Genomic DNA, 54,744 nt, shown 5'->3' on the forward strand with positions numbered 1-54,744 from the left:
GCTGCTGATCACCGCCGGCCAGGCTTCGGACAAAACCGCCGTTCCGGACCTGCTGGTCGGCCTGCCCGCAGCCGGAGCACTCGTTGCGGACCGCGGTTATGACAGCCGCGCTATCCTCGATCTTGTCGCCAAAACAGGTGGACAGGCGCATATCCCCACCCAGAGCCGGGTCCGTGTGCAGCGCTCCGTTGAGCCAGCCCTCTACCGCCGGCGCAACCTCGTGGAGCGGTTCTTCTGCAAGCTCAAACACTTCCGCCGTGTCGCAACGCGCTTCGACAAGCTCGCCCGAAACTTTCTCGCAGCCCTCCTGATCGCCTCAACACGCCTATGGCTGAGAGCTTATGAGTCTACGACCTAAAGGCGGGCGATGCGGCTGTGATCCATCTCGCCGTCGAGGAAAGCCTGCCACTGACGGCGGGAGCCGGCGAAGACGTTGCGGTCCACATGGCCATGGACGCCGGCAACCTTGCCCTTCTCGGTGTACTGCCAGAAGGTCCAGCGGCGGTTGGCATAGCGCTTGGTCGGATAGGCTCGGACGGAGCGAACCCAGATCGGGAAATCGTTGAAGTCGCCGTCCAGCACGTCGCGATTGAAGTCGATCGACGTGTAGATCACCGGGCGCTTGTGATAGATCTGAGCGATCGCTTCCAGCCAGACTCGGATCTCGCGGCGCGCTTCCTCGCGCGACGGACGGTACTTGCACGAGGACGGGTTGCCGCCCCATTCCAGGTCGAGCACCGGCGGCAGCGCCTCCGGATCGTAGGGCACGTTGCGGACGAACCACTCCACCTGCTCCATCGCCGGGCGGCAGAAATAGAAGAAATGGTAGGCCGCGCGGCGGACACCAGCGGCGCGGGCGCGGTCGAAGTTCTGGCGGAACTTGGGATCGGTCCAGTCGCCGCCCTCGGTCGCCTTGATGAAGGCGAAGCCGATATCGTCGCGGCGGACGGCATTCCAGTCCACGTCGCCCTGCCAGCGGGAAACGTCGATTCCCTGTACGGGGAAATCGCGGGCCTGAGGGTCGCGCGGGGGCCCGAACATGCCGCAACCTCCGAGCAGGAGGGTCATCAGCAGTGCCAAAAGCGCAGCGGGCCGAACGAGGGTCATAACGGCGTGTCCCGAGGGATCGTGTCTGGTTTGGCTCTTTTTCCGACACTATCCTTTCCGCGCCGTTAATCCACATGATTAATGAAGCTCGCGGGGTCGCTTTAATGGATCCACAGCGTCGCCAGCCCGAGAAATGCGAAGAACCCGACGCAATCCGTTACGGTCGTTACGAAAACCGTCGAGGCGATCGCGGGGTCCGCGCCGACGGAGAAGAGCGCCAGCGGGATCAGGATGCCGGCCAGCGCCGCCGCGATCATGTTGACGATCATGGCGGACGCGATCAGCAGTCCCACTTCGAGACGGCCGAACCAGAGCCCGGCGATCGCGCCCATCAGGATCGCGAAGAGCACGCCGTTGATGAGGCCCACGGTCACCTCGCGCCTCACGAAACGGCCGGGCCGGATGGCCTTGATGTCGCGCGTGGAAAGGGCCCGCACGGCAAGCGTCATGGTCTGAGTGCCGGCATTGCCGCCCATTGAGGCGACGATCGGCATCAGCACGGCGAGCGCGACCATCTGCTGGATCACGTTGTCGAAGAGACCGATCACCGAGGACGCGAGAATGGCGGTGAAGAGGTTGACCAGCAGCCACCAGAAGCGCGAGCGGACGGAGTAGACGACGCTGTCGGAGAGTTCCTCGTCGCCGACGCCGGCCAGCCGCCGCATCTCCTGCTCGGCCGCCGCCTCGATCACGTCCACCATGTCGTCGACCGTGATGACGCCGACCAGACGGTTGTTCTCGTCGACGATCCCGGCGGAGAGAAGGTTGTAGCGCTCGAACAGGCGCGCCGCGTCCTCCTGGTCGTCGGTGGCGTGGATGGCGTAATCCACCTCGCCCTTGATGTCCTCGATCCGCTCCTCCGCCCCTGCCCTCAGGAGCCGGTTAAGCGGCACTGTCCCAAGAAAGCAGAAACGCGGATCGACGACGTAGATCTCGGTGAATTCCTCCGGCAGGCGGCTGTTGCCGCGCAGGAAGTCCGTCGCCTGCCCCACCGTCCAGAACGGCGGCACGGCGATGAACTTGGTCGTCATGCGGCGGCCGGCCGAATTCTCGGGGTAGTCGAGGCTGCGTTCGAAGGCGATGCGTTCGGCGATCGGGATGCCGGCGAGGACCTCCTCGCGGTCCTCCTCGTCGAGGTTGGCGATGATCTCGACGGCATCGTCCGGCTCCAGCTCCCGCACCACCTGGGCGATGGTCTCGTTGGGAATGGATGCCAGGATCTTTTCGCGGACGCTCTCGTCCACTTCGGTCAGCGCGAGCCAGTCGAAATCGCGGCCGAGCAGCCGGACGAAGCCGTCGCGCTGCTCCGGCGTCAGCGCCTGGAGGAGATCGCCGAGATCGGCCTCGTGCAGATCCTCGACGAGATCCCGGAGGGCCGTCCCGTTTTCCGCGTCCACCGCATCGCGAACGGTGGCGACGAAATCGCGGTCGAGACCGCCTTCCTCGTCGTGAATCGTCATGGGCTCTGGCATAGCGACGGATTCGGGCGCTCCGGCATGGGCTTCGGTTTCGTCCGTCTTCGTCGCTTGCTGTTCCAAATCGTCGCTCCGTCGGGGTCGTCCTGCACCACCCCGCCTGCTCACGGGGATCATCTTCGAATGGCGACCATCCCGCTCCGTTCCGCATATCCCGGATATCAGCCGCCAAAGCGGGTTTCGCCACTTTTCGGCGAGACACAAACGAAGATTGATGACAACGCCATAAAACAGCTGAACAATCGATCATGGCGAACTGGCTGGTTGCGATCGGCTTCTGCTTTGCCGGGCTGGTCCCGGCCCTTTCGCTCGCCGCTCCCGCCTCCGCCGCGCCCGCTCTAACGCAGGACAGGCCCGCCACGGTCGACCTCGAACTCGTTCTTGCCGTCGACGTCTCCTTCTCCATGGATGTGGAGGAGCAGACGGTGCAGCGGCAGGGCTACATGGATGCGTTCCGCTCGCCGGAGGTGATCAAGGCCATCCGGAGCGGGGACCTTGGCCGAATCGCGGTCACCTATATGGAATGGGCCGGCTCGGAGACACAGACCGTCGTGGTGCCCTGGACCGTGATCGACGGGGAGCAGAGTGCGGCGGCCTTTGCCGACCGCCTGGCCACGGAAGCGCCTGAGCGGCGATCCCGCACCTCGATTTCGGGCGCCCTCATCTTCGGCCAGACACTGTTCGGGGCCGATCCCGAGCATGGCACCCGGCGCGCCATCGACGTGTCCGGCGACGGGCCGAACAACCAGGGCATTCCGGTTACGCAAGCGCGCGACGCGGTGGTGGCCGGCGGGATCGCGATCAACGGCCTGCCGATCATGCTGCAACGGGCCTATGTCGATTTCTTCTCCATCCCGAATCTCGATGCCTATTACCGCGACTGCGTGATCGGCGGCGACGCGGCCTTTATCCTGAAGATCGAGCACAAGGAGGAGTTCGTGGACGCGATCCGGCGCAAGCTCGTCCTGGAAATATCTGGCCTCCAGCCCGATGCGGAGCATGCTTCGAAGAACGGCGACGCCCGCGTGATTCCGGTTCAGTTCAAGCGGCGGGAGCCGACAGACTGCATGATTGGCGAGAAGCTGATGCAGCAGCGCTGGGGCATTCAGCCCGGCCGCTGACGACGGCCAGAGGAGAACGGTGCCTCAAACGAAAAAGGCGGACCCAAAAGGTCCGCCTTTTTAGATGGTGCGGTCGAGAAGACTCGAACTTCCACGGGTTGCCCCACAGCGACCTCAACGCTGCGCGTCTACCATTCCGCCACGACCGCATGTCCGAAGCTGGTAAGCTCTCCGGCGCCGGCGCTCATTAGCAAATGGCTTGGCGTACCACAAGGGTCCTTCTGCGCTTTCTGTGGAGAACGCGGCAACGAGCCGGCTTTCCTCCGCTTCGCGCACCGCCTAAATGGAGCGCATGAAACGTCATTTCCGCCGCTTCCGATCATGAACGTCCCGACAAGCCGCGCCGACCTCCTCACCGAGCTCAAGGCGGCGGGCGATTCTCCGCCGGTCGAATGGCTGATCAGCGACGGCCTCGTACCCTACGCGGAAGCCGTCGCTGAGATGGAGCGGCACGTCGCGGCCATCGCGGACGGGCGTGCGTCCGAGCGGGTCTGGCTGGTGGAGCACCCTCCCCTTTACACGGCAGGGACCAGCGCCGATGCCGGAGACCTGCTGGCGCCCGACCGGTTCCCCGTATTTAAAACCGGGCGAGGCGGAGAATATACCTATCACGGGCCGGGGCAGCGCGTGGCCTATGTCATGCTGGACCTCAACCGCCGCGCGCCTGATCTCCGTCGCTATGTGGCGGCGCTGGAGGCCTGGATCATCGCGACACTGGATCGCTTCAACGTGCGCGGCGAACGGCGCGAGGATCGCGTCGGCGTGTGGGTCCGGCGCCCGGAAAAGCCGCCGCTCTTCGACGGCTCGCCGGCGGAGGACAAGATCGCGGCGATCGGCATCCGCGTGCGCCGCTGGGTGACGTTCCACGGCATCAGCCTCAACGTGGAACCTGATCTCGAGCACTATTCCGGTATCGTGCCCTGCGGCATCTCGGGCTACGGCGCGACGAGCCTCGTCGATCTCGGCCTGCCCGTGTCGATGGCGGAGGTGGACAGCGCGCTCCGGGCCGAGTTCGAGACGCTGTTCGGACCGACGATCACGCCCGCAGGGGCCTGACGCCGGGCGGCGTCATTCGCCCGGCAGGATCGACCAGGTGTGCTCGCCCTTTGAGACGAAGCGGAAGGTTCGGTGCATGCCAACATCCCGCTGCTCCGGCATCAGCGCGACCTCGACGATCACGCGGGAAAGACCGTCGCGGACGCCGGGCTCGTCAAGCGCCTGGAGAAAGGCCTGCTGAGCCGCCGAGCGCGCCAACAGGACGGTGAGAGACCGGGTCTCCGGCGTCAGCAGCACCCGCACATGGCCGCTGGACGGGCCATCCTCCTGCACGTAGCGGAGACGGAGGTCGGCCGCTCCCCCGATCGTCTCGGGCATGGAAGGCTGGACAAGCGAAGCGGTTCGGACGGCGGCAGCGCCGGTTTCCACCGACGCCATGACGCCACCGGGATTGAGGCCGAACCCGAGCGCGATCGCAAGTGCGGCGCCGCCCCAAACAAGCCTGTCCATCGTTCCCTCCCGCTGTCGGAAGGGATTTGATGAACAAATCGTTAACGCGTCAATATCATTTAGCTCGAATTGTAAACGGTTCCGGGCTCTCCTCCCCGGTGCCGATGACCTCCACCGTCTTGACGCTGGCCAGTCGCGGGCCTTTCCCGCAGGCGGCCAGCATGTCTTCCACCCTGTCGGCCGGGCCGGCGAAGAGCGCTTCCACATCGCCACCGGGCGTGTTCATCACCCAGCCGGACAGGTTGCGGAGTTGCGCCTCCCGTTCCGTCCAGGCGCGGAAGCCGACGCCCTGGACGCGGCCGGAAATGCGCACCCGCACCGAGCCATGATCAGCGGAACTCATGAACGCCTCCCCTCCTGCCGGACATGGCATCATGCCCGCATCCAGCCTGCACTATCGAGCGGCTTCGTCGCGGCTCCGGCTCCCGCGCCCCGCCCGGCTTTCCCGCCAGAACACGAAGATGCCGGGCCCGACCACCAGCAGCATGCCGACCCATTTCAGCGCATCCGGGAAATCGCCGAAGACCAGGTAGCCGAGGAGCGTGGCGCCGACGATCTCCAGGTACGTGAACGGAGCCAGCAGCGAGGCGGGCACGGAAGCGGACGCCCTGACGATCAGCAGGTGACCCAGCGTCGCGATCAATCCCATTCCCACCATCAACGGGAGATCGGCGGCGCGCGGCATGCTGATCGCCAGATCCGGCAGGTCCGTCGCCTGGCCTGCCAGCAGGACCAGCGAGGCCGTGACCGTGCCGGCGAGGCCCGAGGTGAACTGCATGGTGAGCGCCGAATCGTGAGGAGCGAGCCTGCGGTTCAGGATCATGTAGACCGCGAAGATCAGCGCGCCGGCCAAGGGTAGCAATGTCGCCGCGCCGAAGGCGCCATAGCTCGGGCGGATGACCAGCAGCGCACCCGCGAAACCGATCACGACCGCCAGCAATCGCATCGCACCGACCCGCTCCTTCTGCACCACGGCCGAAAGCAGCGTCAGGATGAAGGGCTCGACGAAGAAGATCGCCAGCGCGTCGGCGAGCGGCATGTATTTTACGGCGGCGAAATAGAGGAGCCCGTTCATGGAAAGGAGCGCGCCGCGCGCGATGTTGCCCCCCTTGCGGTGCGGCATTAGTCCGCCCCAGCCTTGCGCGGCAACCACCAGCGGCAGGGTGAACAGCGTTTGCGAGCCGAAGCGGAAGACCGTGATCTCGCCGGGACTGAGCGACACGGACGCCAGCTTGGCGAGCGCGTCGATGCCGGGGAGCAGCGAGGTGCCGACGATCATCAGCAGCAGGCCGCTCAGCACCGCCGAACGATCGGCGCCGGGCGAGATTGAACGGGAATCGGGAAGCGGCGCTGCACTCATGCCGCCTGCATCCACGGCTTCCGGGCGCATAGCAAGCGAATGGAGAGACAAGCGGCTCGACGCCCAAGCGAATGGGCAAGTGAACGGCCAGACGGCTGCTGGCGCGGTGAATACGGGCTAGAGGCCGCCCGCGCGCCGAAGAGGCTGGGCTTCGCGCAGCCCTGCCCGGCTGCCCGTCCCGATACCGGTACGCTTGGCTTCCTGCAGGGCGAACACCTGCAATTCGTCGGGGCACGAACGCGAGGCGGCGAGCACGGCGGTCAGCACGGCCAACTGGGACGCCGGCCCGATGCTGCCTCCATGCGCCACGCGCTGCAGCAGCCAATCGGACTTGTCGCGGTTCATCGAGCCGGACGGCTTCTCCTGATGGACGATGAAGTCGACCACCGCCTTGCAGAGAAGGTCTTTCCAGGCGGGATCGTGGCGGTGGGCCACTTCGTCCAGAGCCAGCATCATGTCGATGTCGTCGGACCGCAGCGTCTCCCCGCGATAGAGGAACCGCTGCATCTTCTGTGCATCCTCCCGGGACAGGGTCCTGGAGGAACGAACCTGGGTCAGAAGATCGCTGATCAGCATCACGCTACCCGTGCGAAAAGGACTGCTGACGTTCATAAAGCCTCAAGGTGAATAGAAGCTTTATCCGATCGTTCTGATTCGCCTGCCCTACGGATTATTTCCGGACAGGAGCCGGATGAACGAGGAGCAGATCGCTTCCTCGGAAAATTCGCTTTCCAGCTTCCGGCAGGCTGCCTCCACCGTCCGGCGGCAAAGCTCCGGGTCGGTGAGATAGCGGCGGATCGCTCCGGCCATGGCTTCCGCATCGCCCTTGGGCACCAGAAGGCCATTCTCCCCGTCCTGGATCAGCCACGACGGCCCCTCGCTGTCGGCGGCGATGACGGGCTTCTGCATGGCCCAGGCTTCCAGCAGCACGTTGCCGAGCGGCTCGTGGCGGGACGGAACGACGAAGATGTCCGCCGCCTCGAAATAAGCGGACGGACGCTCGATCCAGCCGGGAAGCCGCACCCGATCCTCGATCCCCAGATCGCGGACCAGCGCTTCCAGCGCCTCGCGCTCGCGCCCCTCGCCCAGGATCCAGAGATGGACGTCCGGCACCTGGGCGACCGCGCGGATCAGCACGTCGAAACCCTTGATCTGCTCGAATCGTCCCATGGCGACGAGCAGCGGCTTGCCGTCCGGCGTGTTCAGCGTATCGCGGGCGATCGGCGCGCCGCGCTTCATCGCCGGAAAATTGGAGATCACGTGCGTCCGCTCGGCCGGCCAGCCGCTCTCGGTGATGAAGCGGGCGATGTCCGGCGTGTTGGCGACCAGGTGATCGCAGTTTCGGTAGTTCTTGACCCGGTAGTAACCGCCGAGCCGCCCCACCTTGACGAAGTCACCCTTGGGCACGCGGCGGGCGGCCCGATCCATCCAGGCCAGCAGTGCGTCCGGCTTGAAAGCGGCGATGTCGCGCGGCAGCGCCCATTGCGCCGGCAGCCCGCGCAGGCCCTTGTAGAGCGGCCGTTCGACCACCTCGCAGCCCGCCAGCTTGAGATCGTCCGTCCAGATCCTGTCCGGCATGACGATCGCACGCTGCACCACGCCCCGGCGTGCCAGCCCACCGGCCAGTTTCACGAAGAACGTTTCCGCCCCGCCGTGATTCAGGCCGAGATGTATGTGAAGCACCCGCAGGTTCGTCATACCCGATCAATCCAAGCTCCGGCTCGTCCGTCCGGCCCATGTTCGCGCACGAATTCGTAGTTCCTTCTGCAAGGAAACCGGCATGCAGGAAAAGACAAGTTCTGTTTAGTCATCGACTTTTTTGAAATCGGCCCGCAATTGTGCCGAGACCCGCATGAGACCGGCGGCGATCAGCGATGACGTTCCCTCAAAACGACGCGATCCCGGATAAACCGCGCCGCGCTGCATCAGGTCTCCCTTGTGCGCGTCGTACGATCTGTACTGCGCCGATCCTTCGCTATGCTGTCCGCGCCGGATCGCGTGGGCAACTTTTTCGGCAAAGTCGTCGAGATATTTGAAATGCAGCAGAGCGCCCCAGTCCGGTGCGGTCGGCACCTTCCGATTCAACATATGGACGCCGCCTCCGAATTCATAGCCGGCCTGCCATTTCAGGAGGGGGATCTTGCTCATGACCGGCTTCGCTTGCGGCAGGGTCTGGCGGGTATACTTCAGCGCGAGGCGAGCAATGCGTCGTCCCAGCCCTCGCCGCGGCTCAGGCCTGTGCACGGAGAAGAAGGTTCGCAGCACCCAGCGGTCGACCGCGTTCTGAGGACGCCGCCCGGCGCTGAACAGCCGCTCCCGCGGCCCGCCATGGACCTGCAAGCCCGGGTTGGGAAAACGCCTGAGACTTGCCGCCTTCGGGCTGCCCATCCGATATCCCGTGCCGTCGAAGAAGGGACAGGTCTCGATGAAGCTCTGGCCGGGGCGATAGCTCACCTGCTCGATCGGCCGGTCGGAATACATGTCCACCATCGTCGTGAACAGGCAGCCGTAGCCATGGCGATCGAGATAGGCGGTCAGGTCCTGGATCTTCCGCTCCGGCCAGCCGGGATAGACGAAAAGCTCGTCCACGTCGGGGAAGAGCACCCAGGTGTTCTCGAAGAACCGGTCGGCGATCAGGTGTCGCCAGGTGGCCTTGTATTCCTTGTAATCGTTGGCCGTGCGGATCACCGTCACGTCCGGTTGGGCGCTCAGGAGCTCGAACGTGCCGTCATCGGAATTGTTGTCGACCACGACGAAGTGCTCGATGCCCATGGAGCGATGAAAGTCGAGGAAGTAGGAGAGCCGGAGAACCTCGTTGTAGCAGAGCACCACCGCCACGACGGAACGGCCGACGGGAACCTGCGGAAGCGCTTCGATGCCGAAGGCCTGAAGGAATTTCTCGTCTCGGTTCATCAGGCACCCGGCTGCGGCATCACGGTACTTCACGTTTTCGCCGAAGGGACGTCACAACATAAAGCCGCCACGAAATAGCTCATGAGGTGGCGGTTTGAAATTGTAAATCCATCCGGCCCGTTCACACTTCCGATCACGCCCACGGGTCTGTTCCGACCCGCATGTCGTCGAAGAAGCCCGTTGACGGGGACCGCTGCCAAGGAGAGCGCAGCTTGAAGTCCCTTGTCCGTACCGTTCTTCTTCTTTCGCTGGTCGGCATCGGCATGGCCGGGCTGCTCGCCCGCGCCGCCGCCGAGCCGGAAACGCCGCGTCCCCGCACCTCCGGCTACGCCGACGTCAACGGCGTGCGGCTTTATTACGAGATCTACGGCAAAGGCCGGCCCGTGATCCTGCTGCACGGCGGCCTTGGCGATTCGCGCGCCTGGGTGCACCTCATTCCCGCTCTCGACAAAAACTGGCAGGTCATCGCGCTCGACAGCCGCGGCCATGGGCAGAGCAGCTGGGACGGGAAGATCGGCTACGACCTGATGTCATCCGACGTGGTGGGCTTCATGGACGAGCTGAAAATCCCGAAGGCGTCGATCGTCGGCTGGAGCGATGGCGGCATCATCGGACTGGATCTGGCGATTCGTCATCCCGACCGTCTGGAAAAGCTCTTCGCCTTCGGCGCCAACTACAATACGGACGGGCTGATCCTGCATCACCCGGACGCGCCGATCCCCCCTGCGCCGGATCTTTCCGCGACCATCGCCGAATCCGGTCGCCCGGCGGAACGCGAACTCTCGCGCGAGGACCTCGTTCAGGCGGTCAAGCACATGTGGCGGACGGAGCCCAACTTCTCTCCCGCCGAGCTCGGCGCGGTCACCACGCCGACGATCATCGCCGACGGCGAGCATGACCAGGCGATCAAGCAGGAGCATACGGTGGAAATGGCGCATCTGATTCCAGGCGCACGGTTGCTCCTGATTCCCGATGCCGGCCATGCAGCCATGCTGGAGCGGCCGGAGGTCTTCAACGAGGCGGTCATCGCATTCCTGCGCGGCAACGAGCCCGCGCCTGCGGAACGATCTGAGCCGCGGGCGCCGACAGAGGCCGGTGCCAACGCCGTCCCGGATGACGCCCCCGTCACGCACTGACGCGCGGGCGGACCCAGTGAGGGTCAGGGAGCGAGCCGGCTCGATCCCTGCCCCAGCACCAGTTCGGCGGCCTTGAAATCGAGGTGGCGGCGGTCGCGCCGCTCGGCCGCCTCGGCGTCCTCGCCCCATTGGCGAACGTTCCAGTCCTCGTCCAGATTGCCCGCGTTCCAGATGTCTTCGCCCGGGAGAAAGCCTTCGCGAAGCGCCAGCGCCAGCAGCGCCGAGCCGGTCAGCGTCGTCGCCATATGAAGCGCCGTGAGTTCGAACGGGTCCTGCACGGAAGCCAGCGCTTCCCCGATCGCCGCCAGCGTCTCGGCGGGCTGCGTCACGAACGTCACGCCCTCCGCCAGCAGGAGCCGGACAGCATAGCGGCCTTCGGCCCAGCGGATCACCGGATCCCAGACCTGGCGCTGGAGTTCCGTCAGCTCCTCCGGATGCCCGGCGCGGTAAAGCAGGAGATCGGCGCCGGCATAGGCGAGGATCGCCTCGCGCACGCCCGCCATCTGTTGCACCACGCCGTCCAGCGCGGTGCTCGCCAGACGCGTCACGGGCATGGTCGCGGGATCGATGGTTTCGCGCTGCGATTCCCATTCCTCCGCCATGGCCGAGGCAATCACCGCACTCGGCGAGGCGAGGCGCTTGCGGGCGGGCGTCAGCGCCGGGCTGCCATCGAGGCGCACGGAATGCATTCCGTCCTCCTCCACGGTCGTGACATCGGAGTAGAATCGCTTCGGCAGGCTCCGCACTGTTTGCCGGCGCGCCAGTTCCTGGGGGTCGATCATGTCCTGCACTTCGCTGTCGCGCACTGTTGCCCGCCGGAGCCGCCCCGGCGCATCACGAACCGGCAAGGCGTTACATCGTTCCGCCGCCCGCCCGGAGACCGCGCGGCGTTTTCAACAAGCAACACCCTCATGCCGATGCCCCGGATGCCCGGGCGCGAAGCGGCCTCCGCCGATTGACGAGGTAGATGCCGGCCGCGACGAGAACCAAGGCCCCGACGAGCCGCATGGTGAGCGGTTCGCCCAGAATCCAGCCACCGAAGATCACCCCGAAGAGCGGCGTCAGAAAGGTGAAGGACGACAGAAGCCCGGCGGGATAGGCTTGGATCAGGGTGAACCAGATGAGATAGCTGATGCCCGCAACCAGCACGCTCTGGTACAGGAACCAGGGCAGCACGGCCGGGACTGAGGATGTGTTCAGTGTCTCGCCGAGCATCAGGGAAAGCCCGAGCGCAACGGTGGCCGAGACGGCGAGCTGGTAGAGCAGCGCCTTCTCCGCCCCGACGTCGCGCAGCTTCGAACGCTTGACCACGATTGTCGTCGCTCCCCACGCGATCGCCGCCCCGATGCAAAGGAGGTCGCCAGGCAAGGATCCCTGCACCGCCCCGAACAGGCTGTCGGAAAACGCCAGCACCACGCCGAGGAAGGCAAGCACGAGGCCCGCGAGCTTGACGCGACTCAACCGCTCGCCCAGCACGAAATGCCCGACCAGCACGACCACGAAGGGCGAGAGATAGACGAAGATCACCGACCGTGAAGCCGTCGTATGCGCGACGCCGAAGAACATGAACAGGAATTCGCCGGAGAAGAGCAGCCCCGCCAGCAAACCGGCCGGCAGGCTGCCGTCACGCTCGAACAGCCGCTTGCCGCTCACCGCACACCAGACGAGCAGGCACAGGACGGCCACCAGCGAGCGCCCGCCGATCTGCATCAGCGGCGGAATGCCCGCCAGCGTGATCTTGATGGCGACCTGATTCAGCCCCCAGCCGGCGCAAAGCACGAGGAGGATGAGAATCGCGCGAAGGTCGATCTGCGACTTCACCCGCGAACTCTCAGGGTCAGATCAGGTCCGCGGCATCTTCGCCGGACGACTCGTCGAAGCCCAGCACGGCCCAGCTCTGCTTCATGTGCGGCGGCAGCGGCGCGGTCACATCGAGCTTGCCGCCATCCGGATGCGGGATGATGATCCGGCGCGCCAGCAGGTGCAGCCGGTTCTGGATGCCACCGGGAAATTCCCAGTTCTCGATGTTGAAATATTTCGGATCGCCGACGATCGGGTGGCCGATATGGGCGGCATGGGCGCGCAGCTGGTGCGTGCGGCCCGTCACCGGCTGCATGACCAGCCAGGAGAGCTTCTGCGCGACCTTGTCCACCACGGCATAGTTGGAGACGGAATGGTCCGCGCCGCGCTCGCCGTGCTTGGCGATCCGCATCCGATCGCCTTCCGGCCCCTCGGTCTTGGCGAGATAGGTGGAAATTCGCCCGGTATTCGGCCGCGGCACGCCGGCGACCAGCGACCAGTAGAACTTGCGCGTCTCGCGGTCCTTGAAGGCCTTGGCGAGATAGGCGGCCGCCGTGCGCGTGCGCGCCACGACGAGAACGCCCGCCGTGTCCCGGTCGAGGCGATGCACGAGCTTGGGCTTGCGGCCCTGGCGGTCGGTGAAGGCCTCCAGCATGGAGTCCACGTGGCGCGTCAGGCCGGAGCCGCCCTGCACGGCGAGACCCGCGGGCTTGTTGAAGACAAGAACCTGCGAATCCTCGTGCAGCAGCGCGCCCTGCAGCACATCGCGGTCCGTCATGCTCTTGATGGTGCCTGCCGTCTGCGGCCGGTTCTCGTCGGGCGTGATCGGCGGAATGCGAACCTGCTGCCCGGCATTCAGCCGAGTGGAGGTCTGAACGCGGCCGCCATCCACCCGGATCTGGCCGGAGCGGAGCAACTTTTGCAGATGCCCGAAGCCGAGGCCGGGATAATGGGCCTTGAACCACCGGTCCAGGCGCATCCCGGTCTCATCGGCTTCAACCGTGCGGGTCGCAACCCCTACCATATCTCAGTCCTACCCGCCCCGAAGAGGCGGTTTTTCGTGCCATTGCTCATGGCTCTGGTTATCGACACTCCCCCCGCGCCACAAGCGCCGCGAGGAGACCAACCAATTTTTCGCAGCTTGGCAAGCCGGCGGACGCCGCTTTAGCTCGATCCGCGTTCCCGCCGCAGCCGATCCCAATGCTCCATCCGCTCCGACAGCCGCTTCTCGTAGCCGCGATCGGTCGGGCGATAGAATTCCTGCCGGCCCAGGGCTTCCGGGAAATAATCCTGTCCGGAAAAGGCATCGGGCTCGTCGTGGTCGTAGCGATAGCCGTCGCTGTAGCCCTCCGACTTCATCAACTTGGTCGGCGCATTCAGGATGTGTTTCGGCGGCAGCAGCGAACCGCCCTGTTTCACGGTCCGCATCGCCGCCTTGTAGGCAGTGTAGAGGGCGTTGGATTTCGGGGCGGTGGCGAGATAGACGACCGCCTCCGCCAGCGCCAGTTCGCCTTCCGGCGTCCCCAGCATGTGATAGGCGTCGCGCGCGGCGTTGCACACCACCAGAGCGTTATGGTCGGCAAGGCCGATATCCTCTACCGACATCCGAATAAGCCGCCGGGCGAGGAACATTGGGTCTTCCCCGCCGTCGAGGATGCGGCAGAAGTAGTAGAGCGCCGCCTGAGGGTCCGAGCCGCGCACCGATTTGTGCAGGGCGGAGATCAGATTGTAGTGACCGTCCTGCGACTTGTCATAGATCGGAGCGCGACGCTGCAGCACCGCCTGCAGTCGTTCCTGCGTGAAGATCTCGTCTTCGCCGGCTGAGCGCCAGACCTCTTCGGCCAGGGAAAGCGACGCTCGCCCGTCGCCATCCGCCATTCGGATCAGCGCCCGGCGCGCATCATCGTCGAGCGGCAGCGGCCGCCCTTCTTCCCGCTCCGCGCGGGCGAGAAGATCCCCCACGGCGTCCGGCGTCAGCGCATGAAACACCAGCACCGTCGCGCGGGACAAGAGAGCGGCATTGAGCTCGAAAGACGGGTTTTCCGTCGTCGCGCCGACGAGCGTGACGGTGCCGTCCTCCATGACGGGCAGGAAGGAATCCTGCTGCGCCCGGTTGAAGCGATGGATCTCGTCGACGAAGAGCAGCGTGCCACGGCCCGTCTGCCGCCGCCCCCGCGCCGCCTCGAAAACTTTCTTGAGATCCGCGACGCCGGTGAAGATCGCCGAGATCTGCTCGAAGTGGAGGTCCGTCTCGGCCGCAAGCAAGCGCGCAACCGTTGTCTTGCCCGTGCCCGGCGGTCCCCACAGGACAAGCGAGCCCACCCGGCCGGAGCGCAGCATGCGGGTCAGCGTGCCGCCGCCGCCGACCAGATGCTCCTGTCCCACGACCTCGTCGAGCTTTCGAGGCCGCAGCCGGTCCGGAAGCGGACGCGGCGCCGTCTTTTCCAGACCTGCGGCCTCGAACAGGTTCGTCATTCAGCCGCCGATCACCAGGTTGGAAACACTGCCGCCCCTGTCGATGGTGATGCGCCAGAGCCGGCTTCCGGCCTTGATCAGGTCGTTCAGCTGATCCGCGCTGGAAATGTCGTGGCCCTGCAGGCGCAGGATCAGGTCGCCGGGCCTGAGCCCCAGCTGGGCGGCCGGCGATGCGGGATCGACCTTGGTCACGACCGCCCCGGAGCGAACGTTCTGGATATGCAGCCGGGCGGCGAGATAGGGCGAGAGGTCCGTCACGGTCGCACCCGTCAAGGGCATGTTGCCGCCGATGGTCGTCTCGGCCCCACCCTTCGGCGGCTTTTCCAGCGCCAGGGTCAGCGTGGTCGGCCGGTCGTCGCGCCGGATCCCGAGCTTCACATCCTTGCCGATGCCCGCCAGGGCGAAGCGATATTCCAGGCCTGGCGGATCGGCGATTTCCAGCCCATCCACCGAGACGATCAGGTCGCCCATCTTGAGGCCCGCGCGGCTTGCCGGCGAGGACGGCTGAACATCCGTCACCAACGCGCCGCGGGGCCGGTCGAGCCCGAGCGAGGTGGCAATCTCGGAAGTCACGCGCTGGTACGATGCGCCGATCCAAGGCCGCTCGACCGTCTTGTTCCCGGCCTGCGCCTGAGCCAGCACGGTGCGCACCATGTTGGAGGGAATCGCGAAGCCGATCCCGATATTGCCGCCGGACTGCGAGTAGATCGCGCTGTTGATGCCGACCACATCGCCATGCACGTCGAGGAGTGCACCCCCGGAATTACCCGGATTGATCGCCGCATCGGTCTGGATGAAGAACGACATGTCGTTGGCCCCGATGTCGGTCCGGGCCAAAGCGGAAACGATGCCGCTCGTGACGGTCTGACCGACGCCGAAGGGATCGCCGATCGCCAGCACGAGATCGCCGACTTCCAAGGCATCGGAATCGGACAGCTTCAGGATGGGATAGTTGCCGCTGCTGCCCTGTATCTTAAGGACCGCGAGATCGGTGCGCTCGTCGTCGAGCATCACCTCCGCCGGAAACTCACGGCCGTCGGAAAGAGCCACCCGAACCTGATTCGCATTCGCGATCACATGATGGTTGGTGATGATCAGGCCTTTCGGGTCGACGATAACGCCAGACCCAAGAGAAGATTGTGCCCGCTCCTGGGGGACACCCATGTCACCGCCGAAAAACCGCTCAAAGAAGGGGTCGCCGGCAAAGGGAGAGCGGCGGGCCTGCACTTTCTGCGTCGCATAGACGTTCACCACGGCCGGAGCGGCTCTTTTCACGACCGGCGCGAAGGAGAGCGTGATCTCCTGGCGACTCTGCGGTGCCTGTTCCTGGGCGAGCGCGTCCGAATACGGTGAAAGCGCCAGCGCGCTCACGACCGCTCCGACATAAAAACAGGATCTGCTGATCAAACCGACCTCGCGTTCAAAAAGCCCCGCTCGCACATATGCGACCGCCCTCCTCCCGGGACAAGCGGGAACACTGTCGCGCAGCGAGCAAACGGTCGCTCGGCGCCCCGACTCCCTTGCGGCGGAAGCCGGACATGAAAAAGGGGCCTTGCGGCCCCTCGATCTCCTTCAGTCCGGAAAGGATTAGGCTGCGGCTTCTTCCGCGGCCGTCTCGGCCTCGTGCCGGGCACGGTCGCCGGCGCCCTTGGCGTTGACGTCGCGATCCACGAACTCGATCACCGCAACCGGTGCATTGTCGCCATGGCGGAAGCCCGCCTTCAGGACACGGGTGTAGCCGCCGTTGCGCTCATTGTAGCGCGGGCCCAGCGTGTCGAAGAGCTTCCTGACCATCGCTTCGTCGCGAACGCGGGAAATCGCGGTGCGGCGGGCATGCAGGTCGCCCTTCTTGGCGAGCGTCACCAACTTCTCCACGATCGGGCGAAGTTCCTTCGCCTTCGGAAGAGTGGTCACGATCTGCTCGTGCTCGATGAGCGAGGCCGCCATGTTGGCGAACATCGCCATCCGGTGGCTCGACGTACGGTTCAGCTTGCGGCCGGATTTGCCGTGGCGCATGGCCAGTCTCCTTGAATTCGCCGACGGCTCACGCCGCTGGCCTGTTTCTCAGTATTGATCTTCGAAGCGCTTCGCGAGCTCGTCGATATTATCCGGCGGCCAGCTCTGCACTTCCATGCCGAGATGCAGGCCCATGGAGGCCAGCACTTCCTTGATTTCGTTCAGCGACTTCCGACCGAAGTTGGGGGTGCGAAGCATCTCCGCTTCCGTCTTCTGGATCAGGTCGCCGATATAAACGATGTTGTCGTTCTTCAGGCAGTTGGCCGAACGGACCGAAAGCTCCAGCTCGTCCACCTTCTTGAGAAGGGCAGGATTGAAGGCAAGCTCCGGCGTCGATTCCTCGACGACTTCCTTGCGCGGCTCCTCGAAGGAGACGAAAATCGACAGCTGATCCTGCAGGATGCGCGCAGCGTAGGCCAGCGCGTCTTCAGGCGTGATCGACCCGTCGGTCTCGATGTTCAGCGAAAGCTTGTCGTAGTCGAGGACCTGGCCTTCGCGGGTGTTCTCAACCCGGTAGGACACCTTCTTGACCGGCGAATACAGGCTATCGACCGGGATCAGACCGATCGGCGCATCCTCCGGACGGTTCCGGTCCGCCGGAACATAGCCCTTGCCGGTGTCGACCGCGAGTTCCATCCGGATGTCCGCGCCCTCGTCCAGGGTGCAAAGCACCAGGTCGGGGTTCAGGATCTCGATGTCACCAACCGTCTGGATATCGCCAGCCACGACCACACCCGGGCCCTGCTTGCGCAGCGTCATGCGCTTCGGGCCCTCGCCCGTCATCTTGACGGCGATTTCCTTGATGTTCAGGACGATGTCGGTCACGTCCTCCCGAACACCCGGAATGGACGAGAATTCATGCAGAACGCCGTCGATCTGGACGCTGGTCACAGCAGCACCCTGAAGCGACGACAGCAGCACGCGGCGCAGCGCATTGCCGAGCGTGAGACCGAAGCCGCGCTCCAGCGGCTCGGCCACCGCGGTGGCCACCCGGCGGCGGTCTGTACCGGGTTTAACATCAAGCTTCTCCGGCTTGATGAGATCCTGCCAGTTTTTCTGGATCACGAGCATACCTCTCACTGAAAAACCGCCTCCCCCATCCAATCGGAGAGACGGCTACGGCCGCCAGAGGCGGCCGAGAACCTTCTATAGGTCAGACGCGCCGACGCTTGGGCGGGCGGCAACCATTGTGCGGAATCGGGGTCACGTCACGGATCGTCGTGATCGTGAAGCCGGCAGCCTGCAGCGCGCGGAGCGCAGACTCACGGCCAGAACCAGGCCCGGAAACCTCGACCTCGAGCGTCCGCATGCCATGCTCCTGCGCCTTGCGGGCAGCAGTTTCACCGGCAATCTGCGCAGCGTAGGGCGTCGACTTACGCGAACCCTTGAAGCCCATGGCACCGGCGGAAGACCAGGAGATGGTGTTCCCCTGCACATCCGTGATGGTGATCATGGTGTTGTTGAAGGTCGAGTTCACATGCGCGATACCCGAGGTGATGTTCTTGCGTTCGCGCTTGCGAATGCGGGTGGCGTCTTTGGCCATCGTTTTGTTCCTTGGGTCCGCTTACTTCTTCTTACCGGCGATCGCCTTGGCCGGACCCTTGCGGGTGCGAGCGTTCGTATGCGTGCGCTGACCGCGGACCGGCAGGCCGCGACGGTGGCGCAGACCACGATACGAGCCAAGATCCATCAGGCGCTTGATGCTCATGGAGACCTCGCGACGGAGATCGCCCTCCACCACGTAATCGCGGTCGATCGTTTCGCGGATGCGAAGCACATCGGCGTCCGACAGCTCGTTCACGCGACGCTCAGCCGGAATACCGACCTTAACCATGATCTCCTGGGCCTTGGCCGGACCGATACCATGAATGTACTGCAGCGCGATCAAAACGCGCTTGTTCGTCGGGATATTGACGCCAGCGATACGTGCCACGCCGAAGCTCCTCTACCGCGCCGGTCGCTCACGCGCGGGCGCTCCAAATAAAAAACTGAACCGAATGCACGAAACACCGGCCCTAAGCCATTGACGGACTCAGGCACCGATCCAAACATTCGGGATTGGTGCCGTTACTTAATGTCAAGGCGATCATCCGTCAACCGCCTTGGTGTCAACCCGCGAATTCCGCGAGTATCCTTTCGATGGCGTCGCTAACGACACCAATGTCCTGCATCCCGTCTACTGCGCGAAGCTTCCGCTTAGCCCAGTAATAACCGATCAGCGGAGCCGTCTCGCGATAATAGGCCCGCAGACGTTCCTGAACCACCTCGCGCCGATCATCAGGCCGGCGCTTGAACTCCGTGGAGCCACAGCGATCGCATACACCCTCGACCCGAGGGTTGTGGGTGACGTCGTTATACCCTCCCCCGCAACTGGCGCAGGTATAACGGCCGGCAATCCGCTCCACGAGAATGTCGTCTTCCACAGTCAGCAGGATCACGACGTCCAGCGGGATCTTGCGTTCCTCGAGCAGGTTCTCCAGCGCATCCGCCTGAGGAAGCGTTCGCGGGAACCCGTCGAGGATGAAGCCAGGCAGGATGTCCGGCTGATCCAGACGCTCCGCCACGATCTCAACGACCATCTGGTCCGACACGAGATGGCCTTTGGCCATCACATCTTTTACCCGAAGCCCCATCTCGGTTTCGGCAGCAATCGCCGCCCGGAGCATGTCGCCGGTGGAGAGCTGGACCAGGCCACGCTCCTTCACCAGCCGCTGCGCCTGGGTCCCCTTGCCTGCGCCGGGAGGCCCAAGAAGAATCAATCTCACCGCTTGCGGCCCCTCAACCTCGACTTTTTGATCAGGCCTTCATACTGGTGCGCCAGCAGGTGCCCCTGAATCTGAGCAACAGTATCCATGGTGACGCTGACCACGATCAGAAGCGACGTGCCCCCGAAATAGAAGGGCAGTCTGGCCTGGGCAATCAGGAACTCGGGAATCAGACATACGAGCAGGATATAGATCGCACCGATAACAGTGATGCGCGTCAGCACATAGTCGATATAGGCCGCGGTCCGCTCGCCCGGTCGGATGCCCGGAATGAAGCCGCCGTGCTTCTTCAACTGGTCGGCCGTGTCCTTCGGATTGAAAACGATCGCCGTGTAGAAGAACGAGAAGAAGATGATCAGCAGGCCGTAAAGCAGCATGTAAAGCGGCTGGCCATGGCCGAGCATCGCCGTCACTGTCCCGAGCCAAGCAGGCCCGCGGCCGGCGGAGAAGTTCGCGATCGTTGTCGGCAGCAGAAGCAGCGACGAGGCGAAAATCGGAGGGATAACGCCCGAGCTGTTCAGCTTCAGCGGCAGGTGAGAAGACTCGCCCTGAAACTGGCGGTTGCCCATTTGCCGCTTCGGATATTGGATCAGAAGACGGCGCTGCGCCCGCTCCATGAAGACAATCAGCGCGATGACCACGACCACGAGCACGGCGACACCGAAGATAATGCCGGTTGAAAGCGCACCCTGGCGGCCAAGCTCGAGCAAACCCGCAAGAGCGCGCGGTATACCCGCCGCGATACCGGCGAAGATAATCAGCGAAATTCCGTTACCGATGCCTCGCGAAGTGATCTGTTCACCCAGCCACATCAGGAACATCGTGCCGCCAGTCAGCGTCACCACGGCGGTGAAGATGAAGAACCAGCCCGGGTTCGTGACGATGCCCGACGAGGATCCTTCGAGCCCGACAGCGATACCGTACGACTGGACGACCGCGAGCACTACGGTCAGATACCGTGTGTACTGGTTGATGACCTTCCGCCCCTGCTCGCCTTCCTTCTTCAGGCTCTCGAGCTGTGGGATCACCGTGGTCATCAGCTGAACGATGATCGAGGCGGAGATATACGGCATGATGCCGAGGGCAAAGATGGCCATACGGCCAACCGCGCCACCGGCAAACATGTTGAACATTCCCAGAATACCCTGGGACTGCTGCTGGAAGGCCTGCTGTAGGCCGGCAATGTTGATCCCCGGCAGCGGGATATAGGTGCCAAGCCGGTAGACCAGCAGAGCGCCAAGGGTGAACCAGATCCGACGCTTGAGCTCATCCGCCTTCGCAAAGGCGGAAAAGTTCAGGTTGGAGGCAAGCTGCTCGGCTGCAGAGGCCATGATCGCTCCAGATAAAGAAGGGTTAGGCTGCGGCTTCTTCGGCCTTCGCCTCGACGACCTTCAAGGTGCCGCCGACCTTCTCCACCGCCGCTGCGACGGACTTTGTCGCGCCGGCAACGTCGAGGTTCACCTTGGACGTAAGCTCGCCCGAGCCCAGGACGCGTACGCCATCCTTGACGCGACGGATAACGCCAGCAGCCTTGAGTGCCTCCGCGTCGATCGTCTGCCCGGCGTCGAGCTTACCCGCATCGATCGCGATCTGGATGCGCTCGAGAGTAACCTCGGCGTAATCCTTCGCGAAGATGTTGGTGAAGCCACGCTTCGGCAGGCGACGATGGATCGGCATCTGGCCGCCCTCGAAGCCGTTGATCGAAACGCCGGTGCGGGACTTCTGTCCCTTTACGCCGCGACCGCCGGTCTTGCCGACGCCCGAGCCGATACCGCGGCCGACACGCTTGCGGGGCTTGGTGGCACCCGGATTGTCGGTAAGTTCGTTCAGTTTCATTGGGATAATCCCGTAAGCTGTCGGCAGATCAGCCCTCGTCCACGATGCGGACGAGGTGGCTGACCTTGGCGATCATGCCGCGCACAGCCGGAGTATCCTCCAGGGTCGCACGGCGGCGGATTTTATTGAGACCGAGGCCGATCAGCGTCTGGCGCTGCTCGGCCGGACGGCGAATCGGGCTGCCCGTCTGCTCGACGATAAGGGTCTTCTGAGCTTCTGACATCTCTGAATCCTCAGGCTTCGGCCGGAGCCGACGCATCGGCGTCGCGACGGCGACCCTGCAGCGCAGATACCTTGAGGCCACGACGCGCAGCGACCGAACGCGGGCTGTCCTCGTGCTTCAGGGCGTCGAACGTCGCACGGATCATGTTGTACGGGTTCGAGGTTCCGAGCGACTTCGCGACGATGTCGTGAATGCCGAGGGTCTCGAAGATCGCACGCATCGGCCCACCGGCGATGATGCCGGTACCAGCCGGAGCCGCACGAAGAACCACGCGACCTGCCCCATGATGCCCTTCGACGTCGTGATGCAGCGTACGGCCTTCGCGCAGAGGCACGCGGATCAGACCGCGCTTGGCTGCTTCCGTCGCCTTGCGGATCGCTTCCGGCACTTCACGCGCCTTGCCATGACCGAAGCCGACACGTCCACGCGTGTCACCGACGACCACGAGAGCGGCAAAGCCGAAGCGACGACCACCCTTCACGACCTTCGCGACGCGGTTGATGTGGACGAGCTTGTCGACGAACTCGCTCTGTTCCTCTTCGCGGTCGCGGCCGCGATCGCGACCACCCCTGCCCTGCCGTTCTTGTTGCGCCATCAGTGTGATTCCGTTTCGTGAGAGTCCGTACCAGAGATACGGATCAGAATTCCAGTCCGCCTTCGCGCGCGGCTTCCGCCAGCGCCTTGACCCGGCCGTGATAGATGAAGCGACCGCGATCGAACACGACCTTCTCGATGCCGGCGGCCTTGGCACGCTCCGCAACCAGACGGCCGACCTCGGTCGCCGCTTCCAGATTTGCACCGGTCGACAACTTCTCCCGGAGATCCTTCTCCAGGGTGGAAGCCGAAGCGATCGTGTGGCCGCGCACGTCGTCGATGACCTGAGCGTAGATCTGCTTGGACGAGCGGTGGATCGAAAGTCTCGGGCGTTCGCCTGCGACCTTCTTCAGCGCCATCCGGACACGGGCCTTGCGCCGGTCGGATGTGGACTTCTTTATCGCCATGGGAACACCCGTTACTTCTTCTTGCCTTCCTTGCGGAAGATGAACTCGCCAGCGTATTTCACGCCCTTGCCCTTGTACGGCTCCGGAGCGCGATATTCGCGGATCTCGGCCGCAACCTGGCCAACCTTCTGCTTGTCGATCCCGGTGATGACGATTTCCGTCGGACGCGGGCAAACGATCTGGATGCCTTCCGGGATCGGGTAAGCGACGTCGTGGCTGTAGCCGAGAGCAAGGTTCAGAGCCTGGCCCTGAACCTGCGCACGATAGCCGACGCCGGTGATCTCAAGCCGACGCTCGAAGCCGCTGGTGACGCCCGTAAGGATGTTCTGCACCAGAGTGCGGGACATGCCCCACTTTGAGCGGGCGTCCTTGGAGTTGTCGCGCGGATCAACCTTGATCTCGTTGTCGTTCAGCACGACCAGAACTTCGTCGTCCAGGCGAACGGCGAGTTGACCCTTGGGTCCCTTCGCCGTCACGGTCTGGCCCTCGACGGAGGCCTGCACGCCCTGCGGTACGGAGACCGCCTTTTTGCCAATTCGTGACATTTTTCTATCCGTTACGTTGCCCGCAACATCAGAAGATGTTGCAGAGCACCTCGCCGCCGACATTCTGGCTGCGTGCTTCATGGTCTGCCATGACACCCTTCGGGGTCGACAGAATGGAAACACCAAGCCCGTCCGCCACGCGGGGGATGTTGCGAACGGAAGCGTAGACCCGACGGCCCGGCTTCGAGACGCGCTGGATGTCGCGGATGACCGGCTGGCCGTCCGAATACTTCAGCTCGATCTGGAACTCGTTCTTGCCGTCGGCGAACTCCACCTGGGAATAGCCGCGGATATAGCCTTCCGACTGCAAAACGTCCAGCACCCGGCCGCGAAGGGTCGAAGCGGGCGTGTTCACGGAAGGGCGGTTCCGCATCTGCGCATTGCGGATGCGCGTCAGCATATCGCCGATAGGATCGTTGACCATTGCGCCTCTCCTTACCAGCTCGACTTGACCAGGCCGGGGATCATGCCCCCGTTGCCAAGCTCACGCAGCGCGATGCGGCTCATCTTGAGCTTACGGTAGTAAGCTCGGGGACGCCCCGTCACTTCGCAACGGTTACGGATACGGCTCGGAGCCGAGTTCCGCGGCAGTTCAGCGAGCTGCATGCGGGCGGAGAACCGCTCCTGATCGCTCAGGGATTCATCAGCCGAGATCGCCTTCAGTTCTTCGCGCTTCCCAGCATAGCGGGCAGCGAGCTTCCTGCGGCGGTTGTTCTTCTCGATCGCGCTCTTTTTCGCCATCGTACTAGCCTTTCTGCGTTCCGGTTACTGGCGGAACGGGAAGTTCATTGCCTTCAGGAGCGCCCGAGCTTCATCGTCGGAAGCAGCGGTCGTGCAGACGATAATGTCCATACCCCAAACCTGATCGACCTTGTCGTAGTCGATCTCGGGGAACACGATATGCTCCTTCATGCCGAGGGCGAAGTTGCCGCGCCCGTCGAAGCTCTTCGGGTTCAGACCCCGGAAGTCTCGAACGCGGGGCAGCGCGATGGTCACCAGGCGATCCAGGAACTCGTACATCCGCTGCTTGCGCAGGGTGACGCGAGCGCCGATGGGCATGCCTTCACGCAGCTTGAAGGTCGCAATGGACTTGCGAGCGTGGGTGATCGCCGGCTTCTGGCCAGCGATGCGGCCGAGATCATCGGCAGCCGTCTGGACCTTCTTGGAATCGTTCACGGCTTCGCCGACGCCCATGTTCAGGACGATCTTCTCGATGCGCGGAATGACCATCGGGTTGGAGTACCCGAACTCTTCCTGCAGCTTCGGCACCACCACGTCGCGGTAGTACGCCTGAAGCCGCGGAACCTCTTGCAGCTCAACCTCAGCCATCGATCGTCTCTCCCGAGCGCTTGGCGACGCGAACCTTGCGTCCGTCTTCAAGCACCTTGAAGCCGACGCGGGTCGGCTTTCCGTCCTTGTCCTGCACAGCCAGGTTGGAGAGCTGGATCGCGGCTTCGACGCGCACGATACCGCCCTGCTCCGTCGCAGACTGTTTGGTGTGCTTCGTAGCGACGTTCACGCCGCGCACGACGGCTCGGCCTTCCTTCGGGCGAACCTCGAGCACTTCACCGGAGCGACCCTTGTCGCGACCGGTCAGGACGACGACCGTGTCGCCCTTCTTGATCTTCGCGGCCATGATTACAGCACCTCCGGCGCGAGCGAGATGATCTTCATGTGGTTCTTGGCGCGAAGCTCGCGCGGAACCGGTCCGAAGATACGGGTGCCCACCGGCTCCTTCTTGTTGTCGATCAGGACGGCTGCGTTCTTGTCGAAACGGATTACGCTGCCGTCTGCGCGACGGATGTCCTTGGCCGTGCGAACCACGACCGCCTTCATCACGTCGCCCTTCTTGACGCGGCCGCGAGGAATAGCCTCCTTCACGGACACGACGATGATATCGCCCACCTGAGCGTACTTGCGCTTGGAGCCACCGAGCACCTTGATGCACATCACCCGGCGAGCGCCGGAATTGTCTGCGACATCAAGGTTTGTCTGCATCTGGATCATGGCTCGACACCCTTCTCTTTCTGCACGTACGGGCAGAGCCCGCCGTTTGCCTTGTTATGGACCGCCTATTCGGCGGATGCAGTCTCGACCACGACCCAACGCTTGGTCTTCGAAATCGGCGCGCTTTCCTCGATGGTCACGCTATCGCCGACCTTGAAGCGGTTCTCCGCGTCATGGGCCTGGTAGTTCTTGGTCCGCCGCACCGTCTTCTTGAGAAGCGGGTGCGTGAAGCGACGTTCGACCTTGACCACGATGGTCTTGTCGGCTTTGTCGCTGACGACGACGCCCTGGAGCAGTCTCTTCGGCATCGTATTCCCCTTAAGCCTTCGCGTCCGCCGCACGCTTCTGGGCGGCGACCGTCTTAATCCGTGCAATGTCGCGGCGAACCTCACGGACGCGCGCAGTCTTCTCGAGCTGACCGGTGGCCTTCTGGAAGCGCAGGTTGAACTGCTCCTTCTTCAGGCTCTCAAGCTGCTCGGTGAGTTCATCGAGCGTCTTGGTCTTGATCTCGTTGGCCTTCATCGTCCGCTCTCCTATTCCGCAATACGCGAGACGATGCGGGTGCGAACCGGAAGCTTCGCGGCGCCCAGCGTCAGGGCCTCACGCGCCGTCTCCTCGGTTACACCGTCGATCTCGAACATGATGCGGCCGGGGGCAACCCGGGCAGCCCAATACTCGATGGCGCCCTTGCCCTTACCCATGCGGACTTCGGTCGGCTTGGCCGTGACCGGCAGGTCGGGGAAAATGCGGATCCACACGCGGCCGGCACGCTTCATATGACGCGTGATGGCACGACGGGCGGCTTCGATCTGGCGTGCAGTGACACGCTCCGGCTCCAGGGCCTTCAGGCCGTAGGAACCGAAGTTCAACAGCGTCCCGCCTTTCGAGGCACCGTGGATACGGCCCTTGAACGCCTTGCGGAACTTGGTGCGCTTGGGTTGCAGCATCGTTTTTCTCTTTCAGCGCTTACGCGGCTACGCCACGACGCGACGTGTCTGCGCCTTCCAGAAGCCGCTTCTCCGAACCCATCGGATCGTGCTCCAGGATTTCGCCCTTGAAGATCCAGACCTTGATACCGCACGTGCCATAGGCCGTGTGCGCCGTCGCCGTCCCGTAGTCGACATCCGCGCGCAGCGTATGGAGCGGAACGCGGCCCTCGCGGTACCATTCGGTACGTGCGATTTCCGCGCCGCCCAGACGGCCGCCGCAATTGATACGAATGCCCTGTGCACCGAGACGCATCGCGGATTGAACCGCGCGCTTCATGGCGCGACGGAACGCAACGCGACGCTCCAGCTGCTGGGCAATCGACTGAGCCACCAGATTGGCATCGATCTCGGGCTTGCGCACTTCAACGATGTTGATGTGCACTTCCGATTTCGTCATGCGGCCAACCAAGCGACGCAGCTTGTCGATATCGGCGCCCTTCTTGCCAATGACAATACCCGGACGCGCAGAATGAATGGTTACCCTGCACTTTTTATGCGGGCGCTCGATCACGATGCGGGAAACCGCTGCCTGCTTCAGCTCTTTCTCGAGCATTTCGCGGATGCGGATGTCCTCGTGGAGAAGGTTGCCGTACTCGGCGGTGTTCGCGAACCAGCGCGAATCCCAGGTCCGGTTGATGCCGAGACGCAGCCCGATCGGATTGACTTTCTGACCCATGATGTCCTCAGGCGCTTTCTTCGACTTCGCGAACCACGACCGTCAGGTGCGAGAACGGCTTCAGGATCTTGCCGACCCGACCGCGTGCCCGCGGGCTGAACCGCTTCATGACCAGCGCCTTACCCACATGAGCTTCGGCGACAACCAGGTTGTCGACGTCCATCTCGTGGTTGTTCTCGGCGTTGGCGATCGCGCTTTCGAGGGTCTTGCGGACCGTTTCCGAGATCCGCTTGCGCGAAAACTCGAGGTCAGCCAGAGCCGCCGACACCTTCTTGCCGCGGATCATCGCGGCAACGAGGTTCAGCTTCTGGGGGCTGATGCGGATCATGTGCGAGACGGCGCGCGCCTCGTTTTCCTTCAGCACGCGCTCGCGCTTCGGCTTGCCCATGATTACTTCCTCTTCGACTTCTTGTCGGCCGCATGACCGTAATAGGTCCGCGTCGGCGAGAATTCGCCGAGCTTGTGCCCGATCATGTCTTCCGACACCGCCACGGGAACATGCTTCTGGCCGTTGTAGACACCGAAGGTGACGCCAACGAACTGGGGCAGGATCGTGGAGCGGCGGCTCCAGGTCTTGATGACTTCGTTACGACCGCTCTCACGAACCTTCTCTACCTTCTTGAGGAGGTAGCCGTCGAAGAACGGGCCTTTCCAAACAGAACGTGCCACGTCTGATCTCTCCTAATCGAAGCTTCAGCGCGCCTTGCGGGCATGCCGCGAGCGCAGGATGAACTTCGAGCTTCTCTTGTTCGAGCGGGTCTTCTTGCCCTTGGTCGGCTTGCCCCAGGGGGTAACCGGATGACGGCCGCCCGAGGTGCGACCCTCACCACCACCGTGCGGGTGGTCGACCGGGTTCATAGCGACGCCGCGGACAGACGGGCGACGACCGAGCCAGCGGGACCGACCGGCCTTGCCGAGGCTCGCATTGGAATGGTCCTGGTTGGACACGGCGCCGATCGTGGCCATGCACATGCCATGAACAAGACGCTGCTCGCCCGAACCCAGACGAATGATCGCATAGCCCTGGTCACGACCGACCAGCTGGGCATACGCGCCGGCGGAACGAGCCATCTGACCGCCACGGCCGGGCTTGAGCTCCACGTTGTGGATCACGGTACCGACCGGGATGGAGCGGAGCGGCATCGCGTTGCCGGGCTTCACGTCCACGCTCTCGCCGGCGACGACGGTGTCCCCGGCGGCCAGACGCTGCGGCGCCAGGATGTAGGACAGCTCGCCATCTTCGTACCGGACCAGCGCGATAAACGCCGAGCGGTTCGGATCGTATTCCAGGCGCTCGACCGTGGCAGGCACGTCGAACTTGCGGCGCTTGAAGTCCACGAGGCGGTAGGTCCGCTTGTGGCCGCCACCGCGTCCGAACGCCGTCACCCGGCCGAGATTGTTGCGACCGCCCGAACGGTTCAGACCTTCAGTCAAGCCCTTCTCGGGCTTGCCCTTCCAGAGTTCGGAACGATCGACGATCACCAGCTGTCGCTGGCCCGGGGTCGTCGGATTAAACGTCTTAAGTGCCATCGGTCTTTTCCCGAAATTCCCGTGCCGCGCCTTAGAGCCCGGTCGTGACGTCGATCGACTGGCCAGCTGCCAGCGTCACGATCGCCTTCTTGTAATTCCGCTGCCGGCCGATCATGCCGCGGAACCGCTTCTCCTTGCCCTTGCGGACGAGGGTGTTGACGGCCGTGACCTTCACGTTAAACAGCGCTTCGACTGCAGCCTTGATCTCCGGCTTGGTCGCCTTGTCGGCGACCTTGAAGATGACCTGGTTGTGTTCGGAAACCAGCGTCGACTTCTCGGTGATGATCGGTGCGACAATCGTGTCGTAATGCCTCAGGTCGGTCATGCGAACCGCTCCTCGAGCGCTTCGATGGCAGCCTTGGTCAGAACCAGCGTGCCGCAGCGCAGAATGTCGTAGACGTTGATGCCCTGCACCGGCAGGACGTCGATCTGCGGGATGTTCCGCGCAGCGCGGCCGAAGTTCTCGTCGATCTCCGCACCGCCGATGATCAGCGCCTTGGAAAGACCGAGTCCCTCGAACTTTGCAAGCAAAGCCTTGGTCTTCGGGTCGGCCGCACGGGCCTCGTCGATCACGACGACCGACTCGTCCTTGATCTTCGCCGAAAGCGCATGCTTCAGAGCCATCGCCCGGACCTTCTTGGGAAGGTCGATGGCATGGCTGTGCGGCACCGGCCCAAAGGCCTTGCCGCCGCCACGGAACTGCGGAGCTGCCTTGTTGCCGTGACGAGCACCACCGGTGCCCTTCTGACGGTACATTTTCTTCGAGGTCGCGGAGACCTCGGAGCGGCCCTTGGTCTTGTGCGTGCCCTGCTGGCGCTTGAGCTCCTGGTAGCGGACCATCCGCTGCAGGATATCGACGCGCGGCTCGAGACCGAAGACCTCGTCGGAAACGGTCACGTTTCCGGCGGCCTTACCGTCGAGCGTCGTTACCTTGAGTTCCATCAGGCCTCTCCCCCGGCATTCTCGCCGGCTTCCGCCGTCTCGTTGGCAGCCGCCGGAGCAGCATTCTTCTGGCGCAGAGCGGCCGGCATCGGCAGACCTTCCGGAGCGCGCACCTTCACGGCGTCACGGACCAGGATCCAGCCGCCTTTGGCGCCGGGAACCGCACCGCGAACCAGGATCACGCCCTTCTCGGCGTCCGTGCGGACAACCTCGAGGTTCTGCGTGGTCACGCGGACATCGCCCATGTGACCGGCCATCTTCTTGCCCTTGAAGACCTTACCCGGGTCCTGGCGCTGACCGGTGGAGCCATGCGAGCGATGCGACACGGAGTTACCGTGCGTTGCACGACCACCACCGAAGTTGTGTCGCTTCATGACGCCGGCAAAGCCCTTGCCGATCGACGTGCCGGTCACGTCCACATACTGCCCGGGGAGGAAGTGTTCCGCGGTGATCTCCGCGCCAACCTCAATGAGGTTGTCGGCGCTCACCCTGAACTCCGCCACCTTCCGCTTGGGCTCGACTTCGGCCTTCGCGAAGTGTCCACGCTGAGCCAGCGTAGTGTTCTTCGTCTTGGCCTGGCCGACGCCAAGCTGAACAGCCGTGTAGCCGTCCTTGTCTTCCGTACGCTGGGCAACGACCTGGCAATTGTCCACCCGGAGAACCGTGACGGGCACATGCTCGCCGGCTTCCGTGTAAACGCGGGTCATTCCCACCTTCTGTGCGATCACGCCTGAGCGCATGGTCTTACTACCTTGTCAGCGACACGCCTTAGAGCTTGATCTCGACATCGACACCAGCCGCGAGGTCGAGCTTCATCAAAGCGTCGACGGTCTGCGGAGTGGGGTCGATGATGTCGAGAAGCCGCTTGTGGGTCCGAATCTCGAACTGCTCGCGGCTCTTCTTATCGACGTGCGGCGAGCGGTTGACGGTGAACTTCTCGATCCGGGTCGGAAGCGGGATTGGCCCCCTCACCTGAGCGCCGGTCCGCTTGGCCGTCGACACGATCTCCGCCGTCGACGTGTCGAGCACGCGATGGTCGAAGGCCTTGAGCCGGATCCGAATGTTCTGTCCGTTCATGAATTTAGCCTCTGCGATGACGAGTGCGCCGAAAGCCGGCGCACCCAGTCCTCAAGTCCGATTACTTGATGATTTCGGCGACGATACCGGCACCGACGGTCCGACCGCCTTCACGGATAGCGAAGCGGAGCTTCTCTTCCATGGCGATCGGAACGATGAGCTGGACTTCCATGGCGACGTTGTCGCCCGGCATGACCATCTCAGTGCCTTCCGGCAGCGTCACCACGCCCGTCACGTCAGTCGTGCGGAAGTAGAACTGCGGACGGTAGTTCGTGAAGAACGGCGTGTGACGGCCACCCTCTTCCTTGGTCAGGATGTAGGCCTCGGCCTTGAAGTTCGTGTGCGGGGTCACCGAACCCGGCTTGCACAGGATCTGGCCACGCTCAACGTCCTCACGACCAACGCCGCGGATCAGCGCGCCGATGTTGTCGCCAGCCTGACCCTGGTCGAGCAGCTTGCGGAACATTTCCACGCCGGTCACGGTCGTCTTGCGGGTGTCGCGAATGCCGACGATCTCGACTTCCTCGCCGACCTTGACGATGCCGCGCTCGACACGGCCGGTCACGACGGTGCCGCGGCCGGAGATCGAGAACACGTCTTCGATCGGCATCAGGAAGGGCTGGTCGATCGGACGCTCGGGGGTCGGGATGTAGCTGTCGACGTGAGCCATCAGCTCGCGGACCGCGTTCTCGCCGATCTCGGGGGTCTTGCCTTCCAGAGCCGCAAGGGCCGAACCCTTGGTGATCGGAATGTCGTCGCCCGGGAACTCATAGGAGGAGAGCAGCTCGCGCACTTCCAGCTCGACCAGCTCCAGGAGTTCCTCGTCGTCGACCATGTCGACCTTGTTCAGGAACACCACCAGAGCCGGGACGCCGACCTGGCGGGCCAGCAGGATGTGCTCGCGGGTCTGCGGCATCGGGCCATCAGCCGCCGACACCACCAGGATGCCGCCATCCATCTGCGCCGCACCCGTGATCATGTTCTTCACGTAGTCGGCGTGGCCGGGGCAATCGACGTGGGCGTAGTGACGGTTTTCCGTCTCGTACTCGACGTGCGCCGTGTTGATCGTGATGCCGCGAGCCCGCTCCTCGGGAGCCGCGTCGATCTGGTCGTACGCACGGAATTCGCCGAAGAACTTCGTGATCGCTGCCGTCAGCGTCGTCTTGCCATGGTCAACGTGACCAATCGTGCCGATGTTCACATGCGGCTTGTTACGAGCAAATTTCTCTTTCGACATGAGATAACTCCGTCAGATTCTTAAAGTCCGATCCAAGGATCAGGCGTACTTGGCTTGGATCTCTTGAGCGACCTGGTTCGGGACCTGCTCATAGTGATCGAACGACATGGTGTAGCTGGCGCGCCCCTGGCTCATCGAACGGAGCTGGTTCACGTAGCCGAACATGTTGGCGAGCGGAACGAAGGCCGTGATGACATTCGCGTTGCCGCGCATGTCCTGGCCCTGGATCTGGCCGCGCCGGGAATTCAGGTCGCCGATGACGGACCCGACATATTCCTCGGGGGACACGCACTCGACCTTCATCACGGGCTCCAACAGCGCCGGGCTCGCCTTCTCGATGCCTTCGCGGAAGGCAGCGCGGGAAGCGATTTCGAACGCGATCGCCGAGGAGTCCACCTCGTGGTACGCGCCGTCGATCAGCGAAACCTTGACGTCCACGACGGGGAAGCCGGCAAGCGGGCCGGAGCCCATGACCGAATTCAGGCCCTTCTCAACGCCCGGAACGTATTCCTTCGGCACGACACCGCCGACGATCTTGTTCTCGAACGCGAAGCCGGCACCGACTTCGTTCGGCTCGATCACGAACTTCACGCGGGCGAACTGGCCGGTACCACCGGTCTGCTTCTTGTGCGTGTAGTCGATTTCGGCCTTCTTGCGGATCGTCTCGCGGTAAGCGACCTGCGGAGCGCCGACGTTCACCTTGATGTTGTAGGGAGCGCGCTTCAGGATATCGATCTTGATGTCCAGATGAAGCTCACCCATGCCCTTGATGATCGTCTGGCCGGACTCCTGGTCCGTCGAAACGTTGAAGGAGGGATCCTCGGAAGCGAGCTTAGCGAGCGCCAGACCCAGCTTTTCCTGGTCGGCCTTCGAAGCGGCCTCGACGGCCATTTCGATAACCGGCGCGGGGAACTCCATGCGCTCCAGGATCACCGGCTTGGCCGGGTCGCAAAGCGTATCGCCCGTCCGGGTATCCTTGAGGCCCACGAAGGCGACGATGTCGCCGGCATAGGCTTCTTCGATATCTTCGCGGGAATTCGCATGCATCAGAACCATGCGGCCGATGCGCTCCTTCTTCTCCTTGGTGGAGTTCAGGAGCATGGAACCCTTGGTCACCTTGCCCGAATAGACGCGAGCAAAGGTCAGCAGGCCGAACGGATCCTCGATGATCTTGAAAGCGAGCATCGAGAGCGGCTCGTCGTCGGTCGAGTGGCGGACGATCTCCTGCTCCGTCTTGACGTCGATACCCTTGGTCGGGGGAACGTCAACCGGGGACGGCAGGTAATCGACAACCGCGTCGAGCAGCGTCTGCACACCCTTGTTCTTGAAGGCCGAGCCAGCAAGAACCGGGTAGAATGCCGAAACCAGAACCGCCTTGCGGATCAGACGCTTCAAAGTCGCCTCGTCGGGCTCGTTGCCCTCGAGGTAGGCTTCCATCACGGTCTCGTCGAGATCGACGGCGGCCTCGACCAGCTCCTGGCGCAGCTCGGTGGCGCGGTCCAGAAGGTCGGCCGGGATTTCCTCGTCATGGAACTTGGCGCCCAGGCCCTCGTCTTCCCAGATGACAGCCTTCATGCGCACCAGGTCGATGATGCCCTTGAAGTTGTTCTCCGAACCGATCGGCAGCTGGATCGGAACCGGCTTGGCGCCGAGACGGGTCCGGATGTCGGACAGGCACTGATCGAAGTTCGCGCCGGTCTTGTCCATCTTGTTACAGAAGACGATCCGCGGAACCTTGTACTTGTCGCCCTGGCGCCACACGGTCTCCGTCTGAGGTTCGACGCCCTGGTTGGAGTCCAGCACGCAGACCGCACCGTCGAGCACGCGCAGCGAACGCTCGACTTCGATGGTGAAGTCAACGTGTCCGGGGGTGTCGATGATGTTCAGGCGCTTGCCGTTCCAGAAGGTCGTCGTCGCAGCGGACGTGATCGTGATGCCGCGCTCCTGCTCCTGCTCCATGTAGTCCATGGTCGCAGCGCCTTCGTGCACTTCGCCGATCTTGTGGGACTTGCCGGAGTAGTAGAGAACCCGCTCGGTCGTCGTCGTCTTGCCCGCATCGATGTGGGCCATGATGCCAAAGTTGCGGTAGTCCTCGATTTTGTGCGTGCGAGCCATGGCTCAAGCCTCTCGAGTAAGGGTTACCAGCGGTAGTGCGAGAAGGCGCGGTTGGCTTCAGCCATCCGATGCGTGTCTTCGCGCTTCTTTACCGCGTTACCGCGATTGTTGGCGGCATCCATGAGCTCGCCGGACAGACGCTCAACCATCGTGCGCTCGTTGCGGCCACGAGCCGCGCCGATCAGCCAGCGGATGGCGAGAGCCTGGCGACGCTCGGTGCGAACCTCGACCGGGACCTGGTAGGTGGCGCCACCGACACGGCGGGACCGGACCTCGATCTGCGGCATGACGTTCTCGAGCGCCTGATGGAAGACCGCCAGCGGATCCTGACGGACGCGGCGCTCGACCTGGTCGAGGGCACCATAGACGATCGTCTCGGCGACGGACTTCTTGCCGTCGTACATCACCGAATTCATGAACTTGGAGACCACGGCATCGCCAAACTTGGCGTCCGGAATGATCTCCCGCTTTTCAGCACTATGGCGTCGCGACATGGACCCCGTTCCTTAATCTTAGTTCGCTTGGGCGAAACCCGGTACCGAGGCACCGGAAGCAGCGGTTACTTCGGGCGCTTGGCGCCGTAATGCGAACGACGCTGGCGACGGTCCTTGACGCCCTGCGTGTCGAGCACACCGCGGAGGATGTGATAACGAACGCCGGGAAGATCCTTCACGCGGCCGCCGCGGATCATGACCACCGAGTGTTCCTGGAGGTTATGCCCCTCACCCGGGATGTAGCCGATGACTTCGTAGCCGTTCGTCAGACGGACCTTGGCGACCTTACGCAGAGCCGAGTTCGGCTTCTTCGGGGTCGTCGTGTAGACGCGGGTGCACACAGCGCGCTTCTGCGGATTCGCCTCAAGCGCAGGCACCTTGTTGCGCCGCGGCTTGTCGGTGCGTGGCTTACGGATCAGCTGATTGATCGTCGGCATTCTTGCGTTCCGGCCTTCATGTACGGGCGCTTTGCTGCACGCGATAGAAATCGCGCCGACCCGCAAAAATGCGGCGGCGCAGCAAAGCAGAGGATCACGACTTGCGCCGCGATCATGATGACAGTTGTTCAGCGTCGAACCCGACAGTGTCTAAGTTGGATGGATCCTGCGCATTGGACGCGCTGGACCTCGGCTCCCTCTTACCACCTGTCCTTGGGTTGCTCTGAAATAGACTCGGTCGCCCCAAAGGTCAAGACATCCGTTCAAAATAGTTAAGGCCGCCTCACCAGAGCGAGACGGCCTTTCAACTTGACGAAGCCGGCTTTCAGCCGATGTAAGGCAGGGCCGCCAGGGCGGTGTAACCGGCCGTCAGGCCTAGAAACAGAAACGCCCGCCACATCAATCCGCCAACCATGACAATCCCCTGAGTACCTTGACCAACACAACGCGGCAAATATCGAGCGGTTTCAGTCGTGGCGAAAAATCGCCCGCTTCATGGCCGTTCAAGGATTTGTCGGAAGAACACTTCGGTGCGCCGCCTCTGTAAGAGCTCACCCGCGAGACCACAACACACCCGAGATACTTTACGGATTCTTTCCAGGCGTTGTTGTTGCAGTGCAACTCCGGCTCTGTTGCCTCCGCGCCACACAGATGAGGGAGATTCGCTGCGCTTACGCCGTCCTCCTGGAGGGCCGGTTGCCGATTCCTCGGGCCAAGAATCGGAAGGGCCGCGCTCCGGAGAGCGCGGCCCTTTTTGTTTCCGCCGTGGGCGACCTTACTCGGCCGCTTCCTGGCCGGAGAGGTCGGTGAGTGCCGCCTGGGTAGAAGCGGAAGAACGCTTCCGCTCGTCTTCCAGGATGAGGTCGTCGCGCATGTGGGCGACCTGGCGCAGACGGCTCATGAGACCACCGGTGCCGGCCGGAATGAGGCGGCCGACGATAACGTTCTCCTTGAGGCCCTCGAGCGTGTCCGTCTTGCCGGCTACCGCCGCTTCCGTGAGGACGCGGGTGGTCTCCTGGAAGGACGCGGCCGAGATAAAGGAGCGCGTCTGGAGGCTCGCCTTGGTGATGCCGAGGAGGACCGCATTGCCGAGCGCCGGCTGCTTGCCCTCTTCCACCGCACGGGCGTTCACGTCGTCGAACTCCAGCCGGTCGACCTGATCGCCGACGATGAGGTCCGTCTCACCCGCATGCGTCACCTCGACCTTCTGCAGCATCTGGCGAACGATCACCTCGATGTGCTTGTCGTTGATGAGCACGCCCTGCAGCCGGTAGACTTCCTGGATCTCGTTGACGAGGTAGGCAGCGAGCTCCTCCACGCCCTTGATCGCCAGAATGTCGTGCGGTGCGGGCAGGCCGTCCAGCACGTAGTCGCCCTTCTCGATCGCGTCACCTTCCTGAAGGTGGAACGGACGCCCCTTCGGAATCAGGTACTCGACCGGCTCAAGGCTCTCGTCATTCGGCTCGATGATGATCCGGCGCTTGTTCTTGTAGTCGCGCCCGAACTTCACCGTACCGTCGACTTCCGCGATGATCGCGTGATCCTTGGGACGACGCGCCTCAAAGAGTTCAGCCACGCGCGGCAGACCGCCCGTGATGTCGCGAGTCTTGGCGCTTTCCAGCGGGATACGTGCCAGCACGTCGCCCGGATGGACGATGGAGCCCGGCTGCACCGACAGAATGGCGTCCACCGAAAGCTGGAACCGCGCGTCAGGACCACGCTCGAGCTTGATCACGTCGCCCGTCGTCTTGTCGCGGATCAGCATGGCCGGCTTGAGGTCGCCGCCACGGGGATTCGCGCGCCAGTCGATGACCATACGCTTGGTGATACCGGTCGATTCGTCGGCCGTCTCGGTGACGGAGATACCCTCGACCAGATCCTCGAACTCCACGATGCCGCCGACTTCCGTGAGGATCGGGCGGGTATAGGGGTCCCATTCCGCGATACGCTGACCGCGCTTCACCATGTCGCCATCGTCGAGGAACAGGCGGGCACCGTAGCTGATGCGGTGCGACGCGCGTTCCTCGCCCTTCTCGTCGAGAATGACGACCTGGACGTTACGGCCCATGACCACGAGCTTCCCGTCGGAATCCTGGACGATCTGGCGGTTGCGGATCTGCACCCGGCCCTCGTAGCTGGATTCCAGGAACGAGGAGTCGACCACCTGCGCGGTACCGCCGATGTGGAAGGTACGCATCGTGAGCTGCGTACCGGGCTCGCCGATCGACTGCGCCGCGATGACACCAACAGCCTCGCCCATGTTAACGGGCGTGCCGCGGGCCAGATCGCGGCCGTAGCACTTGCCGCAAACGCCGTACTTCACTTCGCAGGTCAGCACCGAGCGGATCTTCACCGACTGGATGCCGGCGGTCTCGACGACCTCGACGTCGCGTTCCTCGATCAGCTCGTTGCGGCCGACGATGACCTCGCCCGTCGCCGGGTGAACGATATCCTCAGCGGTCGTGCGGCCGAGGATACGCTGGCCGAGACTGGCGACCACGTGGCCGGCATCGACGATGGGCTCCATCGTCAGTCCGTTTTCAGAACCGCAATCCGTCTCCGTGATGATGCAGTCCTGAGCCACGTCGACGAGGCGGCGCGTCAGATAGCCCGAGTTCGCGGTCTTCAAGGCGGTGTCGGCCAGACCCTTACGGGCACCGTGCGTGGAGTTGAAGTACTCCAGAACGGACAGGCCTTCCTTGAAGTTGGAGATGATCGGGCTTTCGATGATCTCGCCTGAGGGCTTGGCCATCAGTCCGCGCATGCCGGCGAGCTGCTTCATCTGAGCCGGGGAGCCACGGGCACCGGAGTGGGACATCATGTAGATCGAGTTGATCTGCTTCTGCCGACCGGTTTCCGGATCGAACTCCACGGACTGAATCCGCTTCATCATCTCGTCGGCGATCTTGTCCGTGCACTTGGCCCAGGCGTCGACGACCTTGTTGTACTTCTCGCCCTGGGTGATCAGGCCGTCATTGTACTGCTGCTCGTATTCCTCGGCGAGGACGCGCGTGTCTTCCACGAGCTTCGCCTTGGTCTCCGGGATCACCATGTCGTCCTTGCCGAACGAGATGCCCGCGCGGCACGCATGGCCGAAGCCGAGCTGCATGACGCGATCGCAGAACATGACCGTCTCCTTCTGACCGGCATGCCGGTAGACGGCGTCGATCGTCCGGGAGATTTCCTTCTTCGTCATCAGCTTGTTGCAGATTTCGAAGGTGATAGCCGGGTGCTGCGGCAGAAGCTCGCCGATCTTCATGCGACCGGGCGTGGTCTCGTAGATCTTGGAGACTTCGTTGCCGTCCGCGTCGATGCTCTTGAAGCGACCGCGGATCTTCGTGTGGAGCGTGACGACCTTGTTGTCGAGCGCGTGCTGCAGCTCGCCCATGTTGGCGAACAGCATGCCCTCGCCCGGCTCTTTCTCCTGCATCATGGAGAGGTAGTAGAGCCCGAGGACGATATCCTGCGACGGCACGATGATCGGCTGACCGTTCGCGGGATGCAGGATGTTGTTCGTCGACATCATGAGGACGCGCGCTTCCAGCTGCGCCTCAAGCGACAGCGGGACGTGGACGGCCATCTGGTCGCCGTCGAAATCGGCATTGAAGGCCGAGCAGACGAGCGGGTGCAGCTGGATCGCCTTGCCCTCGATCAGGGTCGGCTCGAAGGCCTGGATGCCCAGTCGGTGCAGCGTCGGCGCGCGGTTCAGGAGAACCGGATGCTCGCGGATCACCTCGTCCAGGATATCCCAGACTTCCGGACGCTCCTTTTCGACGAGCTTCTTGGCCTGCTTGACGGTCGAGGAATAACCCTTCGCGTCGAGGCGGGCGTAGATGAACGGCTTGAAGAGCTCCAGCGCCATCTTCTTCGGCAGGCCGCACTGGTGCAGCTTCAGCTCCGGACCGACGGTGATCACCGAACGGCCGGAATAGTCGACGCGCTTGCCGAGCAGGTTCTGGCGGAAGCGGCCCTGCTTGCCCTTCAGCATGTCGGAGAGCGACTTCAGCGGGCGCTTGTTGGTGCCCGTGATGACGCGACCGCGACGGCCGTTGTCGAACAGCGCATCAACCGATTCCTGAAGCATCCGCTTCTCGTTTCGGATGATGATGTCCGGCGCGCGCAGCTCGATCAGCCGCTTCAGGCGGTTGTTGCGGTTGATGACGCGGCGATAAAGGTCGTTGAGGTCCGACGTCGCGAACCGGCCGCCATCCAGCGGAACCAGCGGGCGCAGGTCCGGCGGGATGACCGGAACGACGGTCATGACCATCCATTCCGGGCGGTTGCCGGACTGGACGAAGGCCTCAATCAGCTTCAGGCGCTTGCCGAGCTTCTTCGGCTTCAGCTCCGACTTGGATTCGGCGATCTCCTGGCGAAGGCTGACGATCTCCTTCTCCAGGTCGAGCGACATGAGCATCTCGCGGATGGCTTCCGCGCCGATCATGGCGGTGAAGGAATCCGCGCCGTACTGGTCCTGCGCATCGAGGAACTCGTCCTCGCTCAGGAGCTGCTTCTCCTGCAGCGGGGTGATGCCCGGCTCCACGACGATGTAGTTCTCGAAATAGAGAACGCGCTCGATGTCCTTGAGCGTCATGTCGAGCATCGCGGAGATGCGCGAGGGCAGCGACTTCAGGAACCAGATATGAGCGACGGGCGCCGCCAGCTCGATGTGACCCATGCGGTCGCGCCGAACGCGCGCGAGAGTGACCTCGACGCCGCACTTCTCGCAGATGACGCCCTTGTACTTCATGCGCTTGTACTTGCCGCACAAGCACTCGTAATCCTTGATCGGCCCGAAGATCCGCGCGCAGAACAGGCCGTCGCGCTCGGGCTTGAAGGTCCGATAGTTGATCGTTTCCGGCTTCTTGATCTCCCCGTAGGACCAGGAAAGGATCTTCTCCGGGCTCGCCAGAGAGATCCTGATCTGATCGAAGGTCTGCATAGCGACCTGCGGGTTGAAGATGTTCATGACCTCTTGATTCACGTGGTCACTCCTTCGCCGTATGGCATGGCCCCTCCGCCGAGAGGCGCTTTGCCGCGACTAATGTCGCGGCACTGATCTGAAAAAACTGGGTCGAGGGTGGAGACGCCGCCTATTCGGCGGCATCTCGCTGTTCGGCGTTGTCCTGTAGTTGGGGCTGGTTCTCCGAATCTTCCAGCTCCACGTTGAGGCCGAGGGAACGCATTTCCTTGACCAGAACGTTGAAGCTCTCCGGAATACCCGCCTCGAACGTGTCGTCGCCGCGGACGATCGCCTCGTAGACCTTTGTACGGCCGGCCACGTCGTCGGACTTGACCGTGAGCATTTCCTGCAGCGTGTAGGCCGCGCCGTATGCCTCGAGCGCCCACACCTCCATCTCGCCGAAGCGCTGGCCGCCGAACTGCGCCTTGCCGCCCAGCGGCTGCTGGGTGACCAGCGAGTACGGGCCGATGGAGCGCGCGTGGATCTTGTCGTCCACGAGGTGGTGCAGCTTCAGCATGTAGATGTAGCCGACGGTGACGTTACGGTCGAACTGCTCGCCCGTACGCCCGTCGAACAGCACCGACTGCGCGGAGGTTCGCAGGCCTGCCTTCGTCAGCAGCTGGTTGATGTCCTCTTCCTTGGCGCCGTCGAAGACAGGCGTGGCGATCGGGACACCCTTGGTAAGCTGCGTTCCGAGCCTCACGACGGAGTCGTCGTCGAAGTCCGCAACCCGCTCGTTCTTGGCATTGTCGCCATAGATGTCGTCCAGCATCTCACGAAGCGGCGCGACCTCGCCCGACTGCTTGTACGCCTCGACCAACTTGCCGATCTGGAGACCCATGCCGGCGCACGCCCAGCCAAGGTGCGTTTCCAGGATCTGCCCGACGTTCATGCGGCTCGGCACGCCCAGCGGATTCAGCACGATATCGACATGCGTGCCGTCTTCCAGGAAGGGCATGTCCTCGACCGGAACGATCTTGGACACGACACCCTTGTTGCCGTGACGGCCGGCCATCTTGTCGCCCGGCTGGATCTTGCGCTTGACGGCGACGAATACCTTGACGGTCTTCATCACGCCCGGGGGCAGTTCGTCACCGCGTTGGAGCTTCTCAACCTTGTCGATGAAGCGATTCTCCAGCCGCTTGCGGCTCTCGTCGTACTGCGCCTTCAGGGCCTCGATGTCGGTCATCAGACGGTCGTCGGCGGTCGCGAACTGCCACCACTGCGCCCGGGGATATTCCGTCAGAAGCTCGTCGGAAATCTCCTGGCCCTTGCGGTAGTTCTTCGGGCCCGAAGTGCCGGCCTGGCCGCGCAGCATCTCCGCCAGACGGCCGTAGATGTTGCGGTCGAGGATCGACTGCTCGTCGTCGCGGTCCTTGGCGAGACGCTGGATTTCCTCGCGCTCGATCGCCATCGCGCGCTCGTCCTTCTCGACGCCATGGCGGTTGAAGACGCGAACTTCGACGATCGTGCCGAACGTGCCGGGGGGCATGCGCAGCGAGGTATCGCGGACGTCGGAGGCCTTTTCACCGAAGATGGCGCGGAGAAGCTTCTCTTCCGGCGTCATCGGGCTTTCGCCCTTCGGCGTGATCTTGCCGACGAGGATGTCGCCCGGCTTCACCTCGGCACCCACATAAGTGATGCCGGCTTCGTCGAGGTTCCGAAGCGCCTCTTCGGAGACGTTCGGGATGTCGCGGGTGATTTCCTCCGGACCGAGCTTCGTGTCACGAGCCATGACTTCGAATTCCTCGATATGAATCGAGGTGAAGACGTCGTCCTGCACGATCTTCTCGGAGAGAAGGATGGAGTCCTCGTAATTGTAGCCGTTCCACGGCATGAACGCGACGAGCACGTTCCGGCCGAGCGCCAGATCGCCAAGATCCGTCGACGGACCATCGGCGATGATCTCGCCCTTGCTGACACGATCACCGACGCTGACCAGCGGACGCTGCGTGATGCAGGTCGACTGGTTGGAGCGCTGGAACTTCTGCAGCCGGTAGATGTCAACGCCAGAGCGGGACGAATCACGCTCCTCGGTCGCGCGGATGACGATACGCGTCGCGTCGACCTGATCGACCACGCCCGTGCGGCGGGCGCCGATGGCGGCACCGGAGTCACGCGCTACGATCGGCTCCATGCCGGTGCCGACAAGCGGCGCCTGGGCACGCACCAGCGGCACGGCCTGACGCTGCATGTTCGAGCCCATCAGAGCGCGGTTGGCGTCGTCGTTCTCGAGGAACGGGATCAGCGCCGCGGCGACGGAAACGACCTGCTTCGGCGAGACGTCCATCAGATCGACGCGTTCGCGCGGAATCATCGAGACGTCACCCTGGTGACGGCAGATCACGAGCTCTTCGACGAACTGGCCCTTCTCGTCGAGCTTCACGTTCGCCTGGGCGACCGTGTACTTCGACTCCTCCATGGCGGACAGGTACACCACCTCGTCCGTCACGTGGCCGTTCGCGATACGCCGATACGGGCTCTCGATAAAGCCGTACTTGTTGACGCGCGCGAACGTCGCCAGCGAGTTGATCAGGCCGATGTTCGGGCCTTCCGGCGTCTCGATCGGGCAGATGCGGCCGTAATGGGTCGGATGGACGTCGCGAACCTCGAAGCCGGCACGCTCGCGGGTCAGGCCGCCCGGGCCCAGAGCCGAGAGACGACGCTTGTGCGTGATCTCGGAGAGCGGGTTGGTCTGGTCCATGAACTGCGAAAGCTGCGAGGAACCGAAGAACTCGCGCACGGCGGCAGCCGCCGGCTTCGCGTTGATCAGGTCCTGCGGCATCACGGTGTCGATCTCGACGGAGCTCATGCGCTCCTTGATCGCGCGTTCCATGCGAAGGAGACCCAGACGGTACTGGTTCTCCATGAGCTCACCGACCGAGCGCACGCGGCGATTGCCGAGATTGTCGATGTCGTCGATCTCGCCCCGCCCGTCGCGCAGGCCCACGAGGATCTTGATGACCTCGAGAATGTCCTCCTTGCGAAGGATACGGACGGTGTCCTCGACCTGGATGTCGAGACGCATGTTCATCTTCACGCGGCCGACGGCCGAGAGATCGTAGCGCTCGGAATCGAAGAACAGCGAATGGAACATCGCTTCCGCCGTCTCCACCGTCGGCGGCTCGCCGGGGCGCATGACGCGGTAGATGTCGAAGAGGGCTTCTTCGCGGTTCTCGTTCTTGTCGGCAACCAGGGTGTTGCGGATATAGGCGCCGACATTGATGTGGTCGATCTCGAGCAGCGGCACTTCGATCTGGCCGATCTCCTCGAAGAGCGCGAGCGTCTTGGCGGAAATCTCGTCACCAGCCTCGGCATAGATCTCGCCGGTCTGGTAGTTGACGATGTCTTCCGCGAGGTAGCGGCTGATGAGCGCCTCGTCGGCGGCGCGAAGCGCTTCGACGCCCTTTTCCTTCAGCTGGCGGGCGAGACGCGCCGTGACCTTCTTGCCGGCTTCGACGACGACTTCGCCGGTGGCCGCGTCGATCAGGTCCTCGAGCGGCTTGGCGCCCTTCAGCTTCTCCGGATCGAAAGGCACGCGCCAGCCGTCGCCGTCCTTCGTGGCGGTGACGTGATCGTAGAACGTGCGGAGGATTTCCTCGCCGTCCATCCCGAGCGCCATCAGGAGCGACGTCACCGGAATCTTGCGGCGACGATCGATGCGGGCGAACACGATGTCCTTGGCGTCGAACTCGATGTCGAGCCAGGAACCACGGTACGGGATAATGCGCGCGGCGAAGAGCAGCTTGCCGGAAGAATGGCTCTTGCCCTTGTCGTGGTCGAAGAACACACCAGGCGAACGGTGCATCTGCGAAACGATCACGCGCTCGGTGCCGTTGACGATGAAGGTGCCGTTGTCCGTCATGAGCGGCATGTCGCCCATGTAGACATCCTGCTCCTTGATGTCCTTGACGGACTTGGCGCCGGTTTCCTCGTCGACATCGAACACGATGAGACGCAGCGTCACCTTCAGCGGCGCGGCGAAGGTGATGTCGCGCTGGCGGCACTCATCCACGTCGAACTTCGGCGCATCGAATTCGTAGGACACGAATTCCAGCATCGAGGTGCCGGCAAAGTCGGTGATCGGGAATACGGATTTGAAAACGGCCTGCAGCCCCTCATCGGCGCGCCCGCCTTCGGGCGCATCAACCATGAGGAACTGATCGTAAGACGACTTCTGAACCTCGATGAGGTTCGGCATCTCCGCGGCTTCAGTGATGTGGCCGAAGAATTTGCGGATACGCCGGCGGCCGGAGAAGCTCGCCTGCTTCGTCCCATTGATCGACATCGCCATGTATGATCCTCGTCAGTCTTGTCCGAACGAGCTGTCCGGAAAGCTGCAAGCCCGTGCCAGGAATGAACCGGGCCGGGCCTTGCATCCATCAGGACAGCTGACGAGCCTTCCGGCCCGAAAGCTCCGGGCGCGGCTTGAACCGCGCCCGGATAAAGCAGATTACTTGAGCTCGACCTTGGCGCCAGCCTCTTCGAGCTTCTTCTTGATGTCCTCGGCTTCCGACTTGGAAGCGGCTTCCTTGACGGTCTTCGGAGCACCCTCGACCAGGTCCTTGGCTTCCTTCAGGCCAAGACCCGTGATCGCACGGACTTCCTTGATGACGTTGATCTTCTTGTCGCCAGCGGCGGTCAGAACGACGTCGAATTCCGTCTTCTCTTCGACCGGAGCAGCGGCAGCGCCCGGAGCAGCGGCGGCGGCAGCTACCGGAGCGGCGGCGGAGACGCCCCACTTCTCTTCGAGCATCTTGGAGAGCTCGGCAGCTTCCAGCACCGTCAGGCTGGAGAGGTCGTCAACGATTTTAGCAAGATCGGCCATTGTATTTTCCCGTTAATCAGTTCGAACCAGGTTCGGTCTACAGACGGCTTACGCCGCCTCGTCCTTGTTGGCATAAGCCCCGAAAACACGTGCAAGCTGCCCAGCGGGAGCCTGCAGAACACCTGCGATCCGAGTGGCCGGCGTGTTGACCATGCCGACGATCCGGGCGCGCAGTTCATCGAGAGACGGAAGCGTCGCAAGGGATGCGACACCGCTGACGTCCAGGTGCGTGGTTCCCATGGCGCCACCGAGGATGACGAACTTATCGTTCGCCTTCGCAAATTCGGTAGCGACCTTGGGAGCCGCGACGGGATCGACCGAATAGGCGATAACCGTCGGACCCTGGAACAGGTCACTCATATGTTCGGCGTCCGTGCCTTTCAGGGCGAGCTTGACGAGGCGGTTCTTGGCAACCTTCAGGGTGCCGCCGACATCACGCAGGCGTCCGCGAAGAGCGGTCATCTGCGCAACAGTGAGACCGGAATAGTGAGCCACGACGACAACGCCCGTGTCCTTGAACACGTCGTTGAGCGCCGAGATCATTTCACCCTTCTCAGCTCTATCCACTGTGTCAGTCCTCATCTGACCGGAAGAGGAAGCCCGAAGGCTTGCTTCGCCCGGCCGTTTCGCCTAAGCCGCCCCCTCTCCTCTCGAAGAACGGGCGGCGGTGAACGCCTGTCCCCCGCCCCGGAAGGAACGGGCCTTCGCGCTCGCGAGAGGCGCAAAGGACGAGAGGTTCGAACCGATTTCAGAACGGCCAGGCCGACCTGAAGACAATTCTCGACCCCATCTCATGCAGGCCCCGAAGGATTAAGAGCTCGCGCTCACCCGCAATCTCGGACAGGACTAGGGCCGGACGGGTTTCCCCGCCGGCCTTCCCGCCCGGAACCGAAGTCCCGGGCGAAGCCATGGACCTGGAGCGCACCCCAGGCTAATTCTTACTCCGCCGTGGCGGACAGCGAAGACGTGTCGACCCGAACGCCCACGCCCTGCGTAGAGGAAACGGCGACGCGCTTCATGTAGGTGCCCTTGGCGCCCGAGGGACGCGCGCGGTTCACCGCATCGGTGAAGGCGCGGATGTTCTGCAGCAGCGCTTCGTCGGAGAACGACGCCTTGCCGACGCCGGCCTGGATGATACCGGCCTTCTCGACGCGGAATTCGACAGCGCCGCCCTTGGCGTCCTTGACGGCCTGACTGACGTCCATCGTCACCGTGCCGACGCGCGGGTTCGGCATCAGGCCGCGCGGGCCAAGCACCTTACCAAGGCGACCGACGAGACCCATCATGTCGGGGGTCGCGATGCAGCGGTCGAAGTTGATGTTGCCGGCCTGGACCTGCTCAACGAGGTCCTCGGCGCCGACGATGTCGGCCCCGGCCTTCGTGGCCTCATCGGCCTTCGGGCCGCGAGCGAAGACGGCGACGCGAACCGTGCGGCCCGTGCCGTTCGGCAGGTTGACGACGCCGCGGACCATCTGGTCGGCGTGACGCGGATCGACGCCGAGATTCAGCGCGACCTCGATAGTCTCGTCGAACTTGGCGGTGGCCCGCTCCTTGACCATCTTCACGGCCTCGTCGAGACCGTAGAGCTTGTCGGGGTCGAGACCCTCGCGGAGCTTCTGGAGGCGCTTAGCGATCTTAGCCATGGTTTCAGCCCACCACTTCCAGGCCCATGGAGCGGGCGGAGCCCTCGACCATGCGCATTGCTGCCTCGATGTCCGTCGCGTTCAGGTCCTTCATCTTGGACTCTGCGATGGAACGGACCTGCTCACGGCTGACCTGGCCGATCGCGCCCTTGCCCGTGGTGGCAGAGCCCTTGGGGACCTTGGCAGCCTTCTTCAGGAAGAAGGACACCGGGGCCGTCTTCATCTCGAAGGTGAAAGTACGGTCGGCGTAGTAGGTGATCACGACCGGAACGGGCGAACCCTTTTCCATGTCGGCGGTCGCCGCGTTGAACGCCTTGCAGAATTCCATGATGTTCAGGCCGCGCTGACCCAGCGCCGGACCGATCGGCGGCGACGGATTGGCGGAACCCGCCGATACCTGAAGCTTCAGGTATCCCGTAATCTTTTTAGCCATTTATCACTCCTGTTCGCATGACCCGGAGGTCATCGGGGTGTTCGTGGTTCGACGCCGATTGCCCTCCGGCCAGAGGGCGCGTCCACCACGGACGGTCAGACCTTTTCGACCTGACCGTATTCGAGCTCGACCGGCGTCGGCCGGCCGAAAATGGACACGGCAACCTTGAGCCGCGACCGCTCCTCATCGACTTCCTCGACGTTACCCTCGAAGGAAGCGAAAGGCCCGTCGGAGACGCGAATGCGCTCCCCGATCTCGAAACTGACGGAAGGCTTCGGACGCTCGACGCCTTCCTGAACCTGGGCCATGATCCGCTCCGCTTCGCGGTCCGGAATCGGCATCGGCTTGTTATCCGTACCAAGGAACCCCGTCACGCGCGGGACGTTCTTGATCAGATGGTAAGCCTGATCGGTCATGTCCATCTTGACGAGGACGTAACCGGGGAAAAACTTCCTCTCGGCATCCACCTTCCGGCCACGCCGGACTTCGGTCACCTTTTCGGTGGGAACCAGAATTTCATCGATCAGATGATCGAGTCCCGCGCTTTCCGCCTTTTCGAGGATCGCGTCCGCCACTTTCCGCTCAAAGTTGGAATAGGCGTGGACGATATACCAGCGCTTCGCCATCTCAATCTCGTCAAATCAGCCGGCGGGAGAGCCAAGCAGGAATCCCACGCCCCAACCCATGACCTGGTCGGCGACGAAGAAGAAAATCGTAGCAAGCACGACCATCAGGAAAACCATCACCGTCGTAATCGCAGTTTCACGCCGACTGGGCCAAGTGACCTTGGAAACCTCGGTGCGAACCTGCTGGACGAATTGGAACGGGTTTGTCTTAGCCATGCCGCGAACTTGAAGGCGCGCGACCATGAGATCACGCGCCTCCGAACCTCCTAATTAATCAATCCACCAGCATTACGCAAGAGCGGATCGAACATATGAAACGATGGCAGGGGCGGAGGGACTCGAACCCACGACCACCGGTTTTGGAGACCGGTGCTCTACCAACTGAGCTACACCCCTAATTCGACAAACCTAGTTCAGATCGCGCCTGAGCGCGACCCTTTACTTGATGATTTCGGCGACGATACCGGCACCGACGGTCCGGCCGCCTTCACGGATAGCGAAGCGGAGCTTCTCTTCCATGGCGATCGGAACGATGAGCTGGACTTCCATGGCGACGTTGTCGCCCGGCATGACCATCTCAGTGCCTTCCGGCAGCGTCACCACGCCCGTCACGTCAGTCGTGCGGAAGTAGAACTGCGGACGGTAGTTCGTGAAGAACGGCGTGTGACGGCCACCCTCTTCCTTGGTCAGGATGTAGGCCTCGGCCTTGAAGTTCGTGTGCGGGGTCACCGAACCCGGCTTGCACAGGATCTGGCCACGCTCAACGTCCTCACGACCAACGCCGCGGATCAGCGCGCCGATGTTGTCGCCAGCCTGACCCTGGTCGAGCAGCTTGCGGAACATTTCCACGCCGGTCACGGTCGTCTTGCGGGTGTCGCGAATGCCGACGATCTCGACTTCCTCGCCGACCTTGACGATGCCGCGCTCGACACGGCCGGTCACGACGGTGCCGCGGCCGGAGATCGAGAACACGTCTTCGAACGGCATCAGGAAGGGCTGGTCGATCGGACGCTCGGGGGTCGGGATGTAGCTGTCGACGTGAGCCATCAGCTCGCGGACCGCGTTCTCGCCGATCTCGGGGGTCTTGCCTTCCAGAGCCGCAAGGGCCGAACCCTTGGTGATCGGAATGTCGTCGCCCGGGAACTCATAGGAGGAGAGCAGCTCGCGCACTTCCAGCTCGACCAGCTCCAGGAGTTCCTCGTCGTCGACCATGTCGACCTTGTTCAGGAACACCACCAGAGCCGGGACGCCGACCTGGCGGGCCAGCAGGATGTGCTCGCGGGTCTGCGGCATCGGGCCATCAGCCGCCGACACCACCAGGATGCCGCCATCCATCTGCGCCGCACCCGTGATCATGTTCTTCACGTAGTCGGCGTGGCCGGGGCAATCGACGTGGGCGTAGTGACGGTTTTCCGTCTCGTACTCGACGTGCGCCGTGTTGATCGTGATGCCGCGAGCCCGCTCCTCGGGAGCCGCGTCGATCTGGTCGTACGCACGGAATTCGCCGAAGAACTTCGTGATCGCTGCCGTCAGCGTCGTCTTGCCATGGTCAACGTGACCAATCGTGCCGATGTTCACATGCGGCTTGTTACGAGCAAATTTCTCTTTCGACATGAGCGACCCCGGTCAATAGTCAGCGTGCACACTGGCCGCCGTCGATCGTTCATTCGACGGCACGTAGTCAATTCCGTTCAGCTCCGTCGTGGAGCGGGTAGCGGGAATCGAACCCGCATATTCAGCTTGGAAGGCTGCTGCTCTACCATTGAGCTATACCCGCCAGAGCCAGAAAATGGTGGGGAAGGTAGGACTCGAACCTACGAAGGCTTAGCCAGCGGATTTACAGTCCGCCCCCTTTGCCGCTCGGGACACTTCCCCATTGGCCGGCGATTTCTCTCCGGTCAAACAGCAAGCCCCGCGATGGCGGGGCGGCTGTGGGGCGCTATATGCCGCCCCGATGATGAACTGTCAACGCCCCCGTTCGCAAAGCTGTGGGCAATCTGAAACGGCCCTGCCGACGCGTCCATGCGACGGGGACTCTTGGCCCGAAGCGGAACCGTGGGTAGAAGAGCGCTCATGAAAGCCAAAGCCCGACGCCCTCAATCCACACGCCCCGCCAAGCAGCACGCGGAGGGGCGCTCGGTCATCTATGGCTGGCACAGCGCACTGGCGGCCCTGCGCAATCCGGCCCGGCGCATTCTGTCAGTCCTGGCAACGGCCAACGCGGCGCAGCGCCTTGCCGAGGAAATACCGGACTTCCGCGCGCCGGAACCCGTGGAAGCGCGAGAAATCGACCGCTTGGTCGGTGGGGACGCGGTGCATCAGGGAATCGCCGTTGTCGTCGAGCCGCTGGAAGAAAAGGATCTCGACGAGCTTGCCGAGGGGAAGCTCGTCGTGGTGCTCGACCAGATCACCGATCCGCACAATGTCGGGGCGATTCTCCGCTCCGCTTCAGCCTTCGGCGCCGACGCCCTGATCATGACGGAGCGGCATGGACCCGCCGATTCGGCCGTGATGGCGAAGGCCGCTTCCGGCGGGCTGGAGCATGTGGCGATCGTGCGTGTGAAAAACCTGGCGCGAACGATGGACGAACTCGGCGAGCTCGGATTTCTGCGGCTGGGGCTCGACAGCGAGCATGCCGATCCGATCGAGAGTGTTGCGATCGACGGTCCGGTCGCGCTTGTCCTCGGCGCGGAAGGCAAGGGACTGCGACGGTTGACCCGGGAGAAGTGCGACCGTCTGGTGAGGCTCGACATGCCCGGCGCGATCAAGAGCCTGAACGTCTCCAACGCCGCCGCGCTGGCGCTCTACGCGGTCAACCGGCAGCGCAAGTGAGATGAAAACGTCCGCCGCACTCGCGCGCGGCGGACGTCGAGAATGGCCTCAGCGACAGATATGCCGACGGTGATCGCTGCCGATGAACGTCCCGCTGCGCGCGTCGAAGGTCTTGTAGCGATGCGAGCAGTACGAATACCACGCGCCGCTCTTCCGGGGGCCGTAAGCGGCCTCGGGCACGGCAGCCTGGGCCGGCGGCACGATCACGACAGGGCGACGGTAGGCGTAATAGCCGTCATAAGCCCACGGATTGTCCCAGCCGAAGAAGGCCGGTCCATAGAAGCCATCATAATACCCACCGCCATGATAGCCGTGGCCGCCCCCATGCCAGCCCCGTCCGCCGCCGAAGTCTCCGCGCGGGCCGCCATGAAAACCGCCGCCCGGGCCACCGCCGTGACCACCGCCGTGGAACCAGGGGGTCTGCGCCTGCGCCGAACCGGCGAGCACCAATGCGAGAGCGCCGGCCACACCGGCGAGAATCTTGTTACGCAACATCTTCATCCTTTCCGCACGGCCGAAACCGTGCACGACCAAGCAATCGAATAGCTTGCGGAATGAACGGAAAACGCGGCGGGAACCGGGCCGTTCCGCGCAGGCCCAGGGGCCGCTTGTCGCACCGGCTCAGTGCAGGCCGCCAGACTTCTCGATGAAGCCCACGATCTCGTCGAGCCCAACGCGGCGGCGCATGTCGGCGAAGACATAGGGCCGCCCTGCCCGCATCCTGTCCGTGTCCGAGCGCATGATTTCGAGATCGGCACCCACATGCGGCGCAAGGTCAATCTTGTTGACGATCAGGAGGTCGGAGCGGGTAATCCCGGGGCCGCCCTTGCGCGGCAGCTTCTCACCGGCGCCGACATCGATGACGTAGAGCGTCAAATCGGCAAGCTCCGGGGAGAAGGTAGCGGCGAGATTGTCGCCACCCGATTCGATGAAAATCACGTCGAGATCGGGAAAGCGTCCGCGCATCTCGGCGATCGCCGCGAGGTTGATCGAGGCGTCCTCGCGAATCGCGGTGTGGGGGCAACCACCGGTTTCCACACCCATGATCCGGTCTTCCGGCAGCGCCTGAACCCGGTTCAGGATGAGCGCGTCTTCCTTCGTGTAGATGTCGTTGGTGATCGCGGCGACCGAGTACCGATCGCGCATCGCCTTGCACAGCATCTCCGTCAGCGTGGTCTTGCCGGCGCCGACCGGGCCCGCGATGCCGATCCGAAGCGGTCCGTTGGGCGAGGTGCTCATGTTCTGAAGATCCTGGAATACTGCGTTTCGTGCTGGATGGAGAAGAGCTCGGACCGGACAGTCGCCGATCCAAGGTCGTCGAGCGTCAGCTTTTCCGCCGCCCGCGCCGTCTCGAGCACGAGCGGCGTCAGTGCCGAGACGACCCGGAGCCCGTTGGTCTGGCCGAGCGGCACGAGGCGCACCGCGACGGAAACAAGATTGGCGACAAAGGCGTGTAGATAGGCCGGCAGGCTGTGCGCGAGCGGAATGGCATGCGACGCCGTGGCGAGCGCGACAGCCACGGGATAAGCCGCCCGGTTCGAATGCGCGCCGGCGAACGTTTCGATCGTGGGCGTCGACCATGCGGCCGTGACCGCCTTCAGGAAGGCAGTCCCCTGCGCCATGGTTTCCAGATGGCGCTCGCGCGAGGTAGCGAGCGATTCGGCCAGTTCGCCGACCTCGCGAAGGGCATCCGCGTTCCGGCCTGCCGCCGCGCGCCATGTCTCGGCGAAGAGGATCGCATCGTTGCGCGCGCTGCCGCGCCGGAGCAACTCGCCGATCCAGCCACCCAGCGCCTCGGGATCAGTGACGGTGCCCGTCTCGATCGCCCATTCCAGCCCGTGCGAGTAGCTGAAGGCCCCGATGGGGAAACCGGGCGACAACCACGTCTGCAGCTTCAGGAGCCGCTCCGGCGTCAGCGGTTCGACCATAGCCTCGGGAGCCGGACGATCGTCGCGGCGCGGCTCAGGCGTGCGAATGGCCGTGACCATGCCCGTGCTCATGATCTTGGGAGTGCCCGTGGGAATGCGCGTGGCCGCCCTGCCCCCCATGTTCGCCGTGCCCGCCGGAATAAGCTCCCCCCTCCGGATCGAAGGGCAGCGTCACCTTGCGGACGGAGGCGCCGAGCCCCTTCAGCATGTCGGCGATGACATGGTCTGGCCGGATCAGGATCCGCGTCCCGGAGATCTGCGCCGGCAGATGGCGGTTCCCGAGATGCCAGGCGATGCGAACGAGGTGCAGTTGATCTCGTGCCGTGACCTCCATCAGCGGCTCCGGCTTTGCCTTCACTTCCACCATGCGCCCATCTTCCAGCCGAAGCCCGTCGCCGCCACGAAGCGCGACCGCTTCCGCAAGATCGAGCAGGAACGACAGACCGCCCTCCCCCGTCATGGCGATCCGGCGGCGGTGACGCTCGTCATGGTCGAGCACCACCGTGTCGGCCGCCGCCGACCAGCTTCCGGCGCGAAGAACTTCCGTCGCGCGCAGCATCAGAACAGAAAGTAGCGCTGCGCCATCGGCAGCACGGTCGCCGGTTCGCAGGTGAGCAGCACACCATCGGCGCGCACTTCGTAGGTCTCCGGGTCGACCTCGACATGCGGCGTCGCGGAATTGTGGATCATCGACGCCTTGGAAATGCCGCTACGGGTGTTCTGCACGGCGACGAGTTCCTTGTCCGTGCCGAGCCGCCCCTTCAGCCCGCCATCCAGCGAGGCCTGGCTGACGAAGACGACGGAGGATGCGGTCAGCGCCTTGCCGAAGGCGCCGAACATCGGACGGTAATGGACCGGCTGCGGCGTCGGGATCGAGGCGTTGGGATCGCCCATCGGCGCGGCCGCGATCGTGCCGCCGACCAGCACCATGTCCGGCTTGATGCCGAAGAAAGCGGGCGACCAGAGCACGAGGTCGGCGCGCTTGCCGGGTTCCACCGAGCCGATGTGGCGCGACAGGCCGTGCGCGATGGCGGGGTTGATGGTGTACTTCGCGATATAGCGCTTCACGCGGACGTTGTCGTTCTCGCCCGTCTCTTCGGGAAGCCGGCCGCGCTGCAACTTCATCTTGTGCGCGGTCTGCCACGTGCGGATCAGCACTTCGCCGACGCGGCCCATGGCCTGGCTGTCGGAGGAGATGATGGAGAAGGCGCCCATGTCGTGGAGGATGTCCTCCGCCGCGATGGTCTCCTTGCGGATCCGGCTTTCGGCGAAGGCGACATCCTCGGGGATCGACGAATCGAGGTGGTGGCACACCATCAGCATGTCGAGATGCTCGTCGATGGTGTTGCGGGTATAGGGCCGCGTCGGGTTGGTGGAAGACGGGATGACGTTGGGGAGCCCGCAGATCTTGATGATATCGGGGGCGTGACCGCCGCCGGCGCCTTCGGTGTGGAAGGCATGGATCGTACGGCCCTTGAAGGCGTCCACCGTATTCTCGACGAAGCCGGATTCGTTCAGCGTGTCCGTGTGGATCATCACCTGCACGTCGTATTCGTCGGCGACCGAAAGACAGCAATCGATGGCGGCGGGCGTCGTGCCCCAATCCTCGTGCAGCTTCAGCGACGAAGCGCCGGCGAGCACCTGCTCCACCAGCCCCTCCGGCCGCGAGGCATTGCCCTTGCCGGCGAAGGCGAGGTTCATCGGGAAGGCGTCGGCCGCCTGGATCATGCGGGCGAGATGCCACGGGCCGGGCGTGCAGGTCGTGGCGTTCGTGCCGGTCGCGGGCCCCGTGCCGCCGCCCAGCATCGTGGTGACGCCCGACATCAGCGCCTCGTCGATCTGCTGCGGGCAGATGAAATGGATGTGCGCGTCCATGCCGCCGGCGGTGAGGATCTTGCCCTCGCCGGCGATCGCCTCGGTGCCCGGCCCGACGATGATGTCGACGCCCGGCTGCGTATCGGGATTGCCGGCCTTGCCGATCTTGACGATGCGCCCGTCCTTCAGTCCGACATCGGCCTTGACGATGCCGGTATGGTCGATGATCAGCGCGTTGGTGATCACCGTGTCCACCGCGCCCTCGGCGCGGGTGGCCTGGCTCTGGCCCATGCCGTCGCGGATCACCTTGCCGCCGCCGAACTTCACCTCCTCGCCATAGGTGGTGAAGTCCTTCTCCACCTCCACGAAGAGTTCGGTATCGGCCAGCCGGACCTTGTCGCCCACGGTGGGGCCGAACATGTCCGCATAGGCGGCGCGGGAAATACGAGCGGGCATCGAGAGCCTTCCGGTGCATCGTGGAGGCGCGCTTGGCGCGAAATCGTCAGCCGGGCGGCGCGAACGCCGCCCGGAGCAGTCAGAGTTTGCCCATCACCCGGGCATTGAAGCCGTAGACGGTGCGGCTGCCGCCAAACGGCACGAGCGTGACCTCGCGGTTCTGCCCGGGCTCGAAGCGCACGGCCGTTCCGGCCGCGATGTCGAGGCGCATGCCGCGCGCCGTCTCGCGGTCGAAGTCGAGCGCCTCGTTGGTCTCGTAGAAATGGTAGTGCGAACCGACCTGCACCGGCCGGTCGCCCCGATTGGCGACGGTGAGGGTCACCGTCGCCTGCCCGGCGTTGAGTTCGATTTCGCCTTGGGCCGGAATCACTTCACCGGGGATCATCGGATTTCCTCAGACCAGGAAAAACATCGCGCCGGCGGCGGCCGTGGCGGCGCCC

Annotated in this window: 65 protein-coding genes and 4 tRNA genes (1 of these 69 only partly in view); 5 read left to right on the forward strand and 64 right to left on the reverse strand. The window is 63.7% G+C overall.

From position 1 onward, the window contains the following. The coding region (locus BMY25_RS21190) for a transposase (RefSeq protein ID WP_238858332.1) at positions 1-358 on the forward strand (358 nt) is incomplete at its 5' end. Here the strand turns inward: BMY25_RS21190 and BMY25_RS13305 are convergent. Then, positions 355-1,107: a GH25 family lysozyme gene (locus BMY25_RS13305; protein WP_092497335.1), complete on the reverse strand. Its 753-nt coding sequence runs from the start codon at positions 1,105-1,107 to the stop codon at positions 355-357. The genes BMY25_RS21190 and BMY25_RS13305 overlap by 4 nt on opposite strands. A 101-nt stretch (positions 1,108-1,208) precedes the next feature. Continuing rightward, positions 1,209-2,567 (reverse strand): magnesium transporter, encoded by a 1,359-nt coding sequence (gene mgtE, locus BMY25_RS13310; RefSeq protein WP_238858333.1) that lies wholly within the window; start codon positions 2,565-2,567, stop codon positions 1,209-1,211. Positions 2,568-2,830: 263 nt separating this feature from the next. Here mgtE and BMY25_RS13315 point away from each other — a divergent pair, with 263 nt between their 5' ends. Then, positions 2,831-3,703, forward strand: a complete 873-nt coding sequence (locus BMY25_RS13315) for a DUF1194 domain-containing protein (RefSeq protein ID WP_092497337.1) — start codon at positions 2,831-2,833, stop codon at positions 3,701-3,703. Positions 3,704-3,768: 65 nt separating this feature from the next. Here BMY25_RS13315 and BMY25_RS13320 read toward each other — a convergent pair. Then, positions 3,769-3,852, reverse strand: a tRNA-Leu gene (locus BMY25_RS13320). Between the two features lie 172 nt (positions 3,853-4,024). Between BMY25_RS13320 and lipB the strand changes: the two genes are divergently transcribed. Continuing rightward, on the forward strand, positions 4,025-4,759 hold the full coding sequence (gene lipB / locus BMY25_RS13325) for a lipoyl(octanoyl) transferase LipB (protein WP_092497339.1): 735 nt from the start codon (positions 4,025-4,027) through the stop codon (positions 4,757-4,759). Between the two features lie 12 nt (positions 4,760-4,771). Here lipB and BMY25_RS13330 read toward each other — a convergent pair whose 3' ends face one another. From BMY25_RS13330 to BMY25_RS13355, 6 genes are all read right to left on the reverse strand, one after another. Beyond that, entirely contained in the window at positions 4,772-5,209 is a 438-nt protein-coding gene (locus BMY25_RS13330; protein ID WP_092497341.1) for a hypothetical protein, read from the reverse strand. 55 nt (positions 5,210-5,264) lie between these two features. Further along, positions 5,265-5,552: an acylphosphatase gene (locus tag BMY25_RS13335; RefSeq protein WP_092497343.1), complete on the reverse strand. Its 288-nt coding sequence runs from the start codon at positions 5,550-5,552 to the stop codon at positions 5,265-5,267. Between the two features lie 51 nt (positions 5,553-5,603). After that, positions 5,604-6,569, reverse strand: coding sequence for a DMT family transporter (locus BMY25_RS13340; RefSeq protein WP_177176856.1), 966 nt, complete (start codon positions 6,567-6,569; stop codon positions 5,604-5,606). A gap of 117 nt (positions 6,570-6,686) precedes the next feature. After that, positions 6,687-7,145, reverse strand: a complete 459-nt coding sequence (locus tag BMY25_RS13345) for a hypothetical protein (protein ID WP_177176857.1) — start codon at positions 7,143-7,145, stop codon at positions 6,687-6,689. Positions 7,146-7,232: 87 nt separating this feature from the next. Then, on the reverse strand, positions 7,233-8,267 hold the full coding sequence (locus BMY25_RS13350; RefSeq protein ID WP_092497349.1) for a glycosyltransferase: 1,035 nt from the start codon (positions 8,265-8,267) through the stop codon (positions 7,233-7,235). A gap of 105 nt (positions 8,268-8,372) precedes the next feature. Then, positions 8,373-9,482, reverse strand: a complete 1,110-nt coding sequence (locus BMY25_RS13355; protein ID WP_092497351.1) for a glycosyltransferase family 2 protein — start codon at positions 9,480-9,482, stop codon at positions 8,373-8,375. Between the two features lie 212 nt (positions 9,483-9,694). Between BMY25_RS13355 and BMY25_RS13360 the strand changes: the two genes are divergently transcribed. Next, on the forward strand, positions 9,695-10,618 hold the full coding sequence (locus BMY25_RS13360; RefSeq protein WP_177176858.1) for an alpha/beta fold hydrolase: 924 nt from the start codon (positions 9,695-9,697) through the stop codon (positions 10,616-10,618). A 23-nt stretch (positions 10,619-10,641) separates the two neighbouring features. On the opposite strand, the gene BMY25_RS13365 is transcribed toward BMY25_RS13360, so the two are convergent. The 48 genes from BMY25_RS13365 to BMY25_RS13600 all read right to left on the reverse strand — a co-directional run bounded on the left by BMY25_RS13365 (position 10,642) and on the right by BMY25_RS13600 (position 49,148). Beyond that, positions 10,642-11,424 carry an ATP12 family chaperone protein gene (locus tag BMY25_RS13365; protein ID WP_238858334.1) on the reverse strand — a complete coding sequence of 261 codons (783 nt, stop codon included), beginning with the start codon at positions 11,422-11,424 and terminating at the stop codon, positions 10,642-10,644. Between the two features lie 103 nt (positions 11,425-11,527). Beyond that, on the reverse strand, positions 11,528-12,439 hold the full coding sequence (locus BMY25_RS13370; RefSeq protein ID WP_092497355.1) for a DMT family transporter: 912 nt from the start codon (positions 12,437-12,439) through the stop codon (positions 11,528-11,530). 16 nt (positions 12,440-12,455) lie between these two features. Next, positions 12,456-13,442: an RluA family pseudouridine synthase gene (locus BMY25_RS13375; protein WP_092497357.1), complete on the reverse strand. Its 987-nt coding sequence runs from the start codon at positions 13,440-13,442 to the stop codon at positions 12,456-12,458. Positions 13,443-13,582: 140 nt separating this feature from the next. Then, positions 13,583-14,893, reverse strand: coding sequence for a replication-associated recombination protein A (locus BMY25_RS13380; RefSeq protein WP_092497359.1), 1,311 nt, complete (start codon positions 14,891-14,893; stop codon positions 13,583-13,585). Continuing rightward, positions 14,894-16,264: a DegQ family serine endoprotease gene (locus tag BMY25_RS13385; RefSeq protein ID WP_238858335.1), complete on the reverse strand. Its 1,371-nt coding sequence runs from the start codon at positions 16,262-16,264 to the stop codon at positions 14,894-14,896. Between the two features lie 216 nt (positions 16,265-16,480). Then, on the reverse strand, positions 16,481-16,909 hold the full coding sequence (rplQ, locus tag BMY25_RS13390; RefSeq protein ID WP_092497363.1) for a 50S ribosomal protein L17: 429 nt from the start codon (positions 16,907-16,909) through the stop codon (positions 16,481-16,483). Between the two features lie 48 nt (positions 16,910-16,957). Beyond that, positions 16,958-17,980, reverse strand: coding sequence for a DNA-directed RNA polymerase subunit alpha (locus BMY25_RS13395; protein ID WP_092497365.1), 1,023 nt, complete (start codon positions 17,978-17,980; stop codon positions 16,958-16,960). A gap of 82 nt (positions 17,981-18,062) precedes the next feature. After that, on the reverse strand, positions 18,063-18,452 hold the full coding sequence (gene rpsK, locus BMY25_RS13400; RefSeq protein ID WP_092497367.1) for a 30S ribosomal protein S11: 390 nt from the start codon (positions 18,450-18,452) through the stop codon (positions 18,063-18,065). A gap of 21 nt (positions 18,453-18,473) precedes the next feature. Continuing rightward, positions 18,474-18,842, reverse strand: a complete 369-nt coding sequence (gene rpsM / locus BMY25_RS13405; protein WP_092497369.1) for a 30S ribosomal protein S13 — start codon at positions 18,840-18,842, stop codon at positions 18,474-18,476. A 175-nt stretch (positions 18,843-19,017) separates the two neighbouring features. After that, complete coding sequence (locus BMY25_RS13410; RefSeq protein ID WP_092497371.1) at positions 19,018-19,674, reverse strand: adenylate kinase; 657 nt, start codon at positions 19,672-19,674, stop codon at positions 19,018-19,020. Next, entirely contained in the window at positions 19,671-21,005 is a 1,335-nt protein-coding gene (gene secY, locus BMY25_RS13415; RefSeq protein ID WP_092497373.1) for a preprotein translocase subunit SecY, read from the reverse strand. Before secY ends, BMY25_RS13410 begins: the two co-directional genes overlap by 4 nt. Before the next feature lie 22 nt (positions 21,006-21,027). Next, positions 21,028-21,510 carry a 50S ribosomal protein L15 gene (gene rplO / locus BMY25_RS13420; protein WP_092497375.1) on the reverse strand — a complete coding sequence of 161 codons (483 nt, stop codon included), beginning with the start codon at positions 21,508-21,510 and terminating at the stop codon, positions 21,028-21,030. Between the two features lie 28 nt (positions 21,511-21,538). Then, positions 21,539-21,733, reverse strand: coding sequence for a 50S ribosomal protein L30 (gene rpmD / locus BMY25_RS13425; RefSeq protein ID WP_092497377.1), 195 nt, complete (start codon positions 21,731-21,733; stop codon positions 21,539-21,541). A 10-nt stretch (positions 21,734-21,743) separates the two neighbouring features. Beyond that, complete coding sequence (gene rpsE / locus BMY25_RS13430; RefSeq protein WP_092497379.1) at positions 21,744-22,328, reverse strand: 30S ribosomal protein S5; 585 nt, start codon at positions 22,326-22,328, stop codon at positions 21,744-21,746. A 43-nt stretch (positions 22,329-22,371) separates the two neighbouring features. Then, the gene (gene rplR / locus BMY25_RS13435) at positions 22,372-22,734 is read right to left on the reverse strand and encodes a 50S ribosomal protein L18 (protein WP_092497381.1); all 363 of its coding nucleotides are present in this window, start codon (positions 22,732-22,734) and stop codon (positions 22,372-22,374) included. Positions 22,735-22,745: 11 nt separating this feature from the next. Further along, entirely contained in the window at positions 22,746-23,279 is a 534-nt protein-coding gene (gene rplF / locus BMY25_RS13440; protein ID WP_092497383.1) for a 50S ribosomal protein L6, read from the reverse strand. Positions 23,280-23,307: 28 nt separating this feature from the next. Next, entirely contained in the window at positions 23,308-23,703 is a 396-nt protein-coding gene (rpsH, locus tag BMY25_RS13445; RefSeq protein WP_092497385.1) for a 30S ribosomal protein S8, read from the reverse strand. 11 nt (positions 23,704-23,714) lie between these two features. Further along, positions 23,715-24,020, reverse strand: a complete 306-nt coding sequence (rpsN, locus tag BMY25_RS13450) for a 30S ribosomal protein S14 (protein ID WP_092497387.1) — start codon at positions 24,018-24,020, stop codon at positions 23,715-23,717. Between the two features lie 24 nt (positions 24,021-24,044). After that, the gene (rplE, locus tag BMY25_RS13455; RefSeq protein WP_092497389.1) at positions 24,045-24,608 is read right to left on the reverse strand and encodes a 50S ribosomal protein L5; all 564 of its coding nucleotides are present in this window, start codon (positions 24,606-24,608) and stop codon (positions 24,045-24,047) included. Next, the gene (gene rplX, locus BMY25_RS13460; protein WP_092497391.1) at positions 24,601-24,915 is read right to left on the reverse strand and encodes a 50S ribosomal protein L24; all 315 of its coding nucleotides are present in this window, start codon (positions 24,913-24,915) and stop codon (positions 24,601-24,603) included. The genes rplE and rplX overlap by 8 nt, the downstream gene beginning before the upstream one ends. A 2-nt stretch (positions 24,916-24,917) precedes the next feature. Beyond that, positions 24,918-25,286 (reverse strand): 50S ribosomal protein L14, encoded by a 369-nt coding sequence (gene rplN / locus BMY25_RS13465; protein ID WP_092497393.1) that lies wholly within the window; start codon positions 25,284-25,286, stop codon positions 24,918-24,920. 65 nt (positions 25,287-25,351) lie between these two features. Next, positions 25,352-25,594, reverse strand: a complete 243-nt coding sequence (rpsQ, locus tag BMY25_RS13470; protein ID WP_092497395.1) for a 30S ribosomal protein S17 — start codon at positions 25,592-25,594, stop codon at positions 25,352-25,354. A 10-nt stretch (positions 25,595-25,604) separates the two neighbouring features. Next, complete coding sequence (gene rpmC, locus BMY25_RS13475; RefSeq protein WP_092497397.1) at positions 25,605-25,808, reverse strand: 50S ribosomal protein L29; 204 nt, start codon at positions 25,806-25,808, stop codon at positions 25,605-25,607. 11 nt (positions 25,809-25,819) lie between these two features. Next, complete coding sequence (gene rplP, locus BMY25_RS13480; RefSeq protein WP_092497399.1) at positions 25,820-26,233, reverse strand: 50S ribosomal protein L16; 414 nt, start codon at positions 26,231-26,233, stop codon at positions 25,820-25,822. Between the two features lie 19 nt (positions 26,234-26,252). Continuing rightward, positions 26,253-26,951, reverse strand: coding sequence for a 30S ribosomal protein S3 (rpsC, locus tag BMY25_RS13485; RefSeq protein WP_092497401.1), 699 nt, complete (start codon positions 26,949-26,951; stop codon positions 26,253-26,255). Positions 26,952-26,958: 7 nt separating this feature from the next. Further along, a complete protein-coding gene (gene rplV, locus BMY25_RS13490) occupies positions 26,959-27,339 on the reverse strand; it encodes a 50S ribosomal protein L22 (RefSeq protein WP_092497403.1) in 381 nt (126 codons plus the stop codon). A 2-nt stretch (positions 27,340-27,341) separates the two neighbouring features. Next, entirely contained in the window at positions 27,342-27,620 is a 279-nt protein-coding gene (rpsS, locus tag BMY25_RS13495) for a 30S ribosomal protein S19 (RefSeq protein ID WP_092497405.1), read from the reverse strand. Positions 27,621-27,644: 24 nt separating this feature from the next. Next, positions 27,645-28,481, reverse strand: coding sequence for a 50S ribosomal protein L2 (gene rplB, locus BMY25_RS13500; protein WP_092497407.1), 837 nt, complete (start codon positions 28,479-28,481; stop codon positions 27,645-27,647). A gap of 31 nt (positions 28,482-28,512) precedes the next feature. Next, positions 28,513-28,806: a 50S ribosomal protein L23 gene (locus BMY25_RS13505; protein ID WP_092497409.1), complete on the reverse strand. Its 294-nt coding sequence runs from the start codon at positions 28,804-28,806 to the stop codon at positions 28,513-28,515. After that, on the reverse strand, positions 28,803-29,423 hold the full coding sequence (gene rplD, locus BMY25_RS13510; protein ID WP_092497411.1) for a 50S ribosomal protein L4: 621 nt from the start codon (positions 29,421-29,423) through the stop codon (positions 28,803-28,805). The genes BMY25_RS13505 and rplD overlap by 4 nt, the downstream gene beginning before the upstream one ends. Further along, positions 29,423-30,163, reverse strand: coding sequence for a 50S ribosomal protein L3 (gene rplC / locus BMY25_RS13515; protein WP_092497413.1), 741 nt, complete (start codon positions 30,161-30,163; stop codon positions 29,423-29,425). Before rplC ends, rplD begins: the two co-directional genes overlap by 1 nt. A 28-nt stretch (positions 30,164-30,191) precedes the next feature. Then, on the reverse strand, positions 30,192-30,500 hold the full coding sequence (rpsJ, locus tag BMY25_RS13520; protein ID WP_092497415.1) for a 30S ribosomal protein S10: 309 nt from the start codon (positions 30,498-30,500) through the stop codon (positions 30,192-30,194). Between the two features lie 61 nt (positions 30,501-30,561). After that, positions 30,562-31,737: an elongation factor Tu gene (gene tuf / locus BMY25_RS13525; RefSeq protein WP_092497417.1), complete on the reverse strand. Its 1,176-nt coding sequence runs from the start codon at positions 31,735-31,737 to the stop codon at positions 30,562-30,564. A gap of 39 nt (positions 31,738-31,776) precedes the next feature. Further along, positions 31,777-33,852 (reverse strand): elongation factor G, encoded by a 2,076-nt coding sequence (fusA, locus tag BMY25_RS13530; RefSeq protein WP_092497419.1) that lies wholly within the window; start codon positions 33,850-33,852, stop codon positions 31,777-31,779. Positions 33,853-33,875: 23 nt separating this feature from the next. Then, entirely contained in the window at positions 33,876-34,346 is a 471-nt protein-coding gene (gene rpsG / locus BMY25_RS13535) for a 30S ribosomal protein S7 (protein ID WP_092497421.1), read from the reverse strand. A gap of 65 nt (positions 34,347-34,411) precedes the next feature. Beyond that, positions 34,412-34,783 (reverse strand): 30S ribosomal protein S12, encoded by a 372-nt coding sequence (gene rpsL / locus BMY25_RS13540; protein ID WP_092497423.1) that lies wholly within the window; start codon positions 34,781-34,783, stop codon positions 34,412-34,414. Positions 34,784-35,558: 775 nt separating this feature from the next. After that, positions 35,559-39,764 carry a DNA-directed RNA polymerase subunit beta' gene (gene rpoC / locus BMY25_RS13545; protein WP_092497425.1) on the reverse strand — a complete coding sequence of 1,402 codons (4,206 nt, stop codon included), beginning with the start codon at positions 39,762-39,764 and terminating at the stop codon, positions 35,559-35,561. 109 nt (positions 39,765-39,873) lie between these two features. Then, a complete protein-coding gene (rpoB, locus tag BMY25_RS13550) occupies positions 39,874-44,031 on the reverse strand; it encodes a DNA-directed RNA polymerase subunit beta (protein ID WP_092497621.1) in 4,158 nt (1,385 codons plus the stop codon). A gap of 165 nt (positions 44,032-44,196) precedes the next feature. Then, on the reverse strand, positions 44,197-44,571 hold the full coding sequence (gene rplL / locus BMY25_RS13555) for a 50S ribosomal protein L7/L12 (RefSeq protein ID WP_092497427.1): 375 nt from the start codon (positions 44,569-44,571) through the stop codon (positions 44,197-44,199). Between the two features lie 48 nt (positions 44,572-44,619). Further along, positions 44,620-45,138 (reverse strand): 50S ribosomal protein L10, encoded by a 519-nt coding sequence (gene rplJ / locus BMY25_RS13560; RefSeq protein ID WP_092497429.1) that lies wholly within the window; start codon positions 45,136-45,138, stop codon positions 44,620-44,622. A 371-nt stretch (positions 45,139-45,509) separates the two neighbouring features. Next, positions 45,510-46,214, reverse strand: coding sequence for a 50S ribosomal protein L1 (gene rplA, locus BMY25_RS13565; RefSeq protein WP_092497431.1), 705 nt, complete (start codon positions 46,212-46,214; stop codon positions 45,510-45,512). A gap of 4 nt (positions 46,215-46,218) precedes the next feature. Continuing rightward, positions 46,219-46,647: a 50S ribosomal protein L11 gene (rplK, locus tag BMY25_RS13570; RefSeq protein ID WP_092497433.1), complete on the reverse strand. Its 429-nt coding sequence runs from the start codon at positions 46,645-46,647 to the stop codon at positions 46,219-46,221. A gap of 95 nt (positions 46,648-46,742) precedes the next feature. Further along, on the reverse strand, positions 46,743-47,273 hold the full coding sequence (gene nusG / locus BMY25_RS13575; protein ID WP_092497435.1) for a transcription termination/antitermination protein NusG: 531 nt from the start codon (positions 47,271-47,273) through the stop codon (positions 46,743-46,745). A 15-nt stretch (positions 47,274-47,288) separates the two neighbouring features. Continuing rightward, positions 47,289-47,489 carry a preprotein translocase subunit SecE gene (secE, locus tag BMY25_RS13580; protein ID WP_092497623.1) on the reverse strand — a complete coding sequence of 67 codons (201 nt, stop codon included), beginning with the start codon at positions 47,487-47,489 and terminating at the stop codon, positions 47,289-47,291. A 104-nt stretch (positions 47,490-47,593) separates the two neighbouring features. Then, a tRNA-Trp gene (locus BMY25_RS13585) sits at positions 47,594-47,669 on the reverse strand. Positions 47,670-47,711: 42 nt separating this feature from the next. Then, positions 47,712-48,887, reverse strand: a complete 1,176-nt coding sequence (gene tuf / locus BMY25_RS13590) for an elongation factor Tu (protein WP_092497437.1) — start codon at positions 48,885-48,887, stop codon at positions 47,712-47,714. 89 nt (positions 48,888-48,976) lie between these two features. Further along, positions 48,977-49,050, reverse strand: a tRNA-Gly gene (locus BMY25_RS13595). Positions 49,051-49,063: 13 nt separating this feature from the next. Further along, positions 49,064-49,148, reverse strand: a tRNA-Tyr gene (locus BMY25_RS13600). A 198-nt stretch (positions 49,149-49,346) separates the two neighbouring features. On the opposite strand from BMY25_RS13600, the gene rlmB reads away from it, so the two are divergent. Then, the gene (gene rlmB / locus BMY25_RS13605; RefSeq protein ID WP_177176860.1) at positions 49,347-50,105 is read left to right on the forward strand and encodes a 23S rRNA (guanosine(2251)-2'-O)-methyltransferase RlmB; all 759 of its coding nucleotides are present in this window, start codon (positions 49,347-49,349) and stop codon (positions 50,103-50,105) included. 48 nt (positions 50,106-50,153) lie between these two features. Here rlmB and BMY25_RS13610 read toward each other — a convergent pair whose 3' ends face one another. The 7 genes from BMY25_RS13610 to BMY25_RS13640 form a co-directional block, all read right to left on the reverse strand. After that, positions 50,154-50,600: a BA14K family protein gene (locus BMY25_RS13610; RefSeq protein ID WP_143061973.1), complete on the reverse strand. Its 447-nt coding sequence runs from the start codon at positions 50,598-50,600 to the stop codon at positions 50,154-50,156. Between the two features lie 126 nt (positions 50,601-50,726). Then, positions 50,727-51,344, reverse strand: coding sequence for an urease accessory protein UreG (gene ureG, locus BMY25_RS13615; RefSeq protein WP_092497441.1), 618 nt, complete (start codon positions 51,342-51,344; stop codon positions 50,727-50,729). After that, positions 51,341-52,093 (reverse strand): urease accessory protein UreF, encoded by a 753-nt coding sequence (locus BMY25_RS13620; RefSeq protein ID WP_092497443.1) that lies wholly within the window; start codon positions 52,091-52,093, stop codon positions 51,341-51,343. Before BMY25_RS13620 ends, ureG begins: the two co-directional genes overlap by 4 nt. Continuing rightward, complete coding sequence (locus BMY25_RS13625) at positions 52,068-52,592, reverse strand: urease accessory protein UreE (protein WP_092497445.1); 525 nt, start codon at positions 52,590-52,592, stop codon at positions 52,068-52,070. The genes BMY25_RS13620 and BMY25_RS13625 overlap by 26 nt, the downstream gene beginning before the upstream one ends. Further along, positions 52,592-54,304, reverse strand: coding sequence for an urease subunit alpha (ureC, locus tag BMY25_RS13630; RefSeq protein WP_092497447.1), 1,713 nt, complete (start codon positions 54,302-54,304; stop codon positions 52,592-52,594). Before ureC ends, BMY25_RS13625 begins: the two co-directional genes overlap by 1 nt. Positions 54,305-54,383: 79 nt before the next feature. Further along, on the reverse strand, positions 54,384-54,689 hold the full coding sequence (locus BMY25_RS13635; RefSeq protein WP_092497449.1) for an urease subunit beta: 306 nt from the start codon (positions 54,687-54,689) through the stop codon (positions 54,384-54,386). Positions 54,690-54,698: 9 nt separating this feature from the next. After that, positions 54,699-54,744, reverse strand: partial view of a HupE/UreJ family protein gene (locus tag BMY25_RS13640; RefSeq protein WP_092497451.1) — the 3' end only. The gene runs 545 nt beyond the window's last position; only the last 46 of its 591 coding nucleotides appear in the window; its start codon lies off the right edge, out of view; it ends in the stop codon at positions 54,699-54,701.

The sequence above is a fragment of the Faunimonas pinastri genome (assembly GCF_900110915.1).
Classification (GTDB): Bacteria; Pseudomonadota; Alphaproteobacteria; order Rhizobiales; family Afifellaceae; genus Faunimonas; species Faunimonas pinastri.

Bases quoted from the DNA above. Each gene is read 5' to 3' on its own strand.
- fusA (WP_092497419.1), bottom strand. From the start codon at position 33,852: ATGGCTCGCACGCACAAAATCGAGGACTACCGCAACTTTGGCATCATG.
- rpsH (WP_092497385.1), bottom strand. From the start codon at position 23,703: ATGGTCAACGATCCTATCGGCGATATGCTGACGCGCATCCGCAATGCG.
- BMY25_RS13305 (WP_092497335.1), bottom strand. From the start codon at position 1,107: ATGACCCTCGTTCGGCCCGCTGCGCTTTTGGCACTGCTGATGACCCTC.
- BMY25_RS13355 (WP_092497351.1), bottom strand. From the start codon at position 9,482: ATGAACCGAGACGAGAAATTCCTTCAGGCCTTCGGCATCGAAGCGCTT.
- rplE (WP_092497389.1), bottom strand. From the start codon at position 24,608: ATGGCTGAGGTTGAGCTGCAAGAGGTTCCGCGGCTTCAGGCGTACTAC.
- BMY25_RS13350 (WP_092497349.1), bottom strand. From the start codon at position 8,267: ATGACGAACCTGCGGGTGCTTCACATACATCTCGGCCTGAATCACGGC.
- BMY25_RS13380 (WP_092497359.1), bottom strand. From the start codon at position 14,893: ATGACGAACCTGTTCGAGGCCGCAGGTCTGGAAAAGACGGCGCCGCGT.
- lipB (WP_092497339.1), top strand. From the start codon at position 4,025: ATGAACGTCCCGACAAGCCGCGCCGACCTCCTCACCGAGCTCAAGGCG.
- rpsG (WP_092497421.1), bottom strand. From the start codon at position 34,346: ATGTCGCGACGCCATAGTGCTGAAAAGCGGGAGATCATTCCGGACGCC.
- BMY25_RS13330 (WP_092497341.1), bottom strand. From the start codon at position 5,209: ATGGACAGGCTTGTTTGGGGCGGCGCCGCACTTGCGATCGCGCTCGGG.
- BMY25_RS13625 (WP_092497445.1), bottom strand. From the start codon at position 52,592: ATGCTGCGCGCGACGGAAGTTCTTCGCGCCGGAAGCTGGTCGGCGGCG.
- rplB (WP_092497407.1), bottom strand. From the start codon at position 28,481: ATGGCACTTAAGACGTTTAATCCGACGACCCCGGGCCAGCGACAGCTG.
- ureG (WP_092497441.1), bottom strand. From the start codon at position 51,344: ATGAGCACCTCGCCCAACGGACCGCTTCGGATCGGCATCGCGGGCCCG.
- rplF (WP_092497383.1), bottom strand. From the start codon at position 23,279: ATGTCACGAATTGGCAAAAAGGCGGTCTCCGTACCGCAGGGCGTGCAG.
- BMY25_RS13610 (WP_143061973.1), bottom strand. From the start codon at position 50,600: ATGTTGCGTAACAAGATTCTCGCCGGTGTGGCCGGCGCTCTCGCATTG.
- rpsC (WP_092497401.1), bottom strand. From the start codon at position 26,951: ATGGGTCAGAAAGTCAATCCGATCGGGCTGCGTCTCGGCATCAACCGG.
- secE (WP_092497623.1), bottom strand. From the start codon at position 47,489: ATGGCTAAGACAAACCCGTTCCAATTCGTCCAGCAGGTTCGCACCGAG.
- BMY25_RS13395 (WP_092497365.1), bottom strand. From the start codon at position 17,980: ATGCTCGTGATCCAGAAAAACTGGCAGGATCTCATCAAGCCGGAGAAG.
- rplR (WP_092497381.1), bottom strand. From the start codon at position 22,734: ATGGCGATAAAGAAGTCCACATCCGACCGGCGCAAGGCCCGTGTCCGG.
- rplO (WP_092497375.1), bottom strand. From the start codon at position 21,510: ATGAAACTGAACGAACTTACCGACAATCCGGGTGCCACCAAGCCCCGC.
- BMY25_RS13620 (WP_092497443.1), bottom strand. From the start codon at position 52,093: ATGGTCACGGCCATTCGCACGCCTGAGCCGCGCCGCGACGATCGTCCG.
- rpsQ (WP_092497395.1), bottom strand. From the start codon at position 25,594: ATGCCGAAGAGACTGCTCCAGGGCGTCGTCGTCAGCGACAAAGCCGAC.
- BMY25_RS13335 (WP_092497343.1), bottom strand. From the start codon at position 5,552: ATGAGTTCCGCTGATCATGGCTCGGTGCGGGTGCGCATTTCCGGCCGC.
- rpmC (WP_092497397.1), bottom strand. From the start codon at position 25,808: ATGAAGGCCAACGAGATCAAGACCAAGACGCTCGATGAACTCACCGAG.
- rplD (WP_092497411.1), bottom strand. From the start codon at position 29,423: ATGGAACTCAAGGTAACGACGCTCGACGGTAAGGCCGCCGGAAACGTG.
- BMY25_RS13375 (WP_092497357.1), bottom strand. From the start codon at position 13,442: ATGGTAGGGGTTGCGACCCGCACGGTTGAAGCCGATGAGACCGGGATG.
- rplV (WP_092497403.1), bottom strand. From the start codon at position 27,339: ATGGGCAAGCCGAAGCGCGAGCGCGTGCTGAAGGAAAACGAGGCGCGC.
- tuf (WP_092497437.1), bottom strand. From the start codon at position 48,887: ATGTCGAAAGAGAAATTTGCTCGTAACAAGCCGCATGTGAACATCGGC.
- rplP (WP_092497399.1), bottom strand. From the start codon at position 26,233: ATGCTGCAACCCAAGCGCACCAAGTTCCGCAAGGCGTTCAAGGGCCGT.
- tuf (WP_092497417.1), bottom strand. From the start codon at position 31,737: ATGTCGAAAGAGAAATTTGCTCGTAACAAGCCGCATGTGAACATCGGC.
- ureC (WP_092497447.1), bottom strand. From the start codon at position 54,304: ATGCCCGCTCGTATTTCCCGCGCCGCCTATGCGGACATGTTCGGCCCC.
- rlmB (WP_177176860.1), top strand. From the start codon at position 49,347: ATGAAAGCCAAAGCCCGACGCCCTCAATCCACACGCCCCGCCAAGCAG.
- rpsJ (WP_092497415.1), bottom strand. From the start codon at position 30,500: ATGAACGGACAGAACATTCGGATCCGGCTCAAGGCCTTCGACCATCGC.
- BMY25_RS13315 (WP_092497337.1), top strand. From the start codon at position 2,831: ATGGCGAACTGGCTGGTTGCGATCGGCTTCTGCTTTGCCGGGCTGGTC.
- rplX (WP_092497391.1), bottom strand. From the start codon at position 24,915: ATGGCCGCGAAGATCAAGAAGGGCGACACGGTCGTCGTCCTGACCGGT.
- rpsL (WP_092497423.1), bottom strand. From the start codon at position 34,783: ATGCCGACGATCAATCAGCTGATCCGTAAGCCACGCACCGACAAGCCG.
- rplL (WP_092497427.1), bottom strand. From the start codon at position 44,571: ATGGCCGATCTTGCTAAAATCGTTGACGACCTCTCCAGCCTGACGGTG.
- BMY25_RS13635 (WP_092497449.1), bottom strand. From the start codon at position 54,689: ATGATCCCCGGTGAAGTGATTCCGGCCCAAGGCGAAATCGAACTCAAC.
- secY (WP_092497373.1), bottom strand. From the start codon at position 21,005: ATGGCCTCTGCAGCCGAGCAGCTTGCCTCCAACCTGAACTTTTCCGCC.
- rpsK (WP_092497367.1), bottom strand. From the start codon at position 18,452: ATGGCCAAAGACGCCACCCGCATTCGCAAGCGCGAACGCAAGAACATC.
- rplQ (WP_092497363.1), bottom strand. From the start codon at position 16,909: ATGCGCCACGGCAAATCCGGCCGCAAGCTGAACCGTACGTCGAGCCAC.
- rplA (WP_092497431.1), bottom strand. From the start codon at position 46,214: ATGGCTAAGATCGCTAAGCGCCTCCAGAAGCTCCGCGAGGGTCTCGAC.
- rpsE (WP_092497379.1), bottom strand. From the start codon at position 22,328: ATGGCGCAACAAGAACGGCAGGGCAGGGGTGGTCGCGATCGCGGCCGC.
- rplK (WP_092497433.1), bottom strand. From the start codon at position 46,647: ATGGCTAAAAAGATTACGGGATACCTGAAGCTTCAGGTATCGGCGGGT.
- nusG (WP_092497435.1), bottom strand. From the start codon at position 47,273: ATGGCGAAGCGCTGGTATATCGTCCACGCCTATTCCAACTTTGAGCGG.
- BMY25_RS13505 (WP_092497409.1), bottom strand. From the start codon at position 28,806: ATGACCGACCTGAGGCATTACGACACGATTGTCGCACCGATCATCACC.
- rpoB (WP_092497621.1), bottom strand. From the start codon at position 44,031: ATGTCGATCAATGGGACGAAGCAGGCGAGCTTCTCCGGCCGCCGGCGT.
- rpsN (WP_092497387.1), bottom strand. From the start codon at position 24,020: ATGGCGAAAAAGAGCGCGATCGAGAAGAACAACCGCCGCAGGAAGCTC.
- rpmD (WP_092497377.1), bottom strand. From the start codon at position 21,733: ATGTCAGAAGCTCAGAAGACCCTTATCGTCGAGCAGACGGGCAGCCCG.
- BMY25_RS13340 (WP_177176856.1), bottom strand. From the start codon at position 6,569: ATGAGTGCAGCGCCGCTTCCCGATTCCCGTTCAATCTCGCCCGGCGCC.
- rplC (WP_092497413.1), bottom strand. From the start codon at position 30,163: ATGCGCTCAGGCGTGATCGCACAGAAGGTGGGAATGACCCGCGTTTAC.
- rplN (WP_092497393.1), bottom strand. From the start codon at position 25,286: ATGATCCAGATGCAGACAAACCTTGATGTCGCAGACAATTCCGGCGCT.
- mgtE (WP_238858333.1), bottom strand. From the start codon at position 2,567: ATGACGATTCACGACGAGGAAGGCGGTCTCGACCGCGATTTCGTCGCC.
- BMY25_RS13345 (WP_177176857.1), bottom strand. From the start codon at position 7,145: ATGCTGATCAGCGATCTTCTGACCCAGGTTCGTTCCTCCAGGACCCTG.